Consider the following 54,344-nt stretch of genomic DNA (forward strand, 5'->3'; position numbering starts at 1 on the left):
GCAGCCGCTCGTGCTCCCGCAGCCCTCGCACACGTAGCACGAGCCGGCGGGGCGCATCTTCGTGCCGCAGGTCATACAGAGCGGGGAGTCGACGGCGGTGCCGGTGAGCTTCTCGAAGAGCTCGGCGGTGGTGTGGGGGGCACCGGTGGTCGCCTGGGCCGGGACCTCGCGGGCCTCGTTGCCGTGGGTGTCCTTGGTCTCGACCTCGTCCAGCTCGACGACCTCGGCGGCCGCAGGGGCCGACGACGTCAGCTCGCCGGCCGAGCCGGTCTCCTCGACGAGGGGCTCGTAGGAGCCGGTCTCGAGGTGGCGCTGGCGCTCCTCGGCGGAGTAGATGCCGAGCATCGAGCGGTCCTCGAAGGACAGGTAGTCCAGGGCGAGGCGGCGGAAGATGTAGTCCATGATCGACTGCGACATCCGCACGTCGGGGTCGTCGGTGAGGCCGGCGGGCTCGAAGCGCAGGTTGGTGAACTTCGAGACGTAGGTCTCCAGCGGGACGCCGTACTGCAGGCCGATCGACACCGCGATCGAGAAGGCGTCCATCACGCCGGCGAGGGTCGAGCCCTGCTTGCCGAGCTTGAGGAAGACCTCGCCGAGCTGGCCGTCCTCGTGCGCACCGGAGGTCATGTAGCCCTCGGCACCGCCGACGGTGAACGACGTGGTGCGCGAGACGCGCGACTTGGGCAGGCGCTTGCGGACGGGGGCGTAGACGACCTTCTCCACGACCTTCTCGACGACCTCGGTCTCCGAGGCGGCCTTGTCGGCGGCGTCCTTCTTGGCCTTGCCGCCGCCGTCGGACAGGGGCTGGCCGACCTTGCAGTTGTCGCGGTAGATCGCGGTCGCCTTGAGCCCAAGCTTCCAAGACTGCATGTAGACGTCCTCGATCTCCTCGACCGTGGCGCTCTCGGGCAGGTTGACCGTCTTGGAGATGGCACCGGAGAGGAACGGCTGCGCCGCGGCCATCATCCGGACGTGGCCCATCGGCTTGAGCGCGCGGGCGCCCATGGCGGTGTCGAAGATCTCGTAGTGCTCGGTCTTCAGGCCGGGGGCGTCGATGACGTGGCCGTGCTCGCCGATGTAGGCGACGATCGCCTCGACCTGCTCGGGCTGGTAGCCGAGCTTCTTCAGCGCCCGCGGGATGGTCTGGTTGACGATCTGCATGGAGCCGCCGCCAACGAGCTTCTTGAACTTCACCAGGGAGAAGTCGGGCTCGATGCCGGTGGTGTCGCAGTCCATCATGAAGCCGATGGTGCCGGTGGGCGCGAGCACCGAGGCCTGCGCGTTGCGGAAGCCGTTCTTCTCGCCGAGCTTGATCACGTCGGCCCACGCCTTGGTGGCCAGCTTGTGCACGCGGCCGTCCTCGGTGTGCAGCACGCGGACGACGTCGTTGGCCGCCTGGTGCTTGCGCATGACGCGCTTGTGGGCGTCGGCGTTGCGGGCGTAGCCGGCGTACGGGCCGACGATGCCGGCGAGCTCAGCCGAGCGCTTGTAGGACGTACCGGTCATCAGCGAGGTGATCGCGGCGGCCATCGAGCGGCCGCCGTCGGAGTCGTAGCCCAGGCCCATCGCCATCAGCAGCGCGCCGAGGTTGGCGTAGCCGATGCCGAGCTGGCGGTAGTCGCGGGTGGTCTGGCCGATCGGCTCGGTCGGGAAGTCGGCGAAGCAGATCGAGATGTCCATCGCGGTGATGATGAACTCGACGGCCTTGGCGAACAGGGCGGCGTCGAAGGTGTCGTCGTCCTTGAGGAACTTCAGCAGGTTGAGCGAGGCCAGGTTGCACGAGGAGTTGTCGAGCGACATGTACTCCGAGCACGGGTTGGACGCGGTGATGCGGCCGGTCTCGGGGTTGGTGTGCCAGTCGTTGATCGTGTCGTCGTACTGCAGGCCCGGGTCGGCGCAGGCCCAGGCGGCCTCGCTGATCTTGCGGAACAGGCTGCGGGCGTCGACGGTCTCGATGACCTCGCCGGTGCTGCGCGAGCGCAGGCCGAACTCGGTGCCGTCCTCGACGGCGCGCATGAACTCGTCGTTGACGCGGACCGAGTTGTTGGCGTTCTGGTACTGCACGGAGGTGATGTCGGCGCCGCCGAGGTCCATGTCGAACCCGGCGTCGCGGAGGGCGCGGATCTTGTCCTCCTCCTTCGCCTTCGTCATCACGAACTCCTCGATGTCGGGGTGGTCGACGTCAAGGACGACCATCTTGGCCGCACGGCGCGTGGCGCCGCCCGACTTGATGGTGCCGGCGGACGCGTCGGCGCCGCGCATGAAGGAGACGGGGCCCGAGGCCGTACCACCGGAGGAGAGGAGCTCCTTGGAGGAGCGGATGCGCGAGAGGTTGAGGCCGGCGCCGGAGCCGCCCTTGAAGATGAAGCCCTCCTCCTTGTACCAGTTGAGGATCGAGTCCATCGAGTCGTCCACGCTCAGGATGAAGCAGGCCGAGACCTGCTGCGGCGACGCGGTGCCGACGTTGAACCACACGGGCGAGTTGAAGGAGAAGTACTGGTTGACCAGCAGCCAGGTCAGCTCGTGCTCGAAGACCTCGGCGTCGGCGTCGGTCGCGAAGTAGCCGTGGTCGAGGCCGGCCTTCGTGTACGTCTTCACGATCCGGTCGATGAGCTGCTTGAGGCTCCACTCACGGGCGTCCGTGCCGACCGCGCCGCGGAAGTACTTGGTGGTGACGATGGTGGAGGCGTTGACCGACCAGAAGTCGGGGTACTCGACGCCACGCTGCTCGAAGACGGTCTCGCCGGTCTTCCAGTTGGTCTGGACGACGTCGCGACGCTCCCAGGTGATGGCGTCGTAGGGGTGGGTGCCCTTGGTGCTGAAGACGCGCTCCATCTTCAGGCCCTTGCCCCTCGCCGCGCCCTTGGCGCCGGTGGAAACCGTCTCGGTCATGCCATCTCCTGTGGTGGTGGTTTCTCGGTTCGCGAGTCGTCTCGCGGGATGTTGGTGAGCCCGGCAGGCAGCTTCCCCACCACCTGCCGGGCCGTTCGTGGTCAGCCCGACTGGGCTGAGGTCTCGCTCGGACCGTCGGTGGCGCGCTCGAGCCGCAGCATGGCGATCTCGTCCTCGAAGGCCTCGACGGAGTCGAAGGCGCGGTAGACGGAGGCGAAACGGAGGTAGGCGACCTCGTCGAGCGCCCGCAGCGGGGCGAGGATCGCGAGGCCGACCTCGTTGGCGTCGAACTCGGCCTGGCCGCTCAGGCGCAGGGCGTCCTCGACGTCCTGGCCCAGGCAGGCGAGCTGGGCATCGGTGACCGGGCGGCCCTTGCAGGCCTTGCGGACGCCGGCGATGGCCTTGTCACGGTTGAACGGCTCGGTGGCGCCTGAGCGCTTGAGCACCGTGAGCTGCATCTTCTCCACCGTGCTGAACCGGCGGTCGCACGCCGAGCAGCTGCGGCGACGGCGGATCGAGCCGCCGTCGTCGGCGACGCGGGAGTCGAGGACCTTGGTGTCCTCGTTCTTGCAGTACGGACAGTGCATGGCAGCCCTCCTCCCGTCGTCAGGGCGCGCTTCGCACACCCGTACAACGGGTCCGCGCCTGTGGATCTTCCTGTGGACATCTAGGCTTGGCCTGTGCGTAGAGACCCATGGCATGTGCACCAGATGTGGATAACTACAGCGGTGTAAGTACTAGATGTAGTGGTTACCGTACGTCGCCGTCACAACGCTTGGCAAGTGAGCCGGACGGGTCAGATCGGGCTTCGGGCGTGTCGTCGGCAAAACCGCAGGTCAGTGATCGTTCGTCTATTTCCGGCCCGGCGTGTCGCGCTTCCGGTGTGCTCCGGCGGGTGGTCCTGGCGTAGTCCGAACGGGCTATTCGGCCCCTCTGGATGGATCGAGCGGGCACAATGTCCCGCGTGACGGGGAAGCGGGCGGGATCGCGGCGAGCAGCCCCCGCGTCGTCCGCCCGGACCTCTCCCCTCGCGCTGGCGATCTGCGTCGGGATCACGCTGTGCGTGGTGGCCTGGGGCTACCTCGTCTACGCCGCCATCGACTTCGGTACGGCGGCCCGCGGGGGCTCCGGCTCGTCCGCCTGGATGTTCATGGCGCTCGCCTGCCTCGGCGCGATCGCGTGCCTCTTCGTCGGCCTGCTCCTCGTCGCCCGGCTCTCCCGGACCCTCGGGATCACCCGCGAGCCCCCCGCCCCCGGCGAGGCCCCACGGCCTATCGGCGGCAAGCGCGCGGCACGCTGAGCGCCGCCTTCCGCCTTGTGCGGTATCGGTGACGTACCAGGTACGTCACAGGAACCGCACTCACGGCCGGTGTCGCTCGGATGCAGGCGGGGCAGCTGCGCAGAGCGGAAGATCCGAGCCACCGGATGGCTCGGATCTTCCGCGTCGTCGATCGGACCTAGCGGAGAACGAGCTGCGGGAGCGCCTCGACCACGTCGAGGTCCTGAGCCGCGCCTTGCACGGTGACCGTCTCGTTGATCGGCGTCCATGCTCCACCGCCGATGCGGTACTCGCCCGAGTACGTCGTGTCGAGACTGACCGTTACCGGGTCCGCCTGCGTGTAGACGTGGGTGACGTCGAGGTACGGGTTCGGACGCCCCGGGCTGGCACTGTCGACGCCTGTGCCATCACCGAAGTGGAACCGGTACGTAACCTGGACGGCCCGGATCTCGACCTGACGGCCTGCAATGCGGACCGTCTGTGTGATCGGCTGGTCGTCGTCGGTGTAGAAGTTCGTCTCGAAGTTGACCAAGGTCTTGCCGCCCGGTGGCTGAACGACCAGCTCGGAGGCTGGCCACTCGATCCGCTTGAACTGCCTGATGATCAACGCGAGGACGTTGACCTCATCGACGTCGGCTTCAGGGACGCAGACGTCGCCGACGTCGACACCGTCCATGAACACGTCGTGGACAAAGCCGCTCGCACCGTTCTCCACGCATTCGACGTGGTCCGCACAGATGCCGCCGTTGCCGCACTGGATCGTGACCACCCAGGTGTGTGTTACATCAGAGCTAGATGAGCTCTGGAATTCCGCATAGGTCCACTGGCATTCAGCGTTGACTCCAAGAATGCCGACCTGGCTCGAGCACCCATCGGCGGTCGCGGTTTCGCTCAGAGCCATGAGCCCTCCGGAGGCCAGGAGGAGGGCAAGCAATAGACGGATCATCGTCTCGCGTACGCGGCTACGAACCATGCGCCTGGCTCGCCATTGAGCGTCAGCTGATACTGGCCAACACCGCTCGGCAGTCGCTGATCGACTTGTCCGTTCTTCAGCCGCACCACCGTTTCAGGGGTATCTAGATCCAAGTTGAATGTTGGCGGATCATCCGCAACTGACTTCAACAGGCTGATGGTCGCGCCGCCAAACTCGATAGACCCGCCCGCTTCGTAGATCGACTGGACCTGATCGGCGGCCTGACCACAGGACTGGCACTGACGCGAAAGCTTCCGGAACTCGGCGACTTCACCGGTCTGCTGCATTTCGTTGCTCACCTGGACCCACCGGCGTACAAAGTCCTCCGCGCTCTCGGCCTCCGCCGTCTCGGACTCCGTCGGCGAGGGCGAGGCGCTGGTCGGGTCGGGCATCTTCGGCGTGGGGCTGGGCTCGGGGTCGCCGTCGGAGCACCCGGCCAGCAGGAGCGGGGCGAGGACGGAGAGCGCGAGCGCGCGGCGTACGTGCATGAAGGGCCTTCCCGAGACAACGTCAGCACCGGTGAAACTACCCATCCGGAGCTGCCGAGAAACAGTCCCAGGAGCCGATCTGTGGACAACCGCGACCAGGGTGGCGGCAGACGACACCCGGAGGAGGCCGGCCCGTGTCGTATGCCGCCACCCTCACCACGGCAGCCCGGCAAGCTGCGTAGCCGACACATCGGAGATCGACTCGCTCAACCTGCTCCCGACATGCGCCGAGGGGCGGGCCTGGTGGCCCGCCCCTCGGTCTTCCCCTTGGTTCCACCAGCCGGGGTCGAAGCGGCTGATGGAGGCCTCGCGCGTCAGTCGGTGACGACCGGGACGCGGAGCTTCTGGCCAGCCGAGAGGCTGGCGGACTCGAGGGCGTTGAGCCGCTCGATCTGATCCATCGCGGAGCGGACGTCGCCGTCGGTGGAGATGTCGCTGGCGATGTCCCAGAGGGTGTCGCCCGGGGCGACGGTGACGACCTCGGTCGGGACCTGCTGGCCCGCCGAGTCGGTGCCGACGGCGCCGCCGGCGAGCATGACCGCCACCCCGAGGACCAGGAACAGCGAGGTCAGGAAGACCACGAGCCGGCCGCGCCGGGTGAGCCGCACCGCCGAGCGACGGGCGGACGTGGCGGTGAAAGCGGGGGAAAGGCTGAGGGTGCTCATCGTGGCCTCCTGGGGAAGATCAGCCGGGTGTCTCGGTCGAAGGAATGTCTAGTGATGACCACCGACAGTGGGTCGGTCTCGCTCAGACGTTCGATCGAACGTGTGTACGACGATAGAGCAGGTGTTCGAACAGATCAAGGACCTGGGCGAACAAATGTTCGACGGCCCCGAAGGCGGCTCAGCGCCGACGCATCGACCGCCGCCCCTGGGCCGCGAACAGCCCCACGACGTGCGGCGCCGCGCCGGGTGTGAGCGCGGCAGCCCGCGCCACTCCCCCGCGCCAGCCCGGCACGGTCCGCACCACCCGCCGCGAACCGAGGAGGGCGACCGCGGCCGTCGCGACCTGGTCGACGGTGAGGATCGGGCCGCCCGAGTGCACCAGCTGGGCTCCCATCCCGTCGGGGTCCTGCGCGGCGAGCATCGCGGTGTCGGCGCCGTCAGGGCACAGCGCGTGCACCCGGACCCCGCGGGGCGCCTCGGCGTTGACCGAGGAGCTCAGCGACACCACGCCCGCCTTCGTCGCTGCTACACGCTGTAGCCGGGGGCCGGGGTGAGGCCGGCGAGCGAGGCGACGTTGACGACGTCACCTCCGGCGGGCCCGAACGCGTCGAGCGCCGCGCGGGTGCCCCACATGGTGCCGAGGAGGTTGACCTCGACCAGGCGGCGCACCTGCTCGTCGGTCAGCGCGACGAGCGTCCCGTCGTCGCCGACCCCGGCGTTGTTGAACCAGGCCGCCAGCGGGGCGTGGCGCGCAGCCTCGGCGGCCACCGCCCGGTGCGCGTCGGGGTCTCGCACGTCGTGGACCAGCCCGGCCGCTCCGATCTCTTCTGCGGTCGCGGTGACCGCCTCGGAGACGTCGGTGACCACGACCCGGTGACCGCGGGCGACCATCCGCTCGGCGATCGCCCGCCCGATCCCACGCGCCCCACCCGTTACCACACAGCTCGTCGTGCCCACGCTCGCCATGCGGCCGACCGTAGCGACACGCGGGTTCGAACAGGTGTTTGATCCGCGGGCGTCCGCGGCGCTACGGTGGCCCCACTGCTCCGGGTGGACGGAGCACGACACCAGCAGCACACCAGCAGCACGTCAGCAGGACACCGTGCCGGGAGGACTGAGCCAGATGGCCAAGCAGGACGACAAGAACGTCATCGAGATGCCCGACGGCCCGCCGGACGCCACCGGCCTGACCCCGCGCCAGCAGCGCGTGCTGGCCACGATCAAGGACTCGATCGAGACGAAGGGCTACCCGCCCTCGATGCGCGAGATCGGCCAGGCGGTCGGGCTCACGTCGTCCTCCAGCGTGGCCCACCAGCTGCGCGTGCTCGAGGGCAAGGGCTTCCTCAAGCGCGACCCCAACCGGCCCCGCGCGCTCGAGGTGTTCCTGCCCGAGGTGATGGCGGCGCGCCGCTCGATCTCGAGCGCCGACGAGTCGAGCGTCGACGAGACCGGGATCGGCGACGTCTCCCCCACCGCGGTCAACATCCCACTCGTGGGCCGCATCGCCGCCGGTGGCCCGATCCTCGCCGAGGAGCAGGTCTCCGACGTCTTCCCGCTGCCCAAGCAGCTCGTCGGTGACGGCACGCTCTTCCTCCTGGAGGTGTCCGGCGACTCGATGATCGACGCCGCGATCTGCAACGGCGACTACGTCGTGATCCGGCAGGAGCAGACGGCCACCAACGGACAGATCGTTGCGGCGATGATCGAGGGCGAGGCGACCGTGAAGACGTTCCAGCGCAAGGACGGCCACGTCTGGCTGCTCCCGCACAACAGCGCGTACGACCCGATCCCCGGCGACAACGCGACCATTCTTGGTGTCGTCACGGCGGTCCTGCGCAGCCTCTGAGGCACTCCTCGCCCGGCCTTCCGACGGCCCTCCACCCTGCGGGGCGGAGGGCCGTTGATTGTGGTGCACCGAGCGGACACGATGGCGGGACCACCCATCGCGAGGAGCCCGCATGAGCCAGGTCCAGGAGTCCTACGACTACGTCGTCGTCGGCGCCGGCGTCGCCGCCACGAGCGCCGTGAAGGGGATCCGCAGCCAGGACCCCTCCGGCACGGTCGCGGTCCTCGGCTCCGAGCCCGACAGGCCGGTCTACCGACCCGACCTGTCGAAGGCCCTCTGGCTCGACGCCGAGAAGAGCCTCGACGACTCGTGGCTCTCCGGCGACCTCGAGGACGACGACGCGGTCGACCTCCTCACCGACACGACGGTCAGCGCGATCGACCCCGGTGCCCACGCCGTACGCCTCGCCGACGGCACGACCGTCACCTACGGCAAGCTGCTGCTGGCCACCGGTGCCGAGCCGCGCACGCTCGACCTCCAGCCCGGCCCGCGCGTCCTCTACTACCGCACCGCCGCCGACTACCAGCGGCTGCGCACCCTCGCCGGCCCCGACAGCCACGTCGTCGTGGTCGGCGGCGGCTACATCGGTTCGGAGATCGCCTCGGCCCTCGTGCAGAACGACGTCTCCGTCACCCTCGTGCTCGACCTCGAGGACGTGCAGGAGCAGATGTTCCCCCGTGCGCTCGCGGCCAGCCTCACCAAGGCGTTCACCGACCGCGGCGTGACGGTGGTGCACGGCTCGGTGAGCGCCGGCGAGGACACCGGCGACGGCGTGCGGATCCGGCTCGACGACGGCACCGAGGTGGTCGGCGACGCAGCCGTGGTCGGCGTCGGCGTGCAGCCGCGCACCGGGCTCGCCGAGGCTGCCGGGCTCGAGGTCGACAACGGCGTCGTCGTCGACGAGCACCTGCGCACCAGCGCGGAGGACGTGTACGCCGCGGGCGACGTGGCGTCGTACCCCGACGCCCTCCTCGGCCGACGCCGCGTCGAGCACGTCGACCAGGCCGAGAAGTCCGGCGAGCACGCCGGCAAGGTGATGGCCGGCGCCGGCGAGGCCTACGAGTACACCCCGATCTTCTGGTCCGACATCTTCGACGCCGGCTACGAGGCGGTCGGCGAGACGAAGTCCGACCTCGACATGGTGGAGGACTGGAAGGACGGCCAGCTCGGCACCGGCGTCGTCTACTACCTGAAGCAGGGCTCCGTGCGCGGTGTGCTGCTGTGGAACGTCTGGGACAGCACCGACCAGGCTCGCGAGGTCATCAGGGAGACGCGTGACGCGCCGCTCGACGACCCCGAGGTGCTGCGCGGCCGGATCCCGTTCGGCTGACGGGGTCTCGAGGCTCGTCGCCGGAGCTCCTCGCACCCCGGCGCCCGGTGTAGCCTCGCGGCGATGTTCGAGCACGCCGGCGCGACCCCGTCCCCCGAGGTGTTCCGCACCCGTCCGGGCAACCGGCGCCGGCTCACTCCGCCGGGCGAGGCCGAGCTCGACCGGCTGGGGCTCGCCGGGGAGGCGTCGGCGTGGCTCAGCCCGCTGGCGTACAACCTCACGGTGAGCCACAGCCACCGGTTCGTCTGGTACCGCGTGGCGAAGGTGGCGACCCGGACCATCCGCCACCACTGCGAGAGCCATGGCGTGAGCCTGGACGTGGACCACGCGATGCGGGTCAGGTACCCCCTGGCCAGCTTCACCGACTACTTCACCTTCGCCTTCGTGCGCGACCCGCTCGACCGGTTCGTCTCGGCGTGGCGCGACAAGGTCGTCGGAGCCAACTACTACTCCTTCGACGACGCGACGCACGCCCGGATGCAGACGGTCGAGGAGTTCGCCCGCTGGACCGCCGCGCAGGACCTGTCGGCGGTTCCCGGCACCGACCAGCACCTCACCCTGCAGAGCCGGATGATCGATCTCAACCGGGTCGACTTCGTCGGGCGCCTGGAGACCTTCGACCGCGACTTCGCCGAGGTGTGCGAGCGCATCGGCGCGCCGACCGTGCCGACCGCCCCGCGGAACCAGACCGCGCCCGGCGGGCAGGACCGCCGGGTCTCCGACGAGCTCCGCGCGCTGGTGACCACGATGTACCGCCGTGACTACCAGCTCTTCGGCTACGACCCCGACCGCCCGTAGACCGGAGCCCGCCATGACGCTCGCCCAGCCCCGCTTCGCCACCACCAAGCTCACCGAGGGCTACGACGTCGGCGAGGTGGACGACCTCGTCGACCGGGTCCTCGCCGCGCTCGCCCAGGAAGGCCCGGCCATGACGGCCGAGCAGGTGCGCGACGTCCGGTTCACGCCGGTGCGGCTGCGCGAGGGCTACGCGATGGGCGACGTCGACGACTGGCTCGACCAGGCGGTCGTCGCGCTGCGCGCGCAGGCGAGCGGCGTACCGCCCGAGGTCGCCGCGCCCGACACCGGCGCGGCGTACGTCCCCGCCGCACCCCGCCCCGACGCCATCGCGCGCGCCGACGACCGCTCCACGCGGGTGGCGATGGCGTGGGGTCTGGCCGTGGTGGCCGTGGTGCTGCTCCTGGTCGCCGTGCTCTGACCCGGCTCAGCCGGCGCCGAGCCGCTTCAGCGCCTGGCGCACCAGCGCCGGGTCGGTGGTCGACCACATCGGCGGCAGCGACGCCTTGAGGAACCGGCCGTAGCGGGCGGTCTCGAGGCGCGGGTCGAGGACGGCGACGACGCCGCGGTCGGTGGTGGTGCGGATCAGCCGGCCGGCGCCCTGCGCCATCAGCAGCCCGGCGTGGGTCGCGGAGACCTCCATGAAACCGTTGCCGCCACGGTCGTCGGCGGCCTTCGCGCGCGCCGACATGAGCGGGTCGTCGGGCCGCGGGAACGGGATACGGTCGATGATGACCAGCTGGCAGGTGTCGCCGGGCACGTCGAGGCCCTGCCACAGCGACAGCGTGCCGAACAGGCAGGTGTGGGGGTCCTCGACGAACTGCTTGGCGAGCTCGGGCAGCTGGGCGTCGCCCTGCGCGAGGGTGGTGAGGTGCGGCAGCCGCTGGCGTACGGCCTCCGCCGCCGCCTCCGCCGCGCGACGCGAGGAGAACAGGCCGAGGGTGCGGCCGTCGAGCGCGTCGACGAGGTCGCAGATCTCGTCGAGCTGGGCCGGCCCGAGCCCGTCGCGGCCGGGCTGGGGCAGGTGGCGGGCGACGTAGAGGATGGACTGCTGGCCGTAGTCGAACGGCGAACCGACGTCGATGCCCTTCCACGGCAGCGCGCCCTCGGCGTCGGTGGTGGCGACTTGGTGCCCGAGCCGCTCGGTGGGCTTGAGGCCCAGCGAGGTGGCGACCGCGCCGAACTCGCCGCCGAGCATCAGCGTCGCGCTCGCGAAGACGACGGTCTTGTCGGTGAGCAGCTTGTCGCGCATCTGCCCCCACACTTGGAGCGGCGCGACGTGGAGCCGGGCCGGGAACCGGTCGCGGGCCTCGCCGAGCCACAGCACGTCGCGGTCCGAGCCGGCCGCCATCCGCTCGGCGTTGACGAAGACCTCCTGCACCATGCCCTTGGCCTGGGTGCGCCCGGCGTCGGCGTCGCCGTCCTTGCCCTCCTTGCCCGACTCGCGCGGGAACGCCGACAGGGTCGCGCGGGCGGCGTCACGGACCGCGACGAGCGCGTCGGAGAGCTGTGGCGGGACCATGTCGATGCGACCGGCCGGCAGGGCCGCGAACGCCTCCGCGAGCTGGCCGGCGGCGTCCTCGAGGTCTCCGGCCGGGTCGCCCCCGGCGTCGTCGGCCCAGCGGCTGGCGCGGCGCGCGGCCCGCTCGACGTCACCGGCGCCGAGCTCGTCGGTGGCCGCCTGGGTGACGCGGGCGACCAGCTCGTGGGCCTCGTCGATCACGACCGTGTCGTAGTCGGGGATCATCGGCACGTCCTCGATCGCGTCGATCGCGAGGAGGGAGTGGTTGGTGACGATCAGGTGGCTGCGCTGGGCCTTCTCCTTGGCGAGCTCGGCGAAGCACTCCTGGCCGAACGGGCACTTGGTCGCGCCGAGGCACTCGCGGTGGTTGACCGAGACCTGGCGCCACTCGCGGTCGGTGTGGCGCGGGGCGTTGTCACGCTCGCCGCTGCCGCCGGCCTCGGACTCGTCCTCAGCCCACTGCCGCAGCTCGAGGACCTTCTCGGCCATCGAGCCCATCGGCACGTCGACGAGGGTGCCCTGGTCGTCGGGAACGCCGGCGCGGACGCGGTGGAGGCAGGCGTAGTTGGAACGGCCCTTGAGCACGGCGTAGGAGGTGTCGATGCCGGGGACGTCCTTGACCGCCTCGACCAGCCGCGGCAGGTCCCGCTCGACGAGCTGGTGCTGCAGCGCGAGGGTCGCCGTGGCGACCACGACCCGCTTGTCGTGGAGGAGCGCAGGCACGAGGTACCCGAGGGACTTGCCGGTGCCGGTGCCGGCCTGCACGAGGAGGTGGCGGCCCTCCTCCATCGCCTCGGCGACCTCGGTGGCCATCTGCACCTGGCCGTCGCGCTGCTGCCCGCCGAGCGCGGTGACGGCCTTCGCCAGGACCTCGGTGACGGGGCTGGCGGCGGTGGCGGTCTCGGGCACCAGAGAACCCTACGGGGCCGCCCCGACACCGCGACGTACGCCATCCACAACGCGCCGTGGCGGGTGCGGGTCGCCGCGTCCACGGGGCTACTCGAGCGGACCTGTGTCCGCTCGACGCACGCCATGGCGTGCGTCAAGCGTCAAAAGCGTGCGTCCAGTCGGCGTCGGTCAGTACTTCTTGCGGCCGATCTGGCGCTCGATGCGGCGCTCGGGCTGGCCGAGGATCCGGGCGAGCAGCTTGACGCGGTACTTCCAGGCGACGACGCCCAGCACGACGATGAGGAGGAGCCACAGCATGGGACGAAGGTACGCCGTGGCGGCAACTCCTCGTGCGTTCCCCGCGGTTATCGCGGCTTGCAAGGTGCGAGAACCCCGGGTTCCCCCGGCTAGGCGGGGGAACCCGGGGTTCCCGGTCACGTACGGACGAGCGGCCGGCAGGCGGGGTCAGACGACGGCGCCGGAGTCCTCGGGGGCGCGGACGACCTTCTCCTTCTTCACCCGGCTCATCGGGAACCGCGGCTGGAAGAAGGTCAGCAGCGGGGTGGCGACGAACACGGAGGAGAACGTGCCGACGACGAGGCCGACGAGCAGGGCGATCGCGAAGTCCTGGAGCGAGTCGCCGCCGAGGACGGCGAGCGCCGCCAGGATGAACATCGCACCGAGGCCGGTGTTGACGGTGCGGGGGATGGTCTCGACGCACGCCTTGTTGGCCAGGGAGTTGAAGTCGTCCTCCGGCTTGGAGCCCCACCAGCGCTCGCGGATGCGGTCGAAGACCACGACGGTGTCGTTGACCGACAGACCGACGATGGTCATGGCGGCGGCGAGGAAGATGCCGTCGATCGGCTTCTGCAACCAGGCGAACAGACCGACCACCAGGATCACGTCGTGCGCCATCGCGAGGACGGCCGCGACACCGAAGGTCCACTTGAACCGGACCGCGAGGTAGAGCAGCTGGGCGAGGAAGGCCACGCCGAAGGCGATGAGCGCGTTGTTGCGCAGCTCCTTGCCGAGCGAGGCGCCGATCGTCTGGTCGTCGACCTTGGTGACCGTGCCGCCGACCTTGGACAGCTCGTCCTCGATCGTCTGCTCCTCGTCGTTGGAGATCGTGCCGGTGCGGACGGTGAAGTCCGCGGTGTCGGCGGTCTGCACGACAGCCTCGGGGAAGCCGGCCTGGGCCACGGCCTCGCGAGCCTGGTCGACGTCGATCTTCTTGCTCAGCGAGTAGTCGAGCTGGCGACCACCGGTGAACTCGACGCCGAGCTGCAGGCCCTGGGTGGCGATGCCGGTGACGGCCAGCAGGAGTGCGACACCGGAGATGCCCAGCCAGATCTTGCGTCGCTGGACCAGCTGCGGGTTCTTGCGGTCGAGCCAGGTGCGGACCCGGCCGAGGTGGCTCAAGCCGCTCACGGCCGGGTGGCGCGAGACAGGCTTGTTGGCGACGGCGAGGTCGCACAGCACGCGGGCAATGATCAGCGCGGAGACCATCGAGGCGACGACACCGATGGTGAGGGTGACACCGAAGCCCTTGATCGGGCCCGAGCCGAGGAAGAACAGCAGGCCGGCCGCGAGGAGCGTGGTGACGTTGGAGTCGATGATCGCGCTCCACGCCTTGTTGAAGCCGACCGCCAGCGCACGCCGGAGGCCGGCGGAGGGGTACGCGACGTACTCCTCCCTGGCTCTCTCGAACACGAGCACGTTGGCGTCGATCGCCATGCCGATCGCGAGCACGAAGCCGGCGAGGCCGGGCAGGGTCAGTGTCGAGCCGAGGCCGACCAGCATCGCGTAGGCGAGCAGGGCGTACGACGCGAGCGCCACGGTGGCAGCAAGACCGACGAGGCGGTAGACGAAGATGATGAACAGGCCGGTCAGCGCGATGCCGATGATGCCGGCCTCGATGGAGGCGTCGATCGCCGCGGCACCCAGCGAGGGGCCGACGAGGCGGTCGGAGATGGGCTTGAGCTCGAGGGGCAGCGAGCCGCCCTCGATCAGCGCGGCGAGGTCCTTGGCCTGGGCGGCGGTGTAGCCGCCGGTGATCTGGGTGCCGCCACCGCGGATGCCGACGTCACAGCCGACCGAGGTCTGCACCTGCGGGGAGGAGATGACCTCGCCGTCGAGCACGATCGCGATGCGGCGCTTGGGGTCGCCGTCGGGGTTGCAGGCGGCCTTGCCGGTGATGTCGGCCCAGGTGTCGCCACCCTTGCCGTTGAAGTCGATGGACACGACCCACTCGACGCTGTTCTGCGGCTGCTCGGCGGCCGCGGAGGTGATCTCGTCGCCCGGGATGACGGTGGGGCCGATCTCGATCACGTCGCCCTGGTCGGACGGCAGGACCTGGTCGTCCTTCTTGGTGGGCTTGGCGTCGGGGGACGCAGCGGCGGCGATGACCTCGTGGATGGTCAGCTTGGCGGTCTGGCCGATCTTGTCCTCGGCCTCCTGCGCCTCCTTGTCGGAGGTGACGCCGGGCAGCTCGACGAGGATCCGGTCCTGGCCCTGGCGGACGAGGGTGGGCTCGGAGACACCGAGGGCGTTGACGCGGCCGCTGAGCACGCTCAGGGTCTTGTCGACGTTCTCCGCGTTGGCGGGCGTCTGGTCGGTGCCCTCGGCCTGGAAGACGAACTGTGCGCCGCCCTTGAGGTCGAGACCGAGCTGGGGCTTGACGTTGATCGCGAGCGCCGCGCACCCGGCCAGCAGGCCGAGCACGAGGAGAAAGCGGATCCAGACACCTCGTGACATGCGCGACATCCTCTACTACACGACTGCGAAGCCCCGCATCAGGGCACCGGACTGGTCAACGTGCGACCACCCGCGAAGGTTTCGCCCGAGACAAACGTCAGCGACTGTACGCCGCCAGCTCGCCCGCGAGGTCGGCATTGGCCCGTCCGACCACCAGCGTCCCGTCGCCGGTGTGCTCCATCGAGCCGATCTCGGCCTCCTGGTGGATCCGGTTGACCAGGTCACCGCGCTCGTAGGGCAGCAGCACGTCGAACTCGACCTGCGGCCGCGGCAGCTCTGACTCGAGGGTGCGCAGCGCGTCCTCGATGCCCTCGCCGGTCTTGGCGCTCACCACGACCAGGTGCGGCTCGCGCGCCTTCAGCCGGCTGATCACGAGCGGGTCGGCGGCGTCGACCTTGTTGACCACGATGATCTCGGGCACCTTGTTGGCGCCGATCTCGGCCAGGACCTCGCGCACCGCGGCGATCTGGCCCTCGGGGTCGGGGTGGGCGCCGTCGACGACGTGGAGCAGCAGGTCGGCCTCGGCGACCTCCTCCAGCGTCGAGCGGAAGGCCTCGATCAGGCCGTGCGGCAGGTGTCGCACGAAGCCGACGGTGTCGGACATCGTGTAGACGCGGCCGTCGGCGGTCGTCGTACGGCGGGTGGTGGGGTCGAGGGTGGCGAACAGCGCGTCCTCGACGAGCACCCCGGCGTCGGTCAGCCGGTTGAGCAGCGACGACTTGCCGGCGTTGGTGTAGCCCGCGATGGCCACGCTCGGGACGTGGTTGCGGCGGCGCGACTGGCGCTTGACCTCGCGGGTGCCGCGCATCTCCTTGAGCTCACGGCGCAGCTTGGCGATCTTGGTGTTGATCCGCCGGCGGTCGGTCTCGATCTTGGTCTCACCCGGGCCACGGCCACCGATGCCGTCACCGCCCGCGGCGCGACCACCGGCCTGGCGCGACAGGTTGCCGCCCCAGCCGCGCAGGCGCTGCTTCATGTACTGCAGCTGGGCCAGCTCGACCTGGGCCTGGCCCTCCTTGCTCTTCGCGTGCTGGGCGAAGATGTCGAGGATCAGCGCGGTCCGGTCGACGACCTTGACCTTGATCTTGTCCTCGAGGTTGCGCAGCTGGCTCGGCGCGAGCTCGCCGTCGCAGATCACCGTGTCGGCGCCGGTGGCCTGCACGATCTCGCGGATCGCCTCGACCTTGCCGCGGCCGATGTAGGTGGCCGGGTCGGGCTTCTGGCGGCGCTGGAAGACCGCCTCGAGCACCTCGGAGCCGGCGGTCTCGGCCAGCGCGGCGAGCTCGGCCATGGAGTTCTCGGCGTCGGCGACCGACCCCTCGGTCCACACGCCGACGAGCACGACCTTCTCCAGGCGGAGCTGGCGGTACTCGACCTCGGTGATGTCCTCGAGCTCGGTGCGCAGGCTCGCGACGCGGCGCAGGGCGTGGCGCTCGGCCAGCTCCTGGGCGCCGAGGGTCAGCTCCTCGGGGTCGGCGTCGTCGTAGGACGTGTCCTCGGCGTAGCCGGACTCGACGTCGTCGTCCTCGAGCAGGTCGTCGTCGAGCTCGATCGAGTCGTCGTCCCAGCCGCGGGTGGCGTCGAGGGCGTCGCTGAGGTTGAAGTCAGGTGCGTTCGTCATATGCGCTCAAGAATAGGTCGCCGCGCCCGACCTGCGCGAACGACTTCGACCAGAGTGACGGGTGGGACGAGGGGGTCAGTGGGCGCGGTGGCGCCCGACGACCGGAGCCTGCTCCCCGGCGATGGTCGCGGTGTCGACGAACTCGTCGCACGCGGACCGTACGTCGTGCGGCGTGTGGCCGGCGCCCACCGCGACCACCCGTACTCCGGCGGCGTGGAGCCGGTGCACCAGCGGCAGCGCCGAGGTGAGGTCGCCGGCGAGCACCACCTCGTCGACGGAGGCGTCGCGGGCGATGTCGATCGCGTCGATGGCCATCGCGACCAGCGCCTGCTCGTCGTCGTCGGGGAAGTGGTGGAAGGAGTGCAGGCCCTCGCGGCGCATCCGGCCCACCCAGTCGCCGAGCTCGGCCCGGCTCCAGTCGGCGTAGGCCCGGCAGACGTTGACGGCGCCGCGCCCCGCCAGCATCGCGAGCAGCCCCGTGGCCGCGTCGGCGGAGACCCGCCGGGCATCGATCAGCACCGCCACCCGCTGCGCCTGGTCCAGCTCCTCGCCGGTGGGGCGCTGCGGCAGGCGGGGCACGACCGGGGCGGACCCGGGCGCGGCGACGTCTCCCACCACGTCGCTCGCCGGGTCCGCCTCCGGTCGCTCCCGGGGCGGGGCGACCGGCCCGTCCTCCCCGCCCGGGACCCCCCACGGGTCGACCAGCGTCTCGACCGTGACGTCCCCTTGGTCCTGCTCGTCCGGTGCGACCTGCTCGTCGTGCTCGGCCGGCGCCGGTGCGACGCGGAGCGACCCCTCGCCCCGCACCCGGTCCTGCGCACGCGTCCCCGCCGCCATCCAGCTGCGGACGAGCGTGGCCAGGTCCCCCTGGTGGCGGTCCTGCTCCGCCGCGTCGGCCCCCTGGCCCTGACGCAGTCCGGTCGAGGTGTCCGCCATGTCCGCCGTGCCCACCCTGTTGGTCATCTGCGTCATGTGCGCCCCCACCCACTTTGTGCTCGGCCCCGCTCGTCCTCGACGAACGATCCCCCGACCCGCAAGCGCGGCGCGGCGTTGTATCCGATTTGAGGACGTTCGGTCCAGACCACCGCGCGCGCGACGACTAGCGTGCGCGCCGTGGAACCTCGCCCGCCGCTCGACCTCGTCGCACTCGTGCGTCCCGACCTCGAGCGCCACCGGCCCGCCGCGGTCGAGGCGTTGCGCCGGACGTACGCCGCTCACCCGGGCGCGACGGCGTTCGAGGTCACGCACCTGCACGAGCTCGACCACGCCGTCCTGGTGCGCCCGGTCGTGGGCGACGACCTGGGCGCGGGCGTGGTGCTGCTGCCGGGGTGGGCGGACCGGATCGGCACCGACGCGCCCGATGCCCTGCCGGGGCGCTTCCGCTCCGACGGGGACGTCCGGGACGCGATCGGTGACTGGGTGGTCGAGGTCTTCGACGCCGCCGGTGGCCGTGAGGTCGGCGTGCCCACCTGGCTGCGCGAGGAGGGCGACAGCGACCGCTACGACCTCGGCGCCGACGCGTGGCTCTGAGCCGGGCCCGTCTCGCGAGGAGCCGTGGGTCGCGACCTCCACGCACCCGCACGACCGATCGCCGCGGAGCCGCCCGGTCTAGGTTGTCGCCATGGGCAGATTGGCAGTGGTGGGTGCCGGAGGTTTCGCGAGCGAGGTGCTCGCGCTCGTCGAGGCGAGCAACGCCGCTGCCGGATCGCCGGTCTGGCAAGTCGTCGGGGTGCTGGCCGACTGGGTGCCCGACGACGACTTCCTCGACTCCTGGGACGTCGCCCACCTCGGCGCCACCGACGCGCACACGCGCCTGGATGCAGACGTCTCGCTGGTGGTGGCCGTGGGCGACCCGGACGCGAGGCGCGCGCTCGTGGCGAGGATCGGCTCCGGCCGGGACTACGCGACCCTGGTGCACCCGTCCGCGGCGCTGGGCCGCCACGTCCGCCTGGGCGCCGGTGCGGTCGTGTGCTCCCACGCCTCCCTCACCACGCACGTCGTCGTCGGGCGACACGCGCAGGTGCACGCCGGCGCGGTCGTCGGACACGACTGCGTGCTGGACGACCTCGCCACGGTGTCGCCCGGCGCGATCGTCAGCGGCGGGGTGCACCTAGAGGAGGCGTCGTTCCTCGGAGCCGGAGCGGTGGTGAACCCGAGGGTCACGGTCGGCAGGGGGGCTGTCGTCGGGTCGGGCGCCGTGGTCGTGTCGGACGTGGCCGCGGGCACCACCGCGGTCGGGGTGCCAGCACGGCCACTGGCGCGCTGAGCCGGACGTCCTCGGCGGGCGGGGCGCTCAGGACCCGGGGCGCCAGCGCGGTGTACGGCGTGGCGCCGGCTCGGAGCCGCCGGTCGGCTCGGCCTGCTCCAGCCGTCGTCGTGCCCGGCGCAGCTTCCTGGTGAGCTCGGCGACCCGCCCGTCACGCTCCTCGAGCTGGCCCTTGAGCCACTCGACGTCGTCCACCCGGTCGGCGAATGCACGCGCGAGCAGCGACGCGAACCCGGGGTGCGCCGCGAGGACGGCGGCGGTCTCCTCGGCGGGAGCCGTCCGGCTGCGCACCGCGAAGAGCCGCGCGACCCACAGCGTCCAGTCCTGGATCGCCGCCCGCTGCTCCTCGTCGTCGCCCACCAGGGCGATCACGGCGTCGGCGAATCCGGCCATGCCGTGCGCCCGCCCGATCCAGAACGCGTCCGGGTCGCCGTACGAGCCGTACCAGACCCCGCCGGGGTGCCGCCGGTACACGCCCATCGTCTCCTCGATCATGGCGATCGGGCCACCGCGTGCATGGAGGAGGTGGACGTACCAGTCCAGCGGGAGGATGTCCGGGATCATGGCGTAGGAGTCCAGGCGCCGCGCCAGGGTGGAGTTGGTGGGCACGAAGTTGCCGCGCAGCAACGCGGCGTAGCTGAGGTCGGCACGTTCGGACTCGGTCGGCCACACCACGTCAGGCTCCTCGCCCCCCTCCCAGGTGGTCAGGACCGGGTGCGCGCACAGCGCGACGTCGGGCCGGGCGTCGAGCAGGTCCGCCTGCCGCTGGAGCTTGCGGGGATCGGTCCAGTAGTCGTCGCCCTCGCACAGGGCGACGTAGTGGCCCCGGGTGGCCTCGAGTGCCGACACGAAGTTGGCGTGGATCCCGAGGTTGTGTGGCCGCAGCAGCGGCACCACCCGGTCCGGGTAGCGCCCGGCGACCTCCCGCACGATGCCCGCGGTCGCGTCGGTGGAGGCGTCGTCGGCCACCACGAGCTCGACCGGGAAGTCGGTCTCCTGCGCGAGGATGCTCTCGAGCGCCTGCTCGATGAATGCCTCGTGGTTGTAGGTGATCGTCACGACGCTCACCTTGGGCCGAGGAGTCACCGACACGACTGCACCGCCTCGATCACGCGTCCGAGGTCGGCCTCGGACATCTCGTCGTGGATCGGGAGCGAGAGCACCTCGGAGCACAGCGCCTCGGTCGCCGGAAGTGCGCCGCCTGCCCAGACGTCGTCGTGCTCGACGAACCACGGGTGCCGGTGCACCGGCGGGTTGTAGTAGGCCCGCGCTTGGACTCCGGCGGCGGTGAGCGCCGCCAGGATCTGGTCGCGCTGCCCGGGGTCGCGTGCCCGCAGGGAGGCACTGCCCAAAGCCGCGCGCTCTGAGTTGGGCAGCGGCGTGAGCCCGAGCGGCGCCAGCTCGGCAACGTAGGTCGCGAGGACGCGTCTCCGCTCCGCCAGCCGTCCCTCGAGCCGCTCGAGCTGGAGCAGTCCGATCGCCGCGCTCAGCTCGGGCAGCTTGCCGTTGAGCCCGAGGATCTCGGCCTCGCGCCCCGGACTGAACCCGAAGTTCTGGAACCGGTCCAGCCACGCCACCAGCTCGGCGTCGCGGCTGAGCACCGCACCGCCCTCCCCGATGCCGAAGGGCTTGGTCACGTGGAGCGAGAACACCTCGCAGGTGCCGGCGTCGCCCACCCGGCGCTCGTCGTCGTACCAGGAGCCGAAACCCGCTGCCGAGTCGATCACGAGGGGCAGGTCGTGGTCCGCGGCGAGTCGCTCCCACTCCGCGACGGCGGCGTTGCCGACGCCCAGGGTGTTGCCGAGCAGGATGCCTGCGACCTCACCGGGAACGGTCTCCAGCAGCGCCCGGGCGTGCGCGGCGTCGGGCTGCCAGGTGACCGGGTCGACGTCGACGAACGCGACACGGTGTCCCGACCAGACGACAGCCTGGGGGCCGGCCGCGAACGTGAACGACGGCACCAGCACGAAGCGCGTGCCGTCCCCCCTGCCGAGCGCGCCCGAGAGCGCGCCCACCAGCGCGAGGGTGGCATTGGCGAAGGTGGAGGTGTGGTGGTGCGGGCCGACCGCCTCGGCCATCAAGCGCGCCAGCTCGCGCTCGGTCGGCCCGAAGTTGGTGAACCAGTTCGCCTCGACGATCCGCTCGTACGCCGCCGCGACCGCCGCGGTCTCGGGCAGGCTCGGGCGGATGAACGGGATATCGGGGCTCATTTCGGGCTCACTTGGGGGGCATCCGGATGCCGCCGTCGACGCGGATCGTCTCGCCGTTCATGTAGGAGTTGGTCAGGCACTCCACGACCATGCTCGCCAGCTCCTCGGGGTGGCCGAGGCGCTTGGGGAAGAGGACGTTCTGGCCGAGGTTGGCCTTGAACTCGCCGGGGTTCGGGAACGCGTCGTAGATCGGGGTGTCGATCAGGCCGGGCGCGACGGTGTTGAGGCGGATGCCCGCCGCGGACAGGTCGCGCGCGACCGGCAGGGTCATCCCGACGACGCCGCCCTTGGAGGCGGAGTAGGAGGCCTGGCCGATCTGGCCGTCGAACGCGGCAACGGAGGCGAGGTTGACGATGGCGCCGCGCTGGCCGTCGGCGTCGGGCTCGTTGCGGCTCATCACGGTCGCGGCCTGGCGGGTCATGTCGAAGGTGCCGATGAGGTTGATCTCGACGACCTTGCGGAACGCGTCGAGGTCGTGGGCCTGCTCCAGCAGCCCGTCGCGGCCGATCGTGCGCTGGGCCCAGCCGATCCCGGCGGAGTTGACGCACGCGCGCAGCGGGGCGATCTCGGCGGCGGCCTCGACGGCCGCGGAGACCTGCTCGGTCCGGGTGACGTCGACGGAGGCGAACACGCCACCGATCTCGGCGGCGAGCGCCTCGCCCTTCTCGGCGTTGAGGTCGGCGACCATGACGGTCGCGCCGCGCGCGGCGAGGGCTCGGGCGACGGCGGCGCCGATGCCGCTCGCGCCGCCGGTGACGATGGCGGTGGATCCGGTGATGTCCATGCCTCGGATCCTAGGACGTCCGAGCACCGCCTCAGAGGTCGGTGGTGCCCTCGGCGACGAGCTCAGCCGGGCCGGTCATCAGGACCCGGTCGTCGACGGTCCAGACGACGCGCAGGGTGCCGCCCGGCACGTCGACGCGGTACGACGTCCCGCGCGGCGCGTCGTCGGCCAGCGCGGTCGCGACCGCGACGGCGCACGCACCCGTGCCGCACGACCGGGTCTCCCCCGCGCCGCGCTCGTGCACCCGCATCGCGACGTGGTGGGCGCCCCGGCGCACGACGAACTCCACGTTGACGCCGTCGGGGTAGACCGCCGGGTCGTGACCCGGGGCCTCGAGCAGCGGACCCGCGTCGGCGAGGTCGTCGACGAACGCCACCGCGTGCGGGTTGCCCATCGAGACGCTGCGGGCCGGCCAGGTCAGGTGACCGACCGACACCTCGGTCGCACCGCGGACGGACGGCCGTCCCATGTCGACGGTGAGGTCCGTGCCCGCGCCGTCGCGCGAGACCACCTTGACCCCGTCGCGCGTCTGCACGCGGACCGGGAAGTCCTCGCCGTGGCGCTCGTGGAGGTAGCGCGCGAAGACCCGCACGCCGTTGCCGCACATCTCGCTGATCGAGCCGTCGGCGTTGCGGTAGTCCATGAACCAGCCGTCGTCTCTTCGTACGGCGCGCAGCACCCCGTCGGCGCCGATGCCCGCGCGCCGGTCGCACAGCGCCCGGACCCGGTCAGGGTCCAGGTCGCCGTGCACCGACTCGTCGGGGTCGGGCAGGACCACGAAGTCGTTCTCGGTGCCGTGGCCCTTCAGGAAGGGGTAGCTCACGCCTCCAGTGTGGCAGCCGGGCCGTGGGTCACCGGGGCGAGACCACGGCCGCGGACCCGGTGCCGCGCCGCTCGGGCTCGGCGACCGCGGTCAGGCGCTTGCGCGGCCCGAACTCGATCGCGGTCGCCGCACCGATCTCCGAGGCGCTGGTGAAGGCGTCACCTGCCGGGGCGAGGGTGTGGCCGAGGGCGGTGAGGGCCGGGCCGTAGAGGGTGATGAAGTCAGGCTCGGCGGTGACGCTCGCGGTGTTGCGCTGGCTGGCGCGCGGCGCGGCGATGGCGTCCTGGATCGTCATGCCGAGGTCGATCCGGTTCACCAGCACCTGCAGCACGGTCGTGATGATCGTCGAGCCGCCGGGCGAGCCGAGGGCGAGGAACGGCTTGCCGTCCTTGAGCACGATCGTCGGCGACATCGAGCTGCGCGGGCGCTTGCCGGGCTGGATCCGGTTGGGGTCGGCGGCGTCGTAGACCGTCGAGAAGTCGGTCAGCTCGTTGTTGAGCAGGAAGCCGTGGCCGGGCACGACCATGCCGGAGCCGCCGGTCTGCTCGATGGTGAGGGTGTACTCGACGACGTTGCCCCACTTGTCGGTGACCGTCATGTTGGTGGTGGAGATGTTCTCGGTGTCGGTGTCGGTCGTGCCCTTGGCGGTGGCCGGGCCGCAGACGCCGTCGTAGGAGCTCACGTCGCCGGCCGCGACCGGCTTGGTGGCCGCCTTGGCGGGGTTGATGCCGCAGGCGCGCTCGGCGGCGAACGTGTCGTCGAGCAGCTTCTTCACGGGCACGTCGACGAAGGCGGGGTCGCCGACGTACTTGCCACGGTCGGCGAAGGCGAGGGCGCTGGCCTCGAGGTAGTGGTGGAGCGCCTGCTCCGTGGTCATCGCCGACAGGTCGTAGCGCTCGAGGATGTTGAGCGCCTCGCCGACGGTGGTGCCGCCCGAGGACGACGGCGCCATGCCGTAGACGTCGTGGCCGCGGTAGGTGGTGCGGGTCGCCTTCTGCGAGCGGACCTTGTAGTCGCGAAGGTCGCGTGGCGTCAGGTAGCCCTTCGGCGTGGGCAGGTCGGTGTTCTTGGTGGTGCGCGGGTTGCGGACCACCGACGACATCAGCCGGGCGAGCGGGCCGCGGTAGAACGCGTCCGTGCCGTGGAGCGCGATCGAGTCGTAGGTCGCGGCGAGCTCGGGGTTGCGGAAGACCGAGCCGACCTTGGGGGCGTCGCCCTTGGGCAGGAACAGCTTCTTGGTGTCCTTGAACGCGCGGAAGCGTTCCTCGTTGTCGAGGGTCTGCTGGCGGAAGGTCTCGTCGACGACGAAGCCGCGGGTGGCGACCCTGGTCGCCGGCGCGAGCGCGTCGGCGAGCGACAGCGTGCCCCAGTTGGCCAGCGCCTTGTCCCAGGTCGCGAGGGTGCCGGGGGTGCCGACGCTGACGCCGCTGGTGACGAGGTCGGGGGTGAAGGGGTAGGGCTTGCCGGTGGCGGGGTCGATGAACGCGTCCTGCGGCATCTTGCGAGGCGCGGTCTCGCGCCCGTCGAGGGTGCGCACCTTGCCGGACTTGGCGTCGTAGTAGACGAAGTAGCCGCCACCGCCGATGCCGGCGCTGTAGGGCTCGGTCACGCCGAGCGTCGCGGCCGCGGCCACGGCGGCGTCGACGGCGTTGCCCCCGGCCTTGAGCACCTTGAGGCCGGCTGCGGTCGCCTCCGGGTCGACGGTCGTGACGGCGCCGCCGGTGCCGATGGCGGTGGGCTTCTTCGCGGTCGGTCGCGCGGCCGGCTGCTGCGCGGCGTCGTCGGCGACGGCGGTGGGCGAGACGACGGCTAGGGCGGCGAGCAGGCCTGCCGAGGTCGCCGCGGCGAGGGGCGTACGAATGCGCATGGGGGTCCTCCCGAGTGGGTCGTGGGTCCCACCCTGCCTCCGGCCGCGGACGATGTCCACGACCCGCAGGGGTGGGTGTCAGCGGACGACGGTGTGCCGCACGCAGGCGAAGTCGCGGTTGCGGGCGACCTCCTCGAGGCGCAGCTCGATCGACCGCGGCAGGACGGGCGCACCGCCGCCGAGCGTGCACGGGGCGTACTGGATCCACACCTCGTCGAGCAGCCCAGCGTCGTGGAAGGCACCCACCAGCTCGCCGCCGCCGACGACCCAGACGTCCTTGCCGGCCGCCACCTCGGTCATCTCCGCGTGCACCTCGCGCACGCCGGCGGAGGTGAAGCGCACCTGCGGCGACGGCGCGAACGCGCGGTGCGTGAGCACCCAGGTGGGCTTGGGTCCCCACGGGTCGTCGTCGTGGTCGAGGATCCACTGCCAGGTGTTGGCGCCCATCGCGCACGCCCCCACCCGCTGGCTGAAGGCGGGGTAGGCCATCGGGCCCTCGTCGTCGATGTCGCGCGAGGTCAGCCAGTCGAGCGAGTGGTCCTCGGTCGCGATGAAGCCGTCGAGGGAGCAGCCGGTGTAGTAGATCGTCGCCATCGACCCACCATGGCACCGCTCACCGACAGTCGGCCTGATCGTGCTCCGCGGCCAGCCCGGCGACCGCGGCCAGGGCGACCTCGACGCGGTCGGGGTCGTCGTGCGCGACCCACAGCACGCGCGGGTCCTTGCGGAACCACGCGTCCTGGCGCCGGGCGAACCGCCGGGTGGCCACGATCGTCTGCTCGCGCGCCTGCTCGAGCGTGCGGTCGCCCGCGAGGTGGCCCATCACCTCGCGGTAGCCGATGGCGCGGTTCGCGGTGCGCCCCTCGGCGAGCCCGCGGGCGAGCAGCGCCTCGACCTCCTCGACGAAGCCGTGCTCGAACATCTCCTCCACCCGCCGAGCGATCCGCTCGTCGAGGGTGGGTCGGTCGATGTCGACCCCGACCTGCAGCGTGCGCGGGTCGGCGTACTCCAGGCGCGGGAGGCTCGCGCTGAACGGCCTCCCGGTGAGCGTGACCACCTCCAGCGCCCGCACGACCCGACGACCGTTGTCGGGCTGGATCCGGGCGGCGGCCTCGGAGTCGACGCCGGCGAGGCGGGCGTGGAGCGCGGCGCTGCCGACCCGCTCGAGCTCGGCCTCGAGCTCGCCCCGCAGCGCCTCGTCGGTGCCGGGGAACTCGAAGCGGTCGAGGATCGCGCGGGTGTAGAGCGCGGAGCCGCCGACGAGCACCGGCACCCGGTCGCGGCCGCGGACGTCGGCGACGACCTCGCGCGCCCACCCCTGGAACTCCGCGACGCTCGCGGCCTCCGTCACCTCCATCAGGTCGAGGAGGTGGTGCGGGATGCCGCGCCGCTCGGCCTCGGGGAGCTTGGCGGTGCCGACGTCCATGCCGCGGTAGACCTGCATCGCGTCGGTGTTGACGACCTCCCCGCCGAGGCGCTCGGCGAGGTCGAGGCTCAGCCCGGTCTTGCCCGAGGCGGTGGCGCCGACGATCGCGACGACGGGACGAGGCATGGGCCGATTGTCGCAGCGTGGCTACGCTCGGTCGTGCCGGAGTCCCCACCTGTCCGGGTGGGGCGGCGACCTGCAGGAGGACCCATGAGCTTTCTGGACAAGGCCAAGGCCAAGCTGACCGACGCGGTCGACCAGCACGGCGACAAGATCGCCCAGGGCATCGACAAGGCCGGCAAGTTCGCCAACGAGAAGACCGGCGGCAAGCACGCCGACAAGATCGACCAGGCCACCGGCAAGGCGCGCGACGCGCTCGACAAGCTCGACGGCAAGGACGACGACATCCCGCCGGGCACCACCATCCGCTGACCCCTCTAGGGTCGCCCGCGTGACCGACCGCTTCGCCCTCGTCCCCGCCTCCTACGTCTACCTGCTGCGCGACGGCGAGGCGGGGACCGAGGTGCTGCTCCAGCAGCGGGGGCCCGTCCCCTACATGCCCGGGCACTGGGCCGCGGCGGCCGCCGGGCACGTCGAGCCCGGCGAGACGGCGTACGACGCCGCGCGCCGCGAGGCCGTCGAGGAGCTCGGCATCACCGACCTGGCGCTGGAGTTCGCCTTCACCATGCAGCGCAGCCAGTTCGGCCCGGCGGTCGAGGAGCGCGTCGACTTCTTCTTCACCGCGCGCTCGTGGACCGGCGAGCCGCGGGTCGTGGAGGAGCACAAGGCCGACGGGCTCGGCTGGTTCGGCGTCGACGCGCTGCCCGAGCCGATGGTGCCGCACGAGGCCCACGCGATCGCCCACCTCTTCTCCGGTGAGCGCTACCTGACCTTCGGGTGGCCGGCGTCGCCCGCACGGGGGTAGTCGCCACCCGGTGCCCGGGGCACGATCGAGGGGACCGAACCACAGGAGGCACCCATGACCGACGAGGACCTCGGCCCGATCCCCGAGCCGACGACCGAGGAGCCGCAGCTCCTGCCCGGCGGCGTCGACGCCGACGCGCTCCACACCGACCCGGCCGACGACGGCCTCGGCCGTGACCTGAACCCTGATGACAACCCCGCCGTCGACGACGCGACACCCGGCGAGATCTCCGAGCCCGACGACAAGTCCCAGGCCCCCGACGGCCGCGCCGACGACCACGAGGCCGCCTCCGCCGGCGAGCCCGACGCCGGCCAGGAGGCCGAGGACGGCTCCGCCGAGCCTCCCGCCTGACGGGCTGCCGGCGGCCGGCCGCCCCCTGCCTGCTGCCGCCGAAGTCCCCGGATATCCGGGGACTTCGGGCCTTGCGCGGTGCTGGTGACGCACCACGTACGTCACCAGCACCGCACAGCACTGTCCACAGCCCTGCGCCATCCCCTCGCCCACGAGGTTGCCCACGTCGCACGATCGGATTCGTGACGACGTACGACGACCTCCTGGCGCTCCAGTCGGGCGTGGTGGCGCGGCGGCAGCTGACGAAGCGGGGCGTCGCGCCCCACGACATCGAGCGGATGCTGCGACGCCGCGAGCTGGTACGGGTGCACGACGGGGTCTTCCTCGACCACACCGGCCCGCCGTCGTGGCTCCAGCGCGCCTGGGTCGGGGTGCTCATCGCCTGGCCCGCGGCGCTCGCTCGCAAGAGCGCCCTCCGGGCAGCGGACGGCCCGGGCCGGGTCGGCCACGACGACGGCGACCTCATCCACATCGCCGTCGGCCGGCACCGACGTGTCGCCCTCCCGTCCGGCTACCGCCTGCACCGGGTGTCCGCACTGCACGACAGAGTCGTCTGGAACGCGAGCCCTCCCCGTGTGCGGGTCGAGGATGCCCTCATCGACGTCGCGTGCACCGCCCCTGACGACTTCGCAGCGATTGCGGTCCTGGCGGACGCCGTGCAGGCTCGGCGCACGGTGCCGATCCGGCTGCGCGACTGCTTGGACGCGCGTCCTCGTGCACCTCGACGCGACTTCCTGCGGGCCGTGCTGACCGACCTCCACCTCGGCGCGTGGTCGGCGCTCGAGCAGGGGTACCTCACGCTGGTCGAACGGCCCCATGGCCTGCCGATGGCACATCGACAGCTCCGCGACTCGGCGCGTGGGCCGGTCTACCGCGACGCGGCGTACGTCGACTACGGCGTGCTGGTCGAGCTCGACGGACGGCTGTGGCACGACACCCCACGGCAACGCGACCTCGATCTCGACCGCGACCTCGACGCGGCCGTGTGCGGGCAGGTCACCGTCCGGGTCGGGTGGGGCCAGGTGCACGGCCGCCCCTGCGAGACGGCAGACCGGGTCGCGCGACTGCTCAACGCCCACGGGTGGCAGGGCTCGTTAAGGCCGTGCCCCGCCTGCCGTCCGGGTCTGTCGTTCGCCGGTTGAGCACTGTGCGGTCGTGGTGACGTACCTGGTGCGTCACCACGACCGCGCAACCTCCGAGGTCCCCGGATATCCGGGGACTTCGGCGGCGGAGCGGCGGCAGCGCGGTACGGCGGCCCGCGCGCGCCGCTGGCACCTCAGCCGCAGGCACCTCAGCCGCAGGCGGGAGCCGGGGGCAGGGGGGCGGGGACGCCGACCGAGGGCATCCCGAGCCCGACCGAGGACGGAGAGGAAGGGCCACCGGACGTACGCCGCTCCCACGCGTCGCCGGCCCGCGTGCGGCGCACGGCACGGATCGCGCCGTCGGCGACGAGGTGGTGGGGCGCGGCGTAGGTGAGCTCGACGGTGACCACGTCGCCGGGGCGCACGGACGACTCGGGGACGGCGGAGAAGTCGGCCGCGAAGTGGACCAGGCGGTTGTCGGGCGCGCGGCCCGACAGGCGGTGGGTCGCGCTGTCCTTGCGGCCCTCGCCCTCGGCGACCATGAGGTCGACGGTGCGACCGACGAGCGCCTTGTTCTCCTCCCACGCGATCTCGTCGACGAGGGCGGAGAGTCGCAGGTAGCGGTCCTTCACCACCTCGGGCGGCACCTGGTCCTCCAGCACGGCGGCGGGGGTGCCGGGGCGCTTGGAGTACTGGAAGGTGAAGGCCGAGGAGAACCGGGCGGCGCGGACGACGTCGAGGGTGGCCTGGAAGTCGTCCTCGGTCTCGCCGGGGAAGCCGACGATGATGTCGGTGGTGATCGCGGCGTCGGGGATCGCAGCACGCACGCGCTCGATGATCCCGAGGTACTTCGCCTGGCGGTAGGAGCGGCGCATGTCGCGCAGCACCTTGTCGGAGCCCGACTGCAGCGGCATGTGCAGCGACGGCATCACGTTGGGCGTCTCGGCCATCGCCTCGATGACGTCGTCGGTGAACTCGGCCGGGTGCGGGGACGTGAAGCGCACCCGCTCCAGGCCCGGCACCGAGCCGCACGCCCGCAGCAGCTTGGAGAAGGCCTGGCGGTCGCCGAACTCGACGCCGTAGGCATTGACGTTCTGGCCCAGCAGGGTGACCTCGGTGACGCCCTCGGCGACCAGCGCCTCGACCTCGGCGAGGATGTCGCCCGGTCGGCGGTCCTTCTCCTTGCCGCGCAGTGCCGGGACGATGCAGAAGGTGCAGGTGTTGTTGCACCCGACCGAGATCGACACCCACGCGGCGTACGCCGACTCCCGCCTGGTCGGCAGCGTCGAGGGGAAGACCGACAGCGACTCCAGGATCTCGACCTGGGCCTCGTCGGCCACCCGCGCGCGCTCGAGCAGCGCCGGCAGCGAGCCGATGTTGTGGGTGCCGAAGACGACGTCGACCCACGGCGCGCGCGTCGTGATCGTCTCGCGGTCCTTCTGCGCAAGGCAGCCGCCGACGGCGATCTGCATGCCGGGCCGCGCGGCCTTGACCGGCGCGAGGTGGCCGAGGTTGCCGTAGAGCTTGTTGTCGGCGTTCTCGCGCACGGCGCAGGTGTTGAACACGACGACGTCGGCCGGCTCCTCGCCCGCGGCACGGACGTAGCCCGCGGCCTCCATCAGGCCGCCGAGCCGCTCGGAGTCGTGGACGTTCATCTGGCACCCGTGGGTCCGGACCTCGTAGGTGCGTGCGGGGGCTTCGTCGACTGCGCTCATGACCGCTCCAGCGTACGGCGGCGAGCGCGGGCGGCGGCAATCGCTCGGCGGGCGCGGGGCGGACGCTACGAGGTTCGGGCCCCGTCCCCCACCCCCCGGGCTGACCCGATCGGACTAGGCCAGTAGGCACTTTTGAGGATTAACCCTCAGATTCCTTGGATTTCGGTTTCACCCGGATTCACACTCCCTACATAAGTCAACAAAGCGGTAACAACCAGTGCCACACGGACGTGGACAACCTGGGGTTACCGGTCACGGTGGGGGTGCACGGATGCGCAAGAACGAGCAGAACACGCGGAACAAGCGGTCGATCAGCCTGCGGGCGGCCCGCGCGGGAGCCCTTGCGGCATCTGTTACCGCAATGTTCCTCATGTCGCTCCCGGCCACCGCCCACGCCGCCGAGAACGCCGGCGCCGACGTCGCGCAGGCCGCCGCCAAGCCGAAGGCGGGCCCCGCGAAGACCGGCCGGCCCGCGAAGGCCAACCGCAAGACCCGCGTCACCGCGACGCTGTCGGCCCTCCCGCCGGTCGTGCAGCCGGGCACCTCGCCCGCCGCGCCGTCCGACGCCGCCGCCCTCGTCGCCACCTTCAGCCCGGCCACGCCCGGCCAGAAGGTCACCCTGGAGCGCAAGTCCGGCAAGGGCTGGAAGATCGTCGACACCGCCAGCGAGGACACCTGGGGAACCGCCACCTTCTCCGCCTCCCCCGGCACCTACCGCGCCTCCACCGTGGCCGTCGGCCGCGCCTGGACCTCCGGCACCGTCACCGCCCGCAGCTGGACCCCCGAGTTCGAGGACACCTTCTCCGGCACCACCCTCGACACGTCGGTCTGGAACGACCAGAAGCGCGAGCACGAGAGCGTGTACGCCCCCCGCACCTGCGCCCGCGTCGACCCCGCCGCCCGCAGCGTCGGCGGCGGCGTCCTCCGCCTCGGCGTGGCGGTGGACCCGGCGCTGGCCGGCACCCCGTGCAGCTACACCTGGAACGGCACGCCCGGCACCCAGCAGTACCTGCTGAACAGCCAGGTCTCCACCGAGTACACCCGCTTCTTCCAGCACGGCATCGTCGCGGCCCGCATCAAGCCCCAGCAGGCCAAGGGCATGCACTCCGGCCTCTGGATGCTGCCGGCCGGCACGAAGTACGTCGACGGCGACGCCGCCGGTGGCGCCGAGATCGACGTGATGGAGTTCTTCGGCGAGAACGGCCGCGGCAACGAGGCCGTCGGCTCGCACGTCCACTACTACCAGCCCGGCTGGCAGAAGGTCAGCCACGGCGACCTGTTCCCGGCCACCCGCCAGGTGCTCGGCAAGAACAGGAGCTGGTGGGACGAGTTCCACGTCTTCTCGGTCGAGTGGACCCCCACCGAGTACGTCTTCCGCGTCGACGGCCGCGAGTACTACCGCGAGACCGACGCGGTGTCCCAGGCCGACGAGTACCTCGTCCTGTCGAACCTCACCTCCGACTACGAGCTGGACGAGCTCACCGCCGACGAGCTGGGCGACGCCGCCCAGGTCGACTGGGTCCGGGTCTTCGACGCCACCTCGATCGAGTCCAGCCGTCGCTCCACCGGCCGCAAGGCCGCCTGATCCGCCTGAGCCCCCACCTCAGGCCTCCTGAGCCCCCACCTCAGGACACGTACCGGGGCATGGTCCGCCGCCTAGGCTCGGACCATGCCCCGGATGCACGCCCTCGAGCTGCTGCCCGACGCGGCCGGCGTCGAGGTCGTACGCCGTGACTGGCAGGTCCTGCACGACGCGGGACTGCCCTCCCAGCTCGACCACCGCGGCGCGACCAACACCCCGCACGTCACCGTGGTCGCGGCCCCCGGCCTCGGGGCCGCCGACGAGCAGGTGGCCGCGGAGGTGCTCGGGACGCTCCTGCCGGTCGAGGTCCGCGTCGCCGGGGTGGCGCTGCTCGGCGGCGCCAGGGTCACCGTCGTCCGCCTGCTCGACGCCCCCGACGCGCTCGTGCGGGCCGTGCTCGACGTCCGGGCCGCCGTGCCCGCCGCACAGCACCTCGGCTGGCTCCCCCACGTGACGCTGGCGCGCCGCGTCCCGCGCGCCGACGTCCCCGGAGTCCTCGACGCGCTGGGCCACGACGACGCCGTGCTGACGCTGTCGTCGCTGCGTCGCTGGGACCCCGACGCGGGCGTCGTACGCGCCCTCTGAGCGCCCGCGGGACGGGTGCCCGGCGGTCACGGTCGGGTCACGGTTGCCCCCGGCGGGGGGAGGTGCGATGGCCTGTCTGGACCGGTCACGGATAGGTTGCCGCCATGACCGCGCAGGAATCGGGAACCGTCAGCGCCGGCCGGGGCGAGCCGCTCGTCGTGCTCAGCCACGTGCAGAAGCACTACGGACAGCTGCACGCGCTCAAGGACGTCGAGCTCACCGTCAAGCGCGGTGAGGTGGTCGTCGTGATCGGGCCGTCGGGGTCGGGCAAGTCCACCCTGTGCCGCACCATCAACCGGCTCGAGACCATCGACGAGGGCACCATCACCCTCGACGGCCAGCCGCTGCCGCAGGAGGGCAAGGCCCTCGCCGCGCTGCGCGCCGAGGTCGGGATGGTCTTCCAGAGCTTCAACCTCTTCGCCCACAAGACGATCCTCGAGAACGTCACGCTCGGGCCGATCAAGGTCCGCGGGCTGAAGAAGGAGGAGGCCGAGCGCAAGGCGCGCGAGCTCCTCGACCGCGTCGGCGTGGGCCACCAGGCCGAGAAGTACCCCGCGCAGCTCTCCGGCGGCCAGCAGCAGCGCGTCGCGATCGCGCGCGCCTTGGCGATGGAGCCGAAGGTGATGCTCTTCGACGAGCCGACCTCCGCGCTCGACCCGGAGATGATCAAGGAGGTCCTCGACGTCATGGTCGACCTCGCGCAGCAGGGCATGACGATGGTCGTGGTCACCCACGAGATGGGCTTCGCGCGCACCGCCGCGGACCGGGTGGTCTTCATGGCCGACGGCGCGATCGTCGAGGAGAACACCCCCGAGGAGTTCTTCACCAACCCCACCTCGGAGCGCGCCAAGGACTTCCTCGGCAAGATCCTCACGCACTGACCGAGCGCGAGGACCCAGTCTCGGGACACAACAGCACATCCATCCCCAGGAACCCCCAGACGGCCTCGGGCCGCCCAACGAAGGAGAGCAAGGATGAGACTCATCAGGACCAAGGCGGTCATCGCCACGGCGGGATTGGCCCTGTCGCTCGCCGCCTGCGGCAACGCGGGCGAGGACGAGGCCAGCGGCCCCGACGTCGAGGTCGCGGACGACGCGGCGGAGAGCTTCGACGACGGCACCGCGATGAAGGACTTCGCCGACGCGGGCTCGATCACGATCGGCGTGAAGTACGACCAGCCCGGCATCGGGTTCAAGGGCGCCACCGACGACATGCCGAAGGGCTTCGACCCCGAGATCGGCAAGATTCTCGCGGCCTCCCTCGGCATCGCCCCGGAGGACATCGAGTGGAAGGAGACGATCTCCGACAACCGCGAGCCGTTCCTCCAGGAGGGCGAGGTCGACCTCGTCATCGCCTCGTACTCCATCACCGACGAGCGCCGGCAGGTCGTCGGCCAGGCCGGCCCGTACTACCAGACCGGCCAGCAGCTCCTCGTCGCCTCCGACAGCGACATCGAGAGCCTCGACGACGTCAAGGGCAAGGAGGTGTGCTCGGTGACGGGCTCGACCTCGCTCGACAACATCAAGGCCGAGGGTGCCAAGCCGCGCGGCTTCGACACCTACTCCGAGTGCGTGGACCAGGTCCTCAGCGGCACCGTCGACGCGATGACGACCGACGGCGCGATCCTCCTCGGCTACGCCGCGGAGAACCCCGACCAGCTCAAGGTCGTCGTGGACCCGTTCTCCGAGGAGCGCTACGGCGTGGGCTACAGCCTCGACAAGCCGGAAATGTGCCAGTGGATCGTCGACACGCTGAAGGAGGCAGAGGACGACGGCGACTGGGACGCCGCCTTCGAGGCCACGCTCGGCCAGTCCGGCGTGGAGACCCCGGAGCCGCCGGCCATGGACGAGTGCCCGGCCGCCTGACCCCCCACACCCGGCTGAACCAGCACTGACCGGACGCCGGCGGGCCTCGTGCCCGCCGGCGTCCTCCAGAGAGGAGCGCCCCGCATGGATGCGGTGTTCTCGAACTTCGACGACTACCTGAAGGCCTTCGGGCTGACGATCGGGCTGTTCGTCGTCTCCGGCATCGCCTCGCTCGTCTGGGGCACGGTCCTCGCGGTCTTCCGCGTCGGTCCGGTGTCGATCCTCAACAAGGCGGCGGCGGTCTACGTCACGCTCTTCCGCAACACGCCGCTGCTGATGATCTTCATCTTCATGGCGATCGCGATGCCGGTGCTCGGCTACAACTTCACGTTCGTCGAGGACGTCGAGATCGGGGGCTGGAACGTCTCGGCGTTCTTCGTCCGCTCCTGCATCGCGCTGACGCTCTACACCTCGGCCTTCGTCTGCGAGGCGATGCGCTCCGGCGTCAACGCCGTGCCGCTCGGCCAGGCTGAGGCCGGACGCGCGATCGGCCTGACGTTCGGCCAGTCGATGACCGAGATCGTGCTGCCGCAGGCTGCGCGGGCGGTCATCCCGCCGATGACCAGCGTGCTGATCGCGCTCATCAAGAACACCTCCGTGGCTGCCGCCTTCGGCATGGCCGAGGCCGTGGCGACCATGCGCGCGCTCACCAACAACAACGCCGACCAGCGCATCGGGATCTTCCTGGTCTTCGCGATCGGCTACATCGTCATCGTCGAGGTGGTCTCGTTCGCCTCCCTCGCGGTCGAGCGGAAGGTCAGGGTCGCGCGATGAGCTCCTCCGTCCTCTTCGACGCCCCCGGTCCCCGGACCGTCGCGCGGCACCGCGTCTACACCGTCGTGAGCCTGCTCGCGCTGCTCGCCTTCGTCGCCTTCGCGGTCTGGACGATGTACGACCGCGGCCAGCTCGAGTACGCGCTGTGGGAGCCGTTCCTCACGCCCAAGTACATCCAGTTCATCCTGGTCGACGGCCTGCTCGAGACGCTCAAGATGGCGTTCTTCTCGATCGTCCTCGCCGTCGCGATCGGGCTCCTGCTCGGCATCGCCAAGCTCTCCGACCACCGGTGGGTGCGGTGGCCGGCCTGGCTCGTCGTGGAGTTCTTCCGCGCCGCCCCGGTGCTGCTGCTGATGATCTTCCTGTTCTACCTGCTCGCCATCGGCAGCGGCCCGTTCAGCCCGTTCTGGTGCGTCGTGATCGCGCTGACCCTCTACAACGGCTCGGTCCTGGCGGAGGTCTTCCGCGCCGGCATCAACGCCGTGCCGCGCGGCCAGGCCGAGGCGGCGTACGCCATCGGCATGCGCAAGTCGCAGGTGATGACGTCGGTGCTGCTGCCCCAGGGCGTCAAGATCATGCTGCCCTCGATCATCAGCCAGATGGTGGTCGCGCTGAAGGACACCAGCCTCGGCTACGCGATCCTCGCGCCCGGCCTGACCGCTGTCGGGAAGCCGATCTACCTCGAGTTCCGCAACCAGGTGCCGACGGCCATCGTCATCACCGCGCTCTACGTCGCGGTCAACCTGGTGCTCACCTTCATCGCGATCCGGGTGCAGAAGCGGCTCGTGGGCGAGAAGAAGATGCTCGACGTCCCGATGGTCGGCGAGGCGCAGTCCGAGCGCAGCGCCGCGATCGGCTAGGTCACCGCTTGCGGGGCGAGATCCACAGCCGGATCTCGCCCTCGATGACGGTCGTGCCGTCGACGCGCACGCCGCGGACGCGCACGGGGAGGTCGTACCCCTCCCCCAGCTCGGCGGTCCACTGCTCCGGGTCGGTCTCGGCGATGCAGGTGACGTCGGAGTCGGCCTTGGCGGTGTAGGCGACCTCCATGCCCCGGGGGATCCAGCGCCGGTCGCGCGGGATCGTCGACTCGGCGAGCGCGCCCATCGCGGCCTCGAGCCCGTTGCACAGCGCGATCGCGTGGAGCGTGCCGATGTGGTTGTGCACGCGGCGGCGCTTGTGGATCACCAGCTCGGCCCGATCGGGCTCGACGACGGCGAAGCGCGGACGGATGCTGGCGAAGTAGGGCGCCTTCTGGCTGAAGGCGAGGGAGAAGAGCCGGTCGCCGAGGGGCAGCGCGGTGGACTTCTTCCAGAGGTCGAGGACGGCAGGCATGCCGTTGATGTTACTGCTGAGTAGCGAGCCAGGCGAGCACCCGCTCGGCGACCTCGTGCGCGGGGACGTCGGTGTTGTCGACGACGAGGTGGGGCCAGCGCGCGAGGAGCCGCTCGCCCGGCGCGTCACGACCCCGCTCGGAGACCATCCGGTAGTCGGCCTCGAGCTCGCGCACGTTGGCGTCCGACCACTCCACGTCGCGCTTGGAGCGCTTCTCCGCCAGCCGGTGCTCGGTGCGGTTGCGGATCAGCCGGGTGTCCAGGTCGGCGACGAGCTCCACGACCGCGACGTCGTCGCCGTACGGCTCGGCGAGCCCAGCGAGGTAGTCGGCCTCGTCCTGCTCGTCCAGCCCCATCACGAAGGTGAACACCAGGTCGGTGCCCGTCGCGGCCGCCTCCTCGATGACCCGACGGCGGATCTCGGTGTTGAGCGTGCGGAACGGCGGCGTGCCGTAGTCGAAGACCTCGAGCAGCAGCTCGATCGAGTGGTGGTTGTGGAACAGCCGGAAGTCCGAGCGGTCGGCGATCGCCCGGCCGACCGTCATCTTCCCGACCGCCGGGGGCCCGAGCACGATCAGCAGCATGGCGCGATCCTGCCGCGGGGTCCCCCTCCTCCGCACCTGGGTATCGGCGTCGGGTTCCCCCGGTTCACCGGGGGAGTTCGCGGTTCTCGTGGCTTGCAGACCCCGAGAACCCCGGGTTCCCCCGGCTCAGCGGGGGAACCCGACCGGGACGGATCAGACGGCCTGGAGGACCTCGACGCGGTTGCCGTGGCCGTCGAAGGTGTGCAGGCGCAGGTGGCCGGGGAACGTCGTGCGCTGGGTCTCGTCGACCTCGGCGCCGATCGCGCGCAGGCGGTCGGCGACGGCGTCGAGGTCGGGGACGACGAACGCCGGGTGGGCCTTGCGAGCGGGCGCGAACGGGTCCTCCACGCCGACGTGGACCTCCGCTGAGACCGCGCCCGCGTCGTCGTACGTCCGGAACCAGCAGCCGCCGCGCGCCGCCAGGTCGGGGGGCTTGTCGACCTCGCTCATCCCGAGGCCCTCGCCGTAGAACCGGCGCGCGAGGTCCTCGCCGCCGGGCGGGCAGGCGACCTGGACGTGGTGCAGGCGCATCACGCGTCCACCGTCACGCCGCCGGGCTTGCGCGCGACCACGAAGATCCGCCGGAACGGCAGCACGACGCGCCCCGACGGGTCGGCGGGGTAGGCCTCGCGGAGCAGCTCGCGGAACTCCTCCTCGAACAGCGGGCGCAGGTCGTCGGGCAGCGCCTGCAGCGTCGGACGCGCGCCGGTGCCGGAGACCCAGTCGAAGACGGGGTCGGGGCCGGCGAGGACGTGGAGGTAGGTCGTCTCCCACGCGTCGACCTCGCAGCCGAGGTCGAGCAGGACACGGAGGTAGTCGGCCGGCTCGTGGCTGGCGGGGACTGCGACGTCGCGCACGTGGGCGGCGTACGGCTCGCGCCCGGCGATGTCGGTGCGGATCGTGTGGCTCGGCTCGCCGAAGTTGCCCGGCACCTGGAAGGCGAGCCAGCCGCCCGGCGCGACGCGGTCGACGAGCGCCGGCAGCAGCTCGAGGTGGTCGGGCAGCCACTGGAGCGTGGCGTTGCTGACGAGCACGTCGACGGGGGCGCGCAGTGCGAGCGGGTCGGGGCGCGCCCACTCCCGCAGGTCGGCGACCTCCCACGCGATGCCGTCGATCTCGCGGGCCGCGTCGATCATCTCCGGGCTGCTGTCGATCCCGGTCACCCGCGCGCCCGCCCAGCGGTCGGCGAGCAACGCCGTCAGGTTGCCCGGGCCGCAGCCGAGGTCGACGACGACGTGGGGCCGCTCGGCGTGCACCCTGGCCAGCAGGTCGACGAAGGGGCGGCCGCGCTCGTCGGCGTACGCGAGGTAGCGGTCGGGGTCCCAGGTGTGGCTCATGCGCGTGCTCCTCCTCGTGCCGGTGCGCGGGGTAGTCCAGTGGCGGACTGTCGTGGGACGGTCCCCCTGACAGCAGATTGTCACTGGACTACCCGGCAAAGTGTCTTGATGTCGAGATACTCCACCCTCGACCCCAATCATCTCGATGTCAAGATTCTCGACCGGTCTGGCAGGATGTCGGCATGCGTGACGAGGTGGACGACCTGGTCGAGGCCTGGGGCCGCGAGCGCGGCGACCTGGACCTCGCGCCCGTCGAGGTGTTCTCCCGCATCAGCCGGCTGGCCCGCCACCTCGACCTCGCCCGCCGCGACGCCTTCACCGCCCATGGCATCGAGTCGTGGGAGTTCGACGTGCTGGCCGCGCTGCGCCGCGCGGGGACGCCGTACGAGCTCTCCCCCGGCCGGCTGCTGCGCGAGACCCTCGTGACCAGCGGCACCATGACCAACCGCGTCGACCGGCTGACCGCCCGCGGCCTGGTCGAGCGGCTGCCCGACCCCAAGGACCGTCGCGGGGTGCTGGTGCGGCTGACGGTGGAGGGCAAGGCTGCGGTGGACGGCGCCTTCGAGGCGCTGCTCGCCGCCGAGGCCGACCTGCTCGCCGACCTGCCCGACGCCGAGCGCACCCGGCTCGCGGGGCTGCTCCGCTCGCTGCTCGCGCCCTTCAGCTGACGACTGCGTGGGCGACTCCCTCACGTGGTGGGGGTGGCGACGCCCACGACGTGACGAAGTCCCCGCACGAGCGGGGACCTCGACAACGGGCCGACAACGGCGGGAACGCCGCCGGGGGCTAGTCGACGACCTCGGAGGCCTCCAGCCACTCCAGCTCGAGGTCGTCCTTCTCCGCGGCGAGCTCGCCGAGCTGGGCGCCCACGCGGGCGAGCAGGTCGTAGTCGGTGAGGTGGGCCTCCATCTCGGCGTGCAGCTCGGCCTCGCGCGCGGCGATCCGCTCCAGCTGCTTCTCCACCCGGGCTAGCACCTTGCGGGCGGCGCGGTCCTCGGCGCTGCCGGGCCGGGCCTTGGGGTCGCCGGGCGCCGCGTCGGACGGGGCCGGGCCGGTGGGCGCGGTCGCGACCGCGCGAGCGGCGGACGCCTCGGCGGCGGCCTGCATCGCCGTACGCCGCTCGAGGTACTCGTCGACGCCGCGCGGCAGCATCGAGACCTGCCCGTCGCCGAGCAGCGCCCACACCGAGTCGGTGACCCGCTCGAGGAAGTACCGGTCGTGGGAGACCACGACCAGGGTGCCGGGCCAGGTGTCGAGGAAGTCCTCGAGGACGTTGAGGGTGTCGATGTCGAGGTCGTTGGTGGGCTCGTCGAGCAGCAGCACGTTGGGCTCGCTGAGCAGCAGCTTGAGCAGCTGGAAGCGACGCCGCTCGCCGCCCGACAGGTCGCCGAGGCGCGCGGTCAGGCGGTCGCCGGTGAACCCGAAGCGCTCGAGCAGCGACGTCGCGGTCAGCTCCTGGCCGTCGAGGGTCTTGGTGACCCGCCGGATCGACTCGACGGTCGGCAGCACCCGCGCCTCGGGGTCGATCTCGTCGAGCGCCTGGGTGAGGTGGCGCAGGTCGACCGTGCGGCCCTGCTTCACGCGGCCGACGTCGGGCGCCAGCGTGCCGGCGATCAGGGAGAGCAGCGTCGTCTTGCCGGCGCCGTTGACCCCGACGATGCCGACGCGGTCGCCCGGGCCGATGCGCCAGGTCGCGTGGTCGAGCAGCTTGCGCTCGCCGCGGGTGAGGTCGACGTCCTCGATGTCGATGACGTCCTTGCCGAGCCGCTGGCTGGCAAAGCGTTGGAGCTCCATCCGGTCGCGCGGCGGCGGCACGTCGTCGATGAGGGCGTTGGCGGCGTCGATGCGGAACTTCGGCTTCGACGTACGGGCGGGGGCACCGCGCCGCAGCCACGCCAGCTCCTTGCGTGCGAGGTTCTGCCGGCGGGTCTCGGTGGCCGCGGCCTGGCGCTGCCGCTCGGCCTTCGCCAGGACGTAGGCCGCGTAGCCGCCCTCGTAGGAGTCGACGGCGCCGTCGTGGACCTCCCAGGTCGTCTGGCACACCGCGTCGAGGAACCACCGGTCGTGGGTGACGACGATCAGCGCGCTCGGGAGGGTGACGAGGTGGGAGGCGAGCCAGGCGACGGCCTCGACGTCGAGGTGGTTGGTCGGCTCGTCGAGCACGATCAGGTCGTGGCGCGAGAGCAGCAGCGCGGCCAGCGCGCAGCGACGGCGCTCGCCACCGGAGAGCCCGACGACCGCACGGTCGAGGGCGACGCCGGCCAGGAGCTCCTCGACGACCTGACGGGTGGTCGGGTCGGCGGCCCACTCGTGGTCCTGGCGACCGGCCAGCACCGCCTCGCGGACGGTGTGGCTGTCGACGAGCTCGTCGCCCTGGTGGAGGTAGCCCACCTCGATGCCGCGGGTGCGCGAGACCCGGCCCGTGTCGGGCTGCTCGAGGCCGGTCATCACCTCCAGCAGCGTGGTCTTGCCGTCGCCGTTGCGTCCGACGACGCCGACACGCTCACCGAGGGAGATGCCGAGGGAGACGTCGGCGAGCAACGGCCGGACGCCGTAGGACTTCGAGACGCGCTCGAGGTTGATCAAGTTCGCCATGACCGACCGATCCTCTCAGGTGCGCCCCAGCGGGCACGGATCGGCGTACGCCCCGGTGCTGGCGCGGTGAGCCAGACACCTTCTGCGCGCCCGGAACCTGCGTCACTCACCGCCCCGGCGGCGACCGGGGACGTGGCGGTGAGTGGGACACGTTCCGAGGGTCGGAAAACGTGTCTCACTCACCGCTCACGGCACGGTCAGCTGACCGGCTGGCCCCCGTCGGCGGGAGCCGAGGCGGCCGGGGTGGTGCCGAGCGACGGCGCGGCGGCGTCGGTGCGGGCGTACTTCTGGATCAGCTGCTCCACGTCGAGACCGGTGGTGGCCTTGAGCAGCTCCATGGTCTGCACGAGGTTGTTGGTCACCTGGCGGGGCAGCTCGCCGGCGCCGTCGGCGGAGATGACGGTCAGCTTGTCGATACCGGCCATCGGGCGGGCCAGCTCGGCGGCGACCTTGGGCATGACCTCGATCAGCATCTGCAGCACGGCGGCCTCGTTGTAGCCGGCGAAGGCGGCGGCCTTCTTGTCCATCGCCTCGGCCTCGGCCTGGCCGGCGGCGAGGATCGCGGCCGCCTGGGCCTCACCCTCGGCGCGCAGGGCGTCGGCCTCGGCGACACGGCGGGCCTTCTCGGCCTCACCGCGCTTGGCGCCCTCGATGGCCTCGGCCTCGGCGAGCGCGGAACGGCGGGACTTCTCGCCCTCACCGGTCAGGCGGGCCTTCTCGGCCTCCGCCTCGGCGTTGGCGATCGATGCGGCCTTGCGGGCCTCCGCCTCGAGGATGGAGGAGTTGCGGCGACCCTGCGCCTCGGTCTCGACGCGGTAGCGCTCGGCGTCGGCGGGCTTGCGGACCTCGGTGTCGAGCTGGCGCTCCTTCAGCGCGGCCTGCCGCACGGCGACCTTCTCCTGCTCCAGCAGGATCGCCTGGTCGCGGTCGGCCTGGGCCAGCGGGCCGGAGGCCGCGGCGGTCGCGGTCGCGGCGTCGGTCTCGGCCTTGATCTCGGCGTTCTTCAGCACCAGCGCGCGCTGGGCGACGGCGATCTCCTGCTCGGCGGCGATGCGCGCCTGCTCGGCGGCCTGGCGGGCGTTGGCCTCGGCGATGGCGGCGATCTGGTTGAGCTTGGCGGCCTCGGGGCGGCCCAGGTCGGCGAGGTAGGAGCCGTCGTCGGTGATGTCCTGGATCTGGAAGGTGTCGAGCACCAGGCCCTGCCCGGTCAGCGAGGACTCCGACTCCTCGGCCACGCGCTGGGCGAACGCAGCGCGGTCGCGGATGATCTGCTCGACCGACATCGAGCCGACGATCGAGCGCAGCGCACCCGCGAGCACCTCCTGGGTGAAGGTCTCGATCTCGGCCTGCTGGCTGAGGAAGCGCTGGGCCGCGGCACGGATCGAGTCCTCGTTGCCGCCGACCTTGACGAGCGCGACGCCGTCGAGGTTGAGCTTGATGCCCTGCCCCGACACCGCGCCGCGGATCTGCACCGAGATGCGGCGCGAGGACAGGTCGAGGGTGGCCAGCCGCTGCACGAACGGGATGACGAAGACGCCGCCGCCCATGACGACCTTCTGGCCCGACAGGTCGGTCGAGATCTCGCCGGTCTCGGGGTTGCGCACCTCCCCCTTGCCCTTGCGGCCGGTGATGATGAACGACTCGTTGGGCCCGGCCACCTTGTAGCGGGTGGTGACCAGCAGTGCGAGCAGCACCAGCAGGACGACGAGGCCGATCACGGCGGTGACGACCGGGGACAGACCGGACATGGGTGCTCCTTGCGGTGAGTCGTACGGGAGGACGGGTGTGGACGGGCGTGGACGGGACGGAGGTGCGGGACCGGCTGGTCAGGGCAGGAAGAGCGGCTCGACCTCGACGGCGGTCGGCGAGAGCACGCGGGTCACGCTGACCCGGGTGCCGGCCGGCACGGCGACGCTGGAGCGGGCGTTGAGGCGGGTGAGGTGGCCGCCCACCGAGAGCTGGACGACGCCGAAGCCGCCCTCGGGGATGGCGCTGACGACCGAGCCCATCTTCTCGAGCACGTCGGAGGTGCGGACGGTGTCGGTCTCGCCGTCGCCGTGGAGGAACGCCGAGGCTCGCGCCGCGAGCCAGCCGAGCCCGACGCCGAGCACCAGGCCGATGACGACCGCGAGGCTCGTCGAGCCGGTGGCGGACAGCGCGAGCGCGCCGCCGAAGCCGAGCGCGCCGAGGAAGCCGGCCAGGGCCTCGGTGGAGAAGAAGCCGGAGCTCAGCCCCTCGAGGGCGCCGTCGAGCACGTCGCCGAGCACGAGCGCCACGACGAGCAGCACGACGCCGAGCGCGCCGATGACCAAGAACGCGGTCACGATCCTCCCCCAGTCACCCGCTGTGCGCGGATGTCGCGCACAACATAGCGGGATGCTTCCCCGCCCGCCTCAGTTCATGCCGTGCGACGCCTCCCGGCACGAGGAGGGGGAGCTCAGACGGGCGTGAGGACGTGCGCGCCCGCGACGGGCCCGGTGGCGGTGAGCACGACCTCCTCGCCGGACCCGGCGAGGCCGAGCGCGGTCTCACGCGCACCCTCGGCCGACTCGCACAGGAACACCACCGTCGGCCCGGAGCCGCTCACCATGCCGCGCAGCGCCCCCTCGGCCTCGCCGCGGACGATGAGGTCGCCCAGCTCGGGTCGCAGGTCGATGGCCGGCTCCTGGAGGTCGTTGTGGAGCGCCCGCGCCAGGCGTACGGGCTCACCGCTCGCGAGCGCGGCCAGCAGCGGCTCGGCCGACGCCGGGACCTCGGGGGCGTCGGGGTGCAGGACGTCGAAGTGGCGGTAGACGACCGGCGTCGACAGGCCCACGGTGGACGGCACCGCGACCCACCACCAGGCGCCGCGGTCCTCGACCGGGGTGACCAGCTCGCCGCGACCCACGCCGCGCGCGGTGCCCCCGACGAGGCTGAACGGGATGTCGCTGCCGAGCTCGGCGGCCAGGGCGAGCAGGACGTCGTCGGGGGTGTGCAGGTCGTGGAGGCGGTCGTGGGCCACGAGCGCGGCGGCGGCGTCGGCGGAGCCGCCGGCCATGCCGCCGGCGACCGGGATGTCCTTGCGCACCACGAAGGCGCCGGTGGCCGGCGCACCCGTCCGGGCGGCCAGCAGCCGGGCGGCGCGCAGCACGATGTTGTCGTCCCCGTCGGGGACGGACGCCGGGTCGATGTGGTCGGCGACGTGGGTGAGGAGCGAGAGCGCGTCGGCGGTGGCGACGGTGAGGTCGTCGTGGATCCCGATCGCCTGGTAGACGGTGTCGAGCGGGTGGAACCCGTCCTCACGCACCCGCCCGACGCCGAGGTGCAGGTTGATCTTCGCGGCGCCGCGGACCGTGATGCTCATGCGGTGGCGGCGTGGGCGGCCAGGCCCTCGGCGATGCGGGCGAAGTCGTCTACGGTCAACACCTCACCGCGGGCGGTCGGGTCGACCCCGGCGGCCTCCAGCGCGGCGGTGGCGGTCTCGGCCGACCCGGCGAGCCCGCGCAGCGCGGCGCGCACCTGCTTGCGGCGCTGGGCGAACGCGGCGTCGACGACCGCGAAGACCTGCTCGCGGGTCGCGGTGGTCACCGGCGGGTCACGGCGGGTCCAGGCGACCAGGCCGGAGTCGACGTTGGGCGCCGGCCAGAAGACGTTGCGGCCGATCGCGCCGGCGCGGCGCACGTCGGCGAACCACGCGGCCTTCACCGACGGCACGCCGTAGGTCTTCGAGCCCGGGCCGGCGGCGAGCCGGTCGGCGACCTCGGCCTGCACCATCACCAGGCCACGCTCCAGCGACGGCAGCAGCGTGAGCAGGTGGATGAGCACCGGCACCGAGACGTTGTAGGGCAGGTTGGCCACCAGCGCGGTCGGCGCCGGGCCGGGCAGCTCCTGCACGCGCATCGCGTCGGCGAGCACGACCTCGAACCGGTCGACCTGCCCGGGGGCGTACGACGCGATGGTGGCCGGCAGCCTGCCGGCCAGCAGGGGGTCGACCTCGATCGCGATGACGCGCCGGGCGACCTCGAGCAGCGCGAGGGTCAGCGACCCCAGCCCTGGGCCGACCTCGACGACGACGTCGTCCCCGGTGACGGCCGACTCCCGCACGATGCGCCGCACCGTGTTGGCGTCGATCACGAAGTTCTGCCCGCGCTGCTTGGTGGGCCGCAGGTCCAGCTCGGCCGCGAGCTGACGTACCTCGGCCGGCCCGAGGAGCCTCGGGCCGGCCGGGTCAGTGGTCATGGCGCCAGCCTAGTGGGGCGGCTCCGGGTCAGCGGGGCAGGCCGAGCTTGGCCGCGCAGCCGGGCCACGCGCCGTAGCCGCCGGAGGCGTCGCGCACCTTGGTCGCGATGGCGATCTGGGTCTCGCGGGACGCCTGGCTGGGCAGCCCGGTGCCGCCGTAGGCCTGCCAGGTGCCGACGTTGAACTGGAGGCCGCCGTAGTAGCCGTTGCCGGTGTTGATGGCCCAGTTGCCGCCGGACTCGCACTGGGCGAGGGCGTCCCAGACGGTGTTGCCGTCGGCGAAGTTGGAGGTGACCTCCTCCTTGGTGCCGACCTTGACGATCTCCGGCACGACCTTCACCTTGACGTCCGCGGCGAGGACCTTGCGCGCGACGAGGTCGCCGTTGACGAAGCGCAGGCGGTAGGTCACGGCACGGACGCCGTCGCGGCCGGCCTGCACGACCTCCTCCTCGCCCTGCAGCATCGAGGGGTCCTCGCGCTCGATCACGGGCGCCTGGACCACCTCGCGGGCGACCTTCTTCGTGGTGATGCGGATGTCGGTCACCACGACGCGGTCGCCGTCGGCGATCTCGGTGTCGAGGGCGGGGGTGACCTTGTCGTGTCGGTCGACCTCGACGCCCATCGAGTCGAGCACGTCGGCGACGGTGACGGCGGCGACCTGGCGCTTCCGGAGGTCGTGGGCACCGACCTTGATGCTCACCACCTTCGGCGTGACCACCGAGAGCGCGAGGCCGCTGCGGCCGATCGAGGCGCTGCGGCTCGCCGACAGGTCGGCGCCGTCGAAGCGGCGGCCGATCTCGCCGAGCGCGCTGGCGACGTTGGTGGAGTTGACCCAGTACGTCGCGGTGTCGCCGTCGACGGACAGCTCGAGCGGCCGGCCGAACTGCACGGCGATCGCGGAGCCGTCGGAGACGGGCTCGTCCATCGCGGGGGCGACGAGGTCCTTGTCGGTGACGGTGATCCCCTGCGCGGCGAGCACGTCACCCACGGTGCCGCCGATGGCGCTCACGTGGGTGGTGCGGCCGTCGAGGCTGAGGGTCACGTCCTTGCTGAGGGCGGCGTAGCCGGCGGTGGTGCCGGCAACGGCTGCCACGACCACCGCCGACGAGACGGCGAGGGCGGTCCTGGACCTGCTGAGCTGCGCGAGACGAGAGCGCACGATTCTCCGAACGTCGTACTCCCCGGGCCTCGGGTGGCAGCACGACCCCGGCGTGCGGTGCCGCGGCCACGGTGCAACAGGGGGGTGAGGCCGTGCGACGGTGCGAGCGGGGGTCTCGCAGGACCGGCCCGAACCAGTCCTCGTGCTGCCGGAAACGCTCCCGATCCCGGCCAACAATCACAGGACGATAACGACGAGGAGGCCCTCCGCAAACTCGAACGGCGAAATCCGTGCGAGATCCGGGTCACGGAAGAGCCTGCCAAGGTGGCTCCGTCCCTCGCGGCGCGGACCTACCAGGCGCCCCCGAAGGCGGCCTCGGTGTTGGCGTCGATGGCCCGGCACAGCGTCTCGAGGTCGTCGCCGCGGACCTCCGCCATGGCGCGCACGGTGAGCGGCACGAGGTAGGACGCGTTGGGTCGCCCGCGCCACGGCGTCGGAGTCAGGTAGGGCGCGTCGGTCTCGACCAGCACCCGGTCGAGCGGGACGACGGCGAGCGCCTCGCGCAGGTGGGCGGCGTTCTTGAACGTGACCGTGCCGGCGAAGCTGAGGTGGGCGCCGCGGTCGAGGCAGGCCCGCGCGAACGCGGCGTCGCCGGAGAAGCAGTGCATCACCCAGCGCTCGGGCGCTCCCTCCTCGTCGATCACCCGCAGCACGTCGTCGTGGGCGTCGCGGTCGTGGATCACCAGCGTCTTGCCCAGCCGTGCCGCGATGTCGACGTGACGGCGGAAGCTCTCCTCCTGGACGGCGCGGCCCTCCTCGCCGGTGCGGAAGGTGTCGAGGCCGGTCTCGCCCACCGCCCGCACCTTGTCGTGCGCGGCGGCGAGCTGCTCGATCTCGGCGAGCGCCTCCTCGAGCCGGCCGGCCTCGGACAGGCGGGGGGCCTCGTTGGGGTGGAGCGCGACGCCGGCGACGAGCGCGGCGTGCTCGGCGGCCGCGGCCACCGCCCAGCGCGCGCCGGGGAGGTCGCAGCCGATCTGCACGATGCGGGTGACGCCGACCGCCGCGGCCGCGGCCAGGGCGTCCTCGGTGGCGAGCCAGTCGCCGTCGGCGATGTCGAGGTGGCAGTGGTTGTCGACGACGGGGTGGGGCAGCGGGTCGGGGGCCGGCGGGCGCTCGCGGTCGCGGCGCGCGCCCGAGCGTTCCTCGGTGGCGGCCCGGCTGCGGGTGGGCCCCTCCCCCGGGTCAGCGGTGGACAACGTCGTACACCTCCCGCTTGGGCAGTCCGGCACGGCGGGCGACCTCGGCGATCGCCTCCTTCCTCGTCGACCCGGCCGCCTCGAGCTCGGCCACGGCGGCGCGGAGCGAGCCGGGGTCGGTGGCGACCGACGGGCCGCCGCTCGAGCCCTGGACCACGATGGTGACCTCGCCCCGGACGCCCTCGGCGGACCACGCGACCAGCTCGCCCAGCGGTCCGCGCCGGACCTCCTCGTGGGTCTTGGTCAGCTCGCGGCACACGGCGGCCGGGCGGTCGTCGCCGAGCGCCTCGGCCATGGCGGCCAGCGCCGCCTCGGTGCGGTGGGGCGCCTCGAAGAACACCATCGTCCGCTCCTCGGCCGCGAGCGCGGCGAGACGGCGGCCGCGCTCGCCGGCCTTGCGGGGCAGGAAGCCCTCGAAGCAGAACCGGTCGACCGGCAGCCCGCTCACCGCCAAGGCGGTCAGCACGGCGCTCGGGCCGGGGACGGCGGTGACCCGCACGTCGCGCTCGACGGCGGCGGCAACCAGCCGGTAGCCCGGGTCGGAGACGCTGGGCATGCCGGCGTCGGTCACCAGCACGACGCGCTCACCGGCGAGGAGGGCGTCGAGGAGCACCGGGGTGCGGGCCTGCTCGTTGCCCTCGAAGTAGGACACCACCCGTCCGCGCAGCGTGATGCCGAGGTCGGCGCACAGCCGCTTGAGCCGCCGGGTGTCCTCCGCGGCGACCACGTCGGCGCCGGACAGCTCCTCGGCCAGTCGCGGCGGGGCGTCGCCCGCCTGCCCGATCGGGGTGCCCGCGAGGACCAGGACGCCAGCCATGGGTCGATCATCGCAGCCGAGCCCCGGCGGTCCGGCACGAGAGTCCCCGGATATCCGGTGACTCTCGTGCTTCGCACCCGAGATCCGGGGTGCGAAGCAGGAGTCTCCCCGGATATCCGGGGACTCACGAGGGCAGTGGTTAGAGTTCCGGACGTGATCCCGACCGCAGCGGAGCGCAACCGGCCACGCTGGCGGTCGGAGGACCCGGTCACCGGGTGGGTCGGCGCGATCTGCATCGCGGCCCTCGCCTTCTTCCTGCGCCGCTGGCACCTCGGCACGCCCCACCAGTTCTCGTTCGACGAGACCTACTACGCCAAGGACGCCTGGTCGCTGCTGCACTTCGGCTACGTCCGGGCCTACGTCGAGGACGCCGACAAGACGATCCTCAACGGCCAGGTCACCGGGCTGTGGCAGGACGGACCGTCGATGGTCGTCCACCCCGAGGTCGGCAAGTGGCTCATCGCTGCGGGCATCAAGGTCTTCGGGATGGACCCCGATGGCTGGCGGATGGCCTCGGCCGTCGTCGGGTCGCTGATGGTGCTGCTGATGTGCCGCTTCGTGCGCCGGGTCAGCGGCTCGACGGTGATCGGCCTGGTGGCCGGCTTCCTGCTCTCGCTCGACGGGCTCCAGCTCGTGCTCTCCCGGCTCGCGCTGCTCGACATCTTCCTGGCCTTCTTCATCCTGTGCGGCGTGCACTGCGTCGTGGCCGACCGGCAGTGGCTGCGCGACCGGCTGGCGGCCGGGCGCACGAGCCGCTGGTGGCAGGCGTGGTGGCGGCCGTGGCTGCTGCTCGGCGGGCTGTCGTTCGGCCTTGCCTGCGGGACCAAGTGGTCGGCCCTCTACCCCCTGGCCGCCTTCGGGCTGCTGGCATGGGTGTGGAGCGCGGGCGCGCGTCGCGCCTTCGGCGAGCGCCGGCCGGTGCTGCGCTCGGTGCTCCTCGACGGTCTGCCCGCCTTCCTCGCGCTGATCGGCGTCGCGCTCGCCACCTACGTCGCCTCGTGGACCGGCTGGCTCCTGCACGCCGACGCCTACGAACAGGCGTTCAGCAACACGCAGTACACGACGTACGACGGCGGGGAGCAGTGGCCGACGGCGACCGAGCCCGACGCGAGCGGCCTCGGCGAGGTCACCCAGTCGCTGCGCTCGCTCTGGTACTACCACCAGGACGTCTACACCTTCCACAGCCACTTCCTCAACGACTCGACGCACGTGTACGCCTCGAAGCCGTCGAGCTGGCTGGTCATGGGCCGCCCGGTCGGCGTGGACGCGCAGACCGAGATCCAGCCGGGGTCGCAGGGCTGCGAGGCGCCCAGCGGGTCGACCTGCATCCGGCAGGTGCTGCTGCTGGGCAACCCGGTGATCTGGTGGGGCGGCTGCCTGGCCATGCTGGTCTCGCTGGTGATGTGGCTGGCCGCCCGCGACTGGCGCCACGGCGTCGCGGTCGTCGGGCTGGCCACGACGTGGCTGCCGTGGTTCATGTACGACGACCGGCCGATCTTCGTCTTCTACGCGATCGCCTGCCTGCCGTTCATCGTGCTCTCGCTGGCCCTCGCGATGGGCCACCTCGTCGGCACGTCCGACGGGCCCAGCCCGCGGCGCACGGCCGGCGTCGTCGCGGCGGGGTCGGTGACCGTGCTCGCGGTGGTCGCCTTCGCCTGGTTCTGGCCGATCTGGACCGACGTGCTGCTGACGAAGTCGGAGTGGGACGCCCGGATCTGGTTCCGGCGCTGGATCTGAGCGCCGTCGCGACCGCGCCGGGCCGGTGCTCGCGGGGCGACTAGCCCACCCGCCGGCGAAAACCCACGTTCCGTCAAGATCGACGGAAACTTCGGTTCAGGCCCTCGTCCGCCGCGGAACGCGGCTCCACGATGGGACCAGCCACCGAGGACGGTGGCCGGCACCATGGGGAGGGGCACGATGGGTTCGACGCTGCTGCACATCTGTCTGGAGACCGCCGGTGCTCCCGACCCACTCGGCGACCACGAGGTCGGCGACCGCTGGATCTGCGAGTGCGGACTCAACTACGTCTTCCACGAGGGCTTCAACCGCGGGGGCGGCCTGACCAACGACTGGTTCCAGGCCCCGCCGCTGCCCAAGCCGCGCCGCACCGGCCGCGCCCTGCTGTTCGGACCGCGCAAGGGCTGAGCCCTCCGCCCGGCCGACGCGCACGCGGGTCCCGCCCGATCCAGCCCGGGCGGGACCTTCGTCGGCGTGCCGGCGCGAGGTGGGCCGGAGGCGTCACCAGCTCCCGGGGAAGCGGGAGGACCCGGCGATGCCCAAGAACTCCACCACGGCCGCGACGCCGGAGGCCGCGAGCACGGTGAGGCCGGTGGTGCGCTGTCCCGGGACGACCAGCAGGACCAGGCCCGTCCCGACGACCAGCAGCGGCACCAGCCACCAGGGCAGCACGATAGCCATGACGCCCGCGACGAGGGCGAGCAGGACGCCCGCGACCAGCGTCGGCACGAACGGCACCGGCCGGTTCCCGCGGGGCAGGCCCACCCGGGTGACCGGGCCCGACTCGGGGAGCTGGTCGGGGGCGAGCACGCGCAGCAGGAGCGTCACGGTCGCCGGGTCGGCCACCACGACGACGTCACGGAAGCGGTCGTGGACGGCGTGGGCGCGCACCAGGTCGTCGAGGCGGTGGCCCCGGTCGACGTCGGGGAACCGGACGGGGGCCAGCTCCACCTCCGGGCGCGGCTTGATGCCGAGCCCGCTGACCAGCGGCTCGACGACGCGGCGGGCCTCGGCCGTGGGCGCGGTGAGGACCGCCGCTCCGCGGCCCAGCCGGGCCCGGAGGCGGGCGACGTCGTCGTCGCTCGCCCCCGTGCTGACGACGTAGATGGGCTGGTGGTCGCTCACGTCCCGACCGTAGCGGTGCGCCCGCCGTCGCGGCAGGCGCACCGCCTCGTCACCGGCGTCAGCCGGCGAAGATCGCCCGGTAGCGCCAGGTCCCGTCGTTGCTGGTGACCACGGGGCTGCCGGTGACCCGGCCGCCGGCGAAGGTCACCGACCGCAGCGCCCCGTCGGCCGACGAGCCGTAGAGCAGCCGGCCGCTCGCGAGGGTCATGCCCGCCACCCGGGACAGGTCGACCCCGCCGTTGTCGCCGATGAAGTCCTGCGCCCCCACGACCGTGCTCTCCGGCGTGAAGTAGCGGTAGTGCAGGCGGCTGTCACCGAAGAGCGTGTAGTAGAGCCGGTGGGTGGTCGTGTCGTACGCGATGCCCGTCAGGTTGGAGATGGCGAAGGGGATCCGCTCGCCGGTGTCCGGGTCGTCGTAGAGGTTGACGACCTGCTGGGCGCCCGTCGCACCGGTGGCGGTGTTGAAGGTGCGGCGGTAGAGCCGGCCGTCGGCGAGGCCGTAGAACACCGACCCGTTGACCAGGAACGCGCCGCGGACCGTCGACCAGTCGAAGGAGCTGTTGGCGGTCGTGGCCGGCGCGGTCGGGCTGGCGGAGGCGTCGACGGGGCGGCGCAGGAGGACGCCGGCGGCGCCGGTGCCGGTCGGGGCGTCGGCGTCGAGGACCTCGATGGCGTTGATGAGCGGGTTCTCCACGACGGCCCGCAGGTCGATGTCGAGGCCGTTGCCGTCGCTGGTGACGTCGAACGAGCGCATCGTCCCCGTCTTGTGCCCGGCGGCGGCGACGATGTCGAAGTCGTCGAGCCTGGCCACCCCGTCGACGAGCACGTCGAAGACGCGCTGGCCGGCCTGCGAGGTGCCGTCGTACTGGCTGGCGAAGTAGAGCCGCACGGTGAGGTGCCGGCCGGCCGCCACCGGGAAGCTCCAGTCCTGCTCGCCCCACCGCTCGGAGGAGAAGAGGTCGGCCGGGGTGCCCGCCGGCACGGTCGCGTCGCGGGGCACCGTCGAGCCCCAGTCGGCGACGTTGCCGCCGCTGACGAAGCCGTCGGCGGTCGACCAGTCGGAGCCGCCGTCACCGGACTGGATCGCCGGGCCGGCCGCGTCGACGCGGTAGAGCACGTTGGCGCCCGCACCCGAGGTGCGCTGGGCGAGGAACAGGTCGTCCGGGAGCGTGGCGGCCGCCACCGACGGGACCTGCTTGCCACCGGCGAGCGGCAGGTAGGCCAGGCGTCCGCGGGTGACCCCGCCGAGGCGCGTGGTGTCGCTGCCCACCCACAGGCCCTGCGGCGTGGCGAACAGCGCCTGCGCGCCCACGCCGCGGGCGCGACCGGGGTTCCACGAGAGCGGGAGGCCGTTGACCGGGTCGAGCGCCGCGATGCCCTCGCGCGGCACCGCGCCGGGACCGGCCTGGTCGCCCTGGAACGGGTTGTTCTGCCAGCGCATGTGGCCGCCGACGTAGACCGCGCTGCCGGTGACCGCGACGCCGTAGGTCGTGTCGCCGCCGGTGTAGTCCGACCACTCGGGGTCGTTGCCCGAGCTGGCGGTGTTCCAGCGGGAGACGGTGTCGCACATCGTGCCGGAGCCTGCGCCACCGGCGAAGGCGCCGGTGGCGGAGACGACGAAGTAGTCGCCGGCGGGCGAGAAGTCGACGTCGCGGGTGAAGGTGTCGAAGACGCTCGCGCAGCTGTTGTGGGCGCGGTCGTAGCGGTTGGTCGCCCACGCCGCGACGCTCGCGGTGGGACCGCTCGTGTCGAGCAGCGCGACCTGCACGCGCGGCAGGCCGCCGACGGTCGCGAAGTTGCCGATCGCGGCGAGCCTCGAGCCGTCCGGGGAGACGTCGAAGCGCGTGATGTTGGTCGTGCCGCCACCGCCGTTGTCGGGGTCGTACTTCCCCGTGAACGGCACGTTGACCGCCGGGAGCGTGGCACCGGTGGTCGGGTCGAGCGCGGCGAGCGCGCCACGGGCGGAGGTGGTGCCGCCGGAGGCCACCGAGGTGAAGGAGCCGCCGACGTAGACGCGACCGCCCTGGTAGACGACCTCGTTGACGGTCTTGTTGGGCACCGAGCGGAAGCCGCTGACCACCGCCCCTGTCGCGGAGAGCTTCACGACCCGCTTGATGGCGGTGTTGCCACCGACGGAGCTGAAGGAGCCGCCGACCCACACGCTGGTGCCGTCGGTGGTGAGGGAGTTGGCGGCGCCGCCGAGGTTGGGGTTGAAGGCCGGGTCGATCGCGCCGGTCGTGGCGTCGAAGGCGAAGATCCGGTTGCGGGTCACGTCGTCGGCGGTGTTGGAGAAGGTGGCCGACGGGCTGACCTTGGTGAAGGTGCCGGCGACCACGACCCGGTTGCCCACCTGCGTGATGGCGGTGACCGCACCGTTCATGACGTGGGGGGTGAAGGCCGCGGGGGTCGCGGACACGATCCGGTCGCCGTGGTCGGCGTTGACGGCCGCGGCGGGCACGGCTGCCAGCAGCAGGGAGGTGAGCGCCGCGGCGGTGGCCGCGGTCGCTCCGGTGGGACGACGCATCGGGTTCCTCGCACTTCTCCGCGCCCTGGTCGGGGGTGGCGGTCCCCGGCGCGTGGCGGACCGCTCCGTGACGGTAGGCACACCGCGCCCGCCCTCGAGCCGGTCCGGTGCGCTAGCGCCAATTTCGGGTAGGAGGTGCTCGCTGCCGGGTCACCGGTGCTGCCACCATGGCGGGATGAAGCTGCTGCTGACCTCCGGGGGCGTCACCAACACCAGCATCCGGTCGGCCCTGGTCGACCTGCTCGGCAAGCCCGTCGAGGAGTCCTCGGCGCTGGCGATCCCCTCGGCGCAGTGGGGTCACCCGATGTGCGGCCCCGGCTCGCTCCGGTCCTTCGTCACCGACCGCACGCCGCCGACCATGACCGGCCTGGGCTGGTCCTCGGTCGGGCTGCTGGAGCTCACCGCGCTCC

General features: G+C 72.0%; 55 protein-coding genes (1 of these 55 only partly in view). 21 read left to right on the forward strand and 34 right to left on the reverse strand.

Annotation, left to right across the window (positions count from 1 at the left end; translation table 11 throughout):
* Both ACFFJG_RS06445 and nrdR read right to left on the reverse strand, forming a co-directional pair.
* Positions 1–2,892, reverse strand: a 2,892-nt coding sequence (locus ACFFJG_RS06445; protein ID WP_378517776.1) for a vitamin B12-dependent ribonucleotide reductase, incomplete at its 3' end; no start/stop codon positions are given.
* 101 nt (positions 2,893–2,993) lie between these two features.
* Positions 2,994–3,479 carry a transcriptional regulator NrdR gene (gene nrdR, locus ACFFJG_RS06450; protein ID WP_378517777.1) on the reverse strand — a complete coding sequence of 162 codons (486 nt, stop codon included), beginning with the start codon at positions 3,477–3,479 and terminating at the stop codon, positions 2,994–2,996.
* A gap of 377 nt (positions 3,480–3,856) precedes the next feature.
* Between nrdR and ACFFJG_RS06455 the strand changes: the two genes are divergently transcribed.
* Positions 3,857–4,192, forward strand: coding sequence for a hypothetical protein (locus ACFFJG_RS06455; protein WP_378517778.1), 336 nt, complete (start codon positions 3,857–3,859; stop codon positions 4,190–4,192).
* Positions 4,193–4,349: 157 nt separating this feature from the next.
* Here ACFFJG_RS06455 and ACFFJG_RS06460 read toward each other — a convergent pair whose 3' ends face one another.
* The 5 genes from ACFFJG_RS06460 to ACFFJG_RS06480 form a co-directional block, all read right to left on the reverse strand.
* Positions 4,350–4,940, reverse strand: coding sequence for a hypothetical protein (locus tag ACFFJG_RS06460; RefSeq protein WP_378517779.1), 591 nt, complete (start codon positions 4,938–4,940; stop codon positions 4,350–4,352).
* Between the two features lie 173 nt (positions 4,941–5,113).
* Complete coding sequence (locus ACFFJG_RS06465) at positions 5,114–5,632, reverse strand: hypothetical protein (protein ID WP_378517780.1); 519 nt, start codon at positions 5,630–5,632, stop codon at positions 5,114–5,116.
* A gap of 314 nt (positions 5,633–5,946) precedes the next feature.
* On the reverse strand, positions 5,947–6,297 hold the full coding sequence (locus tag ACFFJG_RS06470) for a LysM peptidoglycan-binding domain-containing protein (protein ID WP_378517781.1): 351 nt from the start codon (positions 6,295–6,297) through the stop codon (positions 5,947–5,949).
* A 178-nt stretch (positions 6,298–6,475) separates the two neighbouring features.
* A complete protein-coding gene (locus tag ACFFJG_RS06475; protein ID WP_378517782.1) occupies positions 6,476–6,805 on the reverse strand; it encodes an SDR family oxidoreductase in 330 nt (109 codons plus the stop codon).
* A 17-nt stretch (positions 6,806–6,822) separates the two neighbouring features.
* Positions 6,823–7,263 (reverse strand): SDR family oxidoreductase, encoded by a 441-nt coding sequence (locus ACFFJG_RS06480; protein ID WP_378517783.1) that lies wholly within the window; start codon positions 7,261–7,263, stop codon positions 6,823–6,825.
* 157 nt (positions 7,264–7,420) lie between these two features.
* On the opposite strand from ACFFJG_RS06480, the gene lexA reads away from it, so the two are divergent.
* The 4 genes from lexA (at position 7,421) to ACFFJG_RS06500 (ending at position 10,689) form a co-directional block, all read left to right on the forward strand.
* On the forward strand, positions 7,421–8,143 hold the full coding sequence (lexA, locus tag ACFFJG_RS06485; protein ID WP_378519458.1) for a transcriptional repressor LexA: 723 nt from the start codon (positions 7,421–7,423) through the stop codon (positions 8,141–8,143).
* 112 nt (positions 8,144–8,255) lie between these two features.
* A complete protein-coding gene (locus ACFFJG_RS06490) occupies positions 8,256–9,473 on the forward strand; it encodes an NAD(P)/FAD-dependent oxidoreductase (RefSeq protein ID WP_378517784.1) in 1,218 nt (405 codons plus the stop codon).
* A 63-nt stretch (positions 9,474–9,536) separates the two neighbouring features.
* Entirely contained in the window at positions 9,537–10,271 is a 735-nt protein-coding gene (locus tag ACFFJG_RS06495) for a sulfotransferase family protein (RefSeq protein WP_378517785.1), read from the forward strand.
* Between the two features lie 13 nt (positions 10,272–10,284).
* Complete coding sequence (locus ACFFJG_RS06500; protein WP_378517786.1) at positions 10,285–10,689, forward strand: DivIVA domain-containing protein; 405 nt, start codon at positions 10,285–10,287, stop codon at positions 10,687–10,689.
* A gap of 6 nt (positions 10,690–10,695) precedes the next feature.
* Here the strand turns inward: ACFFJG_RS06500 and ACFFJG_RS06505 are convergent, their stop codons facing one another.
* From ACFFJG_RS06505 to ACFFJG_RS06525, 5 genes are all read right to left on the reverse strand, one after another.
* Positions 10,696–12,702 carry an ATP-dependent DNA helicase gene (locus ACFFJG_RS06505; RefSeq protein ID WP_378519459.1) on the reverse strand — a complete coding sequence of 669 codons (2,007 nt, stop codon included), beginning with the start codon at positions 12,700–12,702 and terminating at the stop codon, positions 10,696–10,698.
* Positions 12,703–12,867: 165 nt separating this feature from the next.
* Positions 12,868–12,996 (reverse strand): hypothetical protein, encoded by a 129-nt coding sequence (locus tag ACFFJG_RS06510; RefSeq protein WP_378517787.1) that lies wholly within the window; start codon positions 12,994–12,996, stop codon positions 12,868–12,870.
* Between the two features lie 147 nt (positions 12,997–13,143).
* Entirely contained in the window at positions 13,144–15,432 is a 2,289-nt protein-coding gene (gene secD, locus ACFFJG_RS06515) for a protein translocase subunit SecD (protein WP_378517788.1), read from the reverse strand.
* A gap of 97 nt (positions 15,433–15,529) precedes the next feature.
* Complete coding sequence (gene hflX / locus ACFFJG_RS06520) at positions 15,530–17,053, reverse strand: GTPase HflX (RefSeq protein WP_378517789.1); 1,524 nt, start codon at positions 17,051–17,053, stop codon at positions 15,530–15,532.
* 75 nt (positions 17,054–17,128) lie between these two features.
* Entirely contained in the window at positions 17,129–18,025 is an 897-nt protein-coding gene (locus ACFFJG_RS06525; protein WP_378517790.1) for an NYN domain-containing protein, read from the reverse strand.
* A gap of 141 nt (positions 18,026–18,166) precedes the next feature.
* Between ACFFJG_RS06525 and ACFFJG_RS06530 the strand changes: the two genes are divergently transcribed.
* Together ACFFJG_RS06530 and ACFFJG_RS06535 are read left to right on the forward strand one after the other, a co-directional pair.
* On the forward strand, positions 18,167–18,583 hold the full coding sequence (locus ACFFJG_RS06530) for a hypothetical protein (RefSeq protein WP_378517791.1): 417 nt from the start codon (positions 18,167–18,169) through the stop codon (positions 18,581–18,583).
* Between the two features lie 91 nt (positions 18,584–18,674).
* Complete coding sequence (locus ACFFJG_RS06535) at positions 18,675–19,319, forward strand: NeuD/PglB/VioB family sugar acetyltransferase (RefSeq protein WP_378517792.1); 645 nt, start codon at positions 18,675–18,677, stop codon at positions 19,317–19,319.
* Between the two features lie 27 nt (positions 19,320–19,346).
* Here the strand turns inward: ACFFJG_RS06535 and ACFFJG_RS06540 are convergent, their stop codons facing one another.
* From ACFFJG_RS06540 to miaA, 7 genes are all read right to left on the reverse strand, one after another.
* On the reverse strand, positions 19,347–20,492 hold the full coding sequence (locus ACFFJG_RS06540; protein WP_378517793.1) for a glycosyltransferase: 1,146 nt from the start codon (positions 20,490–20,492) through the stop codon (positions 19,347–19,349).
* On the reverse strand, positions 20,402–21,529 hold the full coding sequence (locus ACFFJG_RS06545) for a DegT/DnrJ/EryC1/StrS family aminotransferase (protein ID WP_378517794.1): 1,128 nt from the start codon (positions 21,527–21,529) through the stop codon (positions 20,402–20,404). The genes ACFFJG_RS06540 and ACFFJG_RS06545 overlap by 91 nt, the downstream gene beginning before the upstream one ends.
* A 7-nt stretch (positions 21,530–21,536) precedes the next feature.
* Complete coding sequence (locus tag ACFFJG_RS06550) at positions 21,537–22,313, reverse strand: SDR family oxidoreductase (protein WP_378517795.1); 777 nt, start codon at positions 22,311–22,313, stop codon at positions 21,537–21,539.
* A 31-nt stretch (positions 22,314–22,344) separates the two neighbouring features.
* Complete coding sequence (dapF, locus tag ACFFJG_RS06555) at positions 22,345–23,136, reverse strand: diaminopimelate epimerase (protein WP_378517796.1); 792 nt, start codon at positions 23,134–23,136, stop codon at positions 22,345–22,347.
* Between the two features lie 28 nt (positions 23,137–23,164).
* A complete protein-coding gene (ggt, locus tag ACFFJG_RS06560; protein ID WP_378517797.1) occupies positions 23,165–25,003 on the reverse strand; it encodes a gamma-glutamyltransferase in 1,839 nt (612 codons plus the stop codon).
* A gap of 78 nt (positions 25,004–25,081) precedes the next feature.
* Entirely contained in the window at positions 25,082–25,597 is a 516-nt protein-coding gene (locus tag ACFFJG_RS06565; RefSeq protein WP_378517798.1) for a dihydrofolate reductase family protein, read from the reverse strand.
* 19 nt (positions 25,598–25,616) lie between these two features.
* The gene (miaA, locus tag ACFFJG_RS06570) at positions 25,617–26,555 is read right to left on the reverse strand and encodes a tRNA (adenosine(37)-N6)-dimethylallyltransferase MiaA (protein ID WP_378517799.1); all 939 of its coding nucleotides are present in this window, start codon (positions 26,553–26,555) and stop codon (positions 25,617–25,619) included.
* An 84-nt stretch (positions 26,556–26,639) separates the two neighbouring features.
* Here miaA and ACFFJG_RS06575 point away from each other — a divergent pair, with 84 nt between their 5' ends.
* From ACFFJG_RS06575 to ACFFJG_RS06590, 4 genes are all read left to right on the forward strand, one after another.
* Positions 26,640–26,861, forward strand: a complete 222-nt coding sequence (locus ACFFJG_RS06575; RefSeq protein WP_378517800.1) for an antitoxin — start codon at positions 26,640–26,642, stop codon at positions 26,859–26,861.
* 19 nt (positions 26,862–26,880) lie between these two features.
* Complete coding sequence (locus tag ACFFJG_RS06580; RefSeq protein WP_378517801.1) at positions 26,881–27,354, forward strand: NUDIX domain-containing protein; 474 nt, start codon at positions 26,881–26,883, stop codon at positions 27,352–27,354.
* 54 nt (positions 27,355–27,408) lie between these two features.
* A complete protein-coding gene (locus tag ACFFJG_RS06585) occupies positions 27,409–27,705 on the forward strand; it encodes a hypothetical protein (RefSeq protein ID WP_378517802.1) in 297 nt (98 codons plus the stop codon).
* Positions 27,706–27,887: 182 nt separating this feature from the next.
* Positions 27,888–28,847: a type IV toxin-antitoxin system AbiEi family antitoxin domain-containing protein gene (locus tag ACFFJG_RS06590; protein WP_378517803.1), complete on the forward strand. Its 960-nt coding sequence runs from the start codon at positions 27,888–27,890 to the stop codon at positions 28,845–28,847.
* A 149-nt stretch (positions 28,848–28,996) separates the two neighbouring features.
* Here the strand turns inward: ACFFJG_RS06590 and miaB are convergent, their stop codons facing one another.
* Positions 28,997–30,502, reverse strand: coding sequence for a tRNA (N6-isopentenyl adenosine(37)-C2)-methylthiotransferase MiaB (gene miaB, locus ACFFJG_RS06595; protein WP_378517804.1), 1,506 nt, complete (start codon positions 30,500–30,502; stop codon positions 28,997–28,999).
* A gap of 271 nt (positions 30,503–30,773) precedes the next feature.
* Between miaB and ACFFJG_RS06600 the strand changes: the two genes are divergently transcribed.
* The 6 genes from ACFFJG_RS06600 to ACFFJG_RS06625 all read left to right on the forward strand — a co-directional run bounded on the left by ACFFJG_RS06600 (position 30,774) and on the right by ACFFJG_RS06625 (position 36,168).
* Positions 30,774–32,087, forward strand: a complete 1,314-nt coding sequence (locus ACFFJG_RS06600; protein WP_378517805.1) for a glycoside hydrolase family 16 protein — start codon at positions 30,774–30,776, stop codon at positions 32,085–32,087.
* 84 nt (positions 32,088–32,171) lie between these two features.
* The gene (locus tag ACFFJG_RS06605) at positions 32,172–32,669 is read left to right on the forward strand and encodes a 2'-5' RNA ligase family protein (RefSeq protein WP_378517806.1); all 498 of its coding nucleotides are present in this window, start codon (positions 32,172–32,174) and stop codon (positions 32,667–32,669) included.
* Between the two features lie 104 nt (positions 32,670–32,773).
* The gene (locus ACFFJG_RS06610) at positions 32,774–33,550 is read left to right on the forward strand and encodes an amino acid ABC transporter ATP-binding protein (RefSeq protein ID WP_378517807.1); all 777 of its coding nucleotides are present in this window, start codon (positions 32,774–32,776) and stop codon (positions 33,548–33,550) included.
* 93 nt (positions 33,551–33,643) lie between these two features.
* Positions 33,644–34,534, forward strand: a complete 891-nt coding sequence (locus tag ACFFJG_RS06615) for a glutamate ABC transporter substrate-binding protein (RefSeq protein ID WP_378517808.1) — start codon at positions 33,644–33,646, stop codon at positions 34,532–34,534.
* An 84-nt stretch (positions 34,535–34,618) separates the two neighbouring features.
* Positions 34,619–35,308, forward strand: a complete 690-nt coding sequence (locus tag ACFFJG_RS06620) for an amino acid ABC transporter permease (protein WP_378517809.1) — start codon at positions 34,619–34,621, stop codon at positions 35,306–35,308.
* On the forward strand, positions 35,305–36,168 hold the full coding sequence (locus ACFFJG_RS06625) for an amino acid ABC transporter permease (RefSeq protein WP_378517810.1): 864 nt from the start codon (positions 35,305–35,307) through the stop codon (positions 36,166–36,168). The genes ACFFJG_RS06620 and ACFFJG_RS06625 overlap by 4 nt, the downstream gene beginning before the upstream one ends.
* A gap of 1 nt (position 36,169) precedes the next feature.
* On the opposite strand, the gene ACFFJG_RS06630 is transcribed toward ACFFJG_RS06625, so the two are convergent.
* The 4 genes from ACFFJG_RS06630 to ACFFJG_RS06645 form a co-directional block, all read right to left on the reverse strand.
* Positions 36,170–36,643 carry a hotdog fold domain-containing protein gene (locus ACFFJG_RS06630; RefSeq protein WP_378517811.1) on the reverse strand — a complete coding sequence of 158 codons (474 nt, stop codon included), beginning with the start codon at positions 36,641–36,643 and terminating at the stop codon, positions 36,170–36,172.
* Positions 36,644–36,653: 10 nt separating this feature from the next.
* Positions 36,654–37,226, reverse strand: coding sequence for a P-loop nucleotide/nucleoside kinase family protein (locus tag ACFFJG_RS06635; RefSeq protein WP_378517812.1), 573 nt, complete (start codon positions 37,224–37,226; stop codon positions 36,654–36,656).
* A 153-nt stretch (positions 37,227–37,379) separates the two neighbouring features.
* Entirely contained in the window at positions 37,380–37,757 is a 378-nt protein-coding gene (locus ACFFJG_RS06640) for a VOC family protein (RefSeq protein ID WP_378519460.1), read from the reverse strand.
* Positions 37,757–38,563, reverse strand: a complete 807-nt coding sequence (locus ACFFJG_RS06645) for a trans-aconitate 2-methyltransferase (protein WP_378517813.1) — start codon at positions 38,561–38,563, stop codon at positions 37,757–37,759. Before ACFFJG_RS06645 ends, ACFFJG_RS06640 begins: the two co-directional genes overlap by 1 nt.
* Positions 38,564–38,745: 182 nt before the next feature.
* Here ACFFJG_RS06645 and ACFFJG_RS06650 point away from each other — a divergent pair, with 182 nt between their 5' ends.
* Positions 38,746–39,231 carry a MarR family winged helix-turn-helix transcriptional regulator gene (locus tag ACFFJG_RS06650; protein WP_378517814.1) on the forward strand — a complete coding sequence of 162 codons (486 nt, stop codon included), beginning with the start codon at positions 38,746–38,748 and terminating at the stop codon, positions 39,229–39,231.
* A 118-nt stretch (positions 39,232–39,349) separates the two neighbouring features.
* Here the strand turns inward: ACFFJG_RS06650 and ACFFJG_RS06655 are convergent, their stop codons facing one another.
* The 8 genes from ACFFJG_RS06655 to rsmI form a co-directional block, all read right to left on the reverse strand.
* Positions 39,350–41,158, reverse strand: coding sequence for an ABC-F family ATP-binding cassette domain-containing protein (locus ACFFJG_RS06655; protein ID WP_378517815.1), 1,809 nt, complete (start codon positions 41,156–41,158; stop codon positions 39,350–39,352).
* 197 nt (positions 41,159–41,355) lie between these two features.
* On the reverse strand, positions 41,356–42,906 hold the full coding sequence (locus ACFFJG_RS06660) for a flotillin family protein (RefSeq protein WP_378517816.1): 1,551 nt from the start codon (positions 42,904–42,906) through the stop codon (positions 41,356–41,358).
* Positions 42,907–42,984: 78 nt separating this feature from the next.
* A complete protein-coding gene (locus ACFFJG_RS06665) occupies positions 42,985–43,482 on the reverse strand; it encodes an NfeD C-terminal domain-containing protein (protein WP_378517817.1) in 498 nt (165 codons plus the stop codon).
* A 113-nt stretch (positions 43,483–43,595) separates the two neighbouring features.
* Positions 43,596–44,501 carry a 4-(cytidine 5'-diphospho)-2-C-methyl-D-erythritol kinase gene (locus ACFFJG_RS06670; protein ID WP_378517818.1) on the reverse strand — a complete coding sequence of 302 codons (906 nt, stop codon included), beginning with the start codon at positions 44,499–44,501 and terminating at the stop codon, positions 43,596–43,598.
* Positions 44,498–45,376, reverse strand: coding sequence for a 16S rRNA (adenine(1518)-N(6)/adenine(1519)-N(6))-dimethyltransferase RsmA (rsmA, locus tag ACFFJG_RS06675; protein ID WP_378517819.1), 879 nt, complete (start codon positions 45,374–45,376; stop codon positions 44,498–44,500). The genes ACFFJG_RS06670 and rsmA overlap by 4 nt, the downstream gene beginning before the upstream one ends.
* Before the next feature lie 28 nt (positions 45,377–45,404).
* On the reverse strand, positions 45,405–46,469 hold the full coding sequence (locus tag ACFFJG_RS06680) for a resuscitation-promoting factor (RefSeq protein ID WP_378517820.1): 1,065 nt from the start codon (positions 46,467–46,469) through the stop codon (positions 45,405–45,407).
* Positions 46,470–46,825: 356 nt separating this feature from the next.
* The gene (locus ACFFJG_RS06685; RefSeq protein ID WP_378517821.1) at positions 46,826–47,731 is read right to left on the reverse strand and encodes a TatD family hydrolase; all 906 of its coding nucleotides are present in this window, start codon (positions 47,729–47,731) and stop codon (positions 46,826–46,828) included.
* Entirely contained in the window at positions 47,718–48,548 is an 831-nt protein-coding gene (gene rsmI / locus ACFFJG_RS06690) for a 16S rRNA (cytidine(1402)-2'-O)-methyltransferase (protein ID WP_378517822.1), read from the reverse strand. The genes ACFFJG_RS06685 and rsmI overlap by 14 nt, the downstream gene beginning before the upstream one ends.
* A gap of 153 nt (positions 48,549–48,701) precedes the next feature.
* Here rsmI and ACFFJG_RS06695 point away from each other — a divergent pair, with 153 nt between their 5' ends.
* Complete coding sequence (locus tag ACFFJG_RS06695) at positions 48,702–50,285, forward strand: dolichyl-phosphate-mannose--protein mannosyltransferase (protein ID WP_378517823.1); 1,584 nt, start codon at positions 48,702–48,704, stop codon at positions 50,283–50,285.
* Positions 50,286–50,465: 180 nt separating this feature from the next.
* Positions 50,466–50,693, forward strand: coding sequence for a hypothetical protein (locus ACFFJG_RS06700; RefSeq protein ID WP_378517824.1), 228 nt, complete (start codon positions 50,466–50,468; stop codon positions 50,691–50,693).
* A 93-nt stretch (positions 50,694–50,786) separates the two neighbouring features.
* Here ACFFJG_RS06700 and ACFFJG_RS06705 read toward each other — a convergent pair whose 3' ends face one another.
* Both ACFFJG_RS06705 and ACFFJG_RS06710 read right to left on the reverse strand, forming a co-directional pair.
* Positions 50,787–51,410, reverse strand: a complete 624-nt coding sequence (locus ACFFJG_RS06705) for a hypothetical protein (RefSeq protein WP_378517825.1) — start codon at positions 51,408–51,410, stop codon at positions 50,787–50,789.
* A 58-nt stretch (positions 51,411–51,468) separates the two neighbouring features.
* Entirely contained in the window at positions 51,469–53,934 is a 2,466-nt protein-coding gene (locus ACFFJG_RS06710; RefSeq protein WP_378517826.1) for a malectin domain-containing carbohydrate-binding protein, read from the reverse strand.
* 175 nt (positions 53,935–54,109) lie between these two features.
* Here ACFFJG_RS06710 and ACFFJG_RS06715 point away from each other — a divergent pair, with 175 nt between their 5' ends.
* Positions 54,110–54,344: the beginning of a Type 1 glutamine amidotransferase-like domain-containing protein gene (locus ACFFJG_RS06715; RefSeq protein WP_378517827.1), read on the forward strand. It continues 431 nt past the right edge of the window; only the first 235 of its 666 coding nucleotides appear in the window; it begins with the start codon at positions 54,110–54,112; the stop codon falls past the right edge of the window.

The organism is Nocardioides zeicaulis, from assembly GCF_042432345.1.
Classification (GTDB): domain Bacteria; phylum Actinomycetota; class Actinomycetes; order Propionibacteriales; family Nocardioidaceae; genus Nocardioides; species Nocardioides zeicaulis.

What these genes read in the sequence shown, in the direction of transcription:
- miaA (WP_378517799.1), bottom strand. Translation starts at nt 26,555, where the DNA reads ATGCCTCGTCCCGTCGTCGCGATCGTCGGCGCCACCGCCTCGGGCAAG.
- ACFFJG_RS06645 (WP_378517813.1), bottom strand. Translation starts at nt 38,563, where the DNA reads ATGAGCCACACCTGGGACCCCGACCGCTACCTCGCGTACGCCGACGAG.
- ACFFJG_RS06620 (WP_378517809.1), top strand. Translation starts at nt 34,619, where the DNA reads ATGGATGCGGTGTTCTCGAACTTCGACGACTACCTGAAGGCCTTCGGG.
- ACFFJG_RS06605 (WP_378517806.1), top strand. Translation starts at nt 32,172, where the DNA reads ATGCCCCGGATGCACGCCCTCGAGCTGCTGCCCGACGCGGCCGGCGTC.
- ACFFJG_RS06670 (WP_378517818.1), bottom strand. Translation starts at nt 44,501, where the DNA reads ATGAGCATCACGGTCCGCGGCGCCGCGAAGATCAACCTGCACCTCGGC.
- ACFFJG_RS06565 (WP_378517798.1), bottom strand. Translation starts at nt 25,597, where the DNA reads ATGGCGACGATCTACTACACCGGCTGCTCCCTCGACGGCTTCATCGCG.
- ACFFJG_RS06655 (WP_378517815.1), bottom strand. Translation starts at nt 41,158, where the DNA reads ATGGCGAACTTGATCAACCTCGAGCGCGTCTCGAAGTCCTACGGCGTC.
- ACFFJG_RS06465 (WP_378517780.1), bottom strand. Translation starts at nt 5,632, where the DNA reads ATGCACGTACGCCGCGCGCTCGCGCTCTCCGTCCTCGCCCCGCTCCTG.
- ACFFJG_RS06495 (WP_378517785.1), top strand. Translation starts at nt 9,537, where the DNA reads ATGTTCGAGCACGCCGGCGCGACCCCGTCCCCCGAGGTGTTCCGCACC.
- ACFFJG_RS06630 (WP_378517811.1), bottom strand. Translation starts at nt 36,643, where the DNA reads ATGCCTGCCGTCCTCGACCTCTGGAAGAAGTCCACCGCGCTGCCCCTC.
- lexA (WP_378519458.1), top strand. Translation starts at nt 7,421, where the DNA reads ATGGCCAAGCAGGACGACAAGAACGTCATCGAGATGCCCGACGGCCCG.
- ACFFJG_RS06525 (WP_378517790.1), bottom strand. Translation starts at nt 18,025, where the DNA reads ATGACGCAGATGACCAACAGGGTGGGCACGGCGGACATGGCGGACACC.
- ACFFJG_RS06635 (WP_378517812.1), bottom strand. Translation starts at nt 37,226, where the DNA reads ATGCTGCTGATCGTGCTCGGGCCCCCGGCGGTCGGGAAGATGACGGTC.
- ACFFJG_RS06510 (WP_378517787.1), bottom strand. Translation starts at nt 12,996, where the DNA reads ATGCTGTGGCTCCTCCTCATCGTCGTGCTGGGCGTCGTCGCCTGGAAG.
- ACFFJG_RS06490 (WP_378517784.1), top strand. Translation starts at nt 8,256, where the DNA reads ATGAGCCAGGTCCAGGAGTCCTACGACTACGTCGTCGTCGGCGCCGGC.
- ACFFJG_RS06470 (WP_378517781.1), bottom strand. Translation starts at nt 6,297, where the DNA reads ATGAGCACCCTCAGCCTTTCCCCCGCTTTCACCGCCACGTCCGCCCGT.
- nrdR (WP_378517777.1), bottom strand. Translation starts at nt 3,479, where the DNA reads ATGCACTGTCCGTACTGCAAGAACGAGGACACCAAGGTCCTCGACTCC.
- ACFFJG_RS06660 (WP_378517816.1), bottom strand. Translation starts at nt 42,906, where the DNA reads ATGTCCGGTCTGTCCCCGGTCGTCACCGCCGTGATCGGCCTCGTCGTC.
- ACFFJG_RS06575 (WP_378517800.1), top strand. Translation starts at nt 26,640, where the DNA reads ATGAGCTTTCTGGACAAGGCCAAGGCCAAGCTGACCGACGCGGTCGAC.
- ggt (WP_378517797.1), bottom strand. Translation starts at nt 25,003, where the DNA reads ATGCGCATTCGTACGCCCCTCGCCGCGGCGACCTCGGCAGGCCTGCTC.
- ACFFJG_RS06600 (WP_378517805.1), top strand. Translation starts at nt 30,774, where the DNA reads ATGCGCAAGAACGAGCAGAACACGCGGAACAAGCGGTCGATCAGCCTG.
- secD (WP_378517788.1), bottom strand. Translation starts at nt 15,432, where the DNA reads ATGTCACGAGGTGTCTGGATCCGCTTTCTCCTCGTGCTCGGCCTGCTG.
- ACFFJG_RS06550 (WP_378517795.1), bottom strand. Translation starts at nt 22,313, where the DNA reads ATGGACATCACCGGATCCACCGCCATCGTCACCGGCGGCGCGAGCGGC.
- ACFFJG_RS06545 (WP_378517794.1), bottom strand. Translation starts at nt 21,529, where the DNA reads ATGAGCCCCGATATCCCGTTCATCCGCCCGAGCCTGCCCGAGACCGCG.
- ACFFJG_RS06650 (WP_378517814.1), top strand. Translation starts at nt 38,746, where the DNA reads ATGCGTGACGAGGTGGACGACCTGGTCGAGGCCTGGGGCCGCGAGCGC.
- hflX (WP_378517789.1), bottom strand. Translation starts at nt 17,053, where the DNA reads ATGACGAACGCACCTGACTTCAACCTCAGCGACGCCCTCGACGCCACC.
- ACFFJG_RS06610 (WP_378517807.1), top strand. Translation starts at nt 32,774, where the DNA reads ATGACCGCGCAGGAATCGGGAACCGTCAGCGCCGGCCGGGGCGAGCCG.
- ACFFJG_RS06625 (WP_378517810.1), top strand. Translation starts at nt 35,305, where the DNA reads ATGAGCTCCTCCGTCCTCTTCGACGCCCCCGGTCCCCGGACCGTCGCG.
- ACFFJG_RS06710 (WP_378517826.1), bottom strand. Translation starts at nt 53,934, where the DNA reads ATGCGTCGTCCCACCGGAGCGACCGCGGCCACCGCCGCGGCGCTCACC.
- ACFFJG_RS06640 (WP_378519460.1), bottom strand. Translation starts at nt 37,757, where the DNA reads ATGCGCCTGCACCACGTCCAGGTCGCCTGCCCGCCCGGCGGCGAGGAC.
- miaB (WP_378517804.1), bottom strand. Translation starts at nt 30,502, where the DNA reads ATGAGCGCAGTCGACGAAGCCCCCGCACGCACCTACGAGGTCCGGACC.
- ACFFJG_RS06700 (WP_378517824.1), top strand. Translation starts at nt 50,466, where the DNA reads ATGGGTTCGACGCTGCTGCACATCTGTCTGGAGACCGCCGGTGCTCCC.
- ACFFJG_RS06500 (WP_378517786.1), top strand. Translation starts at nt 10,285, where the DNA reads ATGACGCTCGCCCAGCCCCGCTTCGCCACCACCAAGCTCACCGAGGGC.
- rsmA (WP_378517819.1), bottom strand. Translation starts at nt 45,376, where the DNA reads ATGACCACTGACCCGGCCGGCCCGAGGCTCCTCGGGCCGGCCGAGGTA.
- ACFFJG_RS06535 (WP_378517792.1), top strand. Translation starts at nt 18,675, where the DNA reads ATGGGCAGATTGGCAGTGGTGGGTGCCGGAGGTTTCGCGAGCGAGGTG.
- rsmI (WP_378517822.1), bottom strand. Translation starts at nt 48,548, where the DNA reads ATGGCTGGCGTCCTGGTCCTCGCGGGCACCCCGATCGGGCAGGCGGGC.
- ACFFJG_RS06615 (WP_378517808.1), top strand. Translation starts at nt 33,644, where the DNA reads ATGAGACTCATCAGGACCAAGGCGGTCATCGCCACGGCGGGATTGGCC.
- ACFFJG_RS06585 (WP_378517802.1), top strand. Translation starts at nt 27,409, where the DNA reads ATGACCGACGAGGACCTCGGCCCGATCCCCGAGCCGACGACCGAGGAG.
- ACFFJG_RS06480 (WP_378517783.1), bottom strand. Translation starts at nt 7,263, where the DNA reads ATGGCGAGCGTGGGCACGACGAGCTGTGTGGTAACGGGTGGGGCGCGT.